The sequence below is a fragment of the Catenuloplanes niger genome, from assembly GCF_031458255.1.
GTDB lineage: Bacteria > Actinomycetota > Actinomycetes > Mycobacteriales > Micromonosporaceae > Catenuloplanes > Catenuloplanes niger.
This window is the reverse complement of record NZ_JAVDYC010000001.1, coordinates 9,404,360-9,461,293: the sequence shown is the minus strand read 5'-3', so window position 1 is coordinate 9,461,293 and position 56,934 is coordinate 9,404,360. Positions and strand designations below refer to the sequence as shown.

Sequence of the window (56,934 nt, the reverse complement as noted above, 5' to 3'; positions counted from 1 at the left end):
TTGAACGGCAGGACCGCGGTGGTCACCGGCGGCGGGACGCGCGGGATCGGGCGCGCCACGGCACGGCGGCTGGTGGCCGAGGGCGCGCACGTGTTCATCACCGGACGGCGCACGGAGCTGCTGGAGGAGGCGGTGGCGGAGATCGGCGACGGGGTCACGGCGGTGCCCGGCGACGTCACCGAGCCGGCCGACCTGGAGCGGCTCTACGACGCGGTGCGGGCACGCGGGCGAGGACTGGACGTGCTGTTCGCGAACGCGGGTACGGCCTCGCACGCGACGCTGGAGCAGCTGACCGTGGCGGAGCTGGACCGGATCTTCGCGGTCAACGTGCGCGGCACGATGCTCACCGTGCAGGGAGCGCTCCCGCTGCTCAACGAGGGCGCGTCGGTGATCCTCAACGCCTCCACCGCGGCCGGGCACGGCACGGTGGCGTTCGGTGCGTACGCGGCGTCCAAGGCGGCGGTCCGCACGTTCGCCCGGACCTGGGCGAACGAGCTGAAGGGCCGCGGCGTCCGGGTCAACGCGATCTCGGCCGGACCGATCGACACGTCCGGGGTGACCGAGCTGGTCGGCGCGGAGAACGAGGCGGTGGCGAAGGCGGCCCTGGGCGCGAACGTGGCGATCGGCCGGATGGGGCGCCCGGACGAGGTCGCGGCCGCGGTGGCGTTCCTGGCCTCGGACGACAGCAGCTACATGCTCGGCGCGAACCTGTACGTCGACGGCGGCGAGAACCAGATCTGACCCGCACGGTCCCGCGGCGGCGACGTGCCCGCCGCGGGACCGCGCGACGGTGCCGGCCGGGCAGACTGGCCGGCGACTGATCTGGACCGACGACGAGGCGCTGCCGCCGCCCGGTGCGGCCCGGGACGCGCTCACCGCGGACGGCCGGGCGATGCTGGTCGCGCCGGACTCGCGGCGCGGCCTGCAACCGGCGGACCTGGACGCGATCGAGGCGTTCGCCGGCGCCGCCGGGTAGCGGTCACGGTGCGGGAAAGGTTCAGCTCCGGACGTACGCCGCCGATACGGCGGCCATGTCCAACTCCCCCGAAGGTGCGCGCGCCGCGCGGACCGTACACGTGGGCCGCCAGGCGGTCCTCGACCGCAAGCGGGCGGTCATCGGCCACGAGCTGCTGTTCCGCCGCGACTCGTCCGCGCTGGAGGCGACGCACCGGGACTCGGGCGCGACCAGCCAGGTGATCGTCACGTCGATCACCGACATCGGGCTGGAGTCGCTGGGCGGCGGCGCGCGGTGTTTCCTGAACCTGACCCGCGAGTTCGTGACGGGGGAGCTGCCGCTGCCGTTCGGGCCGGACAAGGTCGTCCTGGAGATCCTGGAGACGATCGACGTGGACGACGCGGTCGTCGCCGGCGTGCGCCGCCTGGTCAACGAGGGCTACGAGGTGGCGCTGGACGACTTCGTGCCCGGCACCGGCGCGGACCGGCTGCTGCCGCTGGCCGCGTTCGTGAAGGTCGACGTGCTGGAGTCGACCCGCGACGACATCCTGGCCACGCTCGCGCTGTGCCGCGCGTACCCGCAGATCACGGTGATCGCGGAACGGGTCGAGAACGCGGAGCACATGGAGTTCGCGCTGGCCGCGGGCTTCGACGGCTTCCAGGGCTACGCGATCTCCCGCCCGGAGGTGGTCTCCGCGGCCGCGCTCCCGGCCCCCCGCCTGCGCGGCATGGAGCTGCTCGGCATGCTGGTCGACAACAACCTGCCGCACTCCCAGGTCAGCTCGCTGATCACCTCGGACGCCACGCTGTCCGTGCGCATGCTCGCGGCCGCGAACGCGGATCCGCTCGGCCTGCCGGTGCAGGTCAAGTCCGTGCAGGAGGCGATCCTGCTGCTCGGTGAGGACCGGCTGCGGGACTGGACCACGCTGATGCTCGCCGGCGACACGGTCGGCGACGAGGAGGTGCTGCGCCAGACCCCGGCCGGTCTCGGCCGCGCCCGGATGGCGCAGAACCTGGCCCGCCGGCTCAACCTGCCGGCCGACGAGGCGTTCGTGGTCGGCCTGGTGTCCACGGCCGCGGAGGCGCTCGGCACGCCGACCGCGGAGCTCGCCCCGCGCCTGTCGCTCAACGCGGAGATCACCGACGCGCTCACCGACGGCACCGGTGCGCTCGGCAACCTCCTCGGCCTGATCACCGCGTACGAGGTCATCGATCCGCCCCGGCACGACTGACGGCGGGAAACCCCGATCATGAGGCTGCCGGGCGGTACGGCGTCACGCGGTCACGACGTCACGCGGAACGTGGCGTCGGCCCGGCCGGTGGCGTCCGTGATCGGGTCGAGGCGCAGCAGGTAGTCGCGGTGCCGGACGTACCGGTCCGGGTAGTTGTACGACTGGAACGAGCTCCACGACGAGTCCGCGAGCCCGGCCACCCGGCGGAACGTGGCGTCGCCGGCGAACGTGGCGCTGCCGTCACCCGGCTCCAGCCGGAAGTCGAACCCGTAGTGCCGCAGGTAGTGGCCGGGGTAGTTGACCGACTCGAACGACACCGTGCCGGAACCGCCCGCCAGGCCGGCCACGAGCCGGAACTGCGCGTCCGCGGCCGGGCTCACGTTCGCGTCGATCCGCACGTCCAGGTCGACGTGCCGGACGTACCGGTCCTGGGCGTTGTAGGACTGCAGCCGGTTCACCGGCGCGCTCTGCCACCGCGCGAGGACCCGGGACTGCTCGGCCGCGGTCAGGTTCAGGATCGAGCCGTGCCGCTTCCGGGTGCCGCCCATCGCGTACGACCCGGAGGCCGGCAACCGGTACGCGGACGCGCTCGCCGGGTTCGTGGTCAGCACCGGCACGTACCCGCGCCCGGACGAGTACTGGTCGAGGTACAGCGCCCACTCGTTGCGGTCGTTGAACCTCGTCCACATCGGGCCCTCGACCTGCGCCCCGGTCAGCCCGAGCCCGGACAGGTTGCCGAGCATGGTCCACGTACCCAGGATGCTGTTGCTGCCCTCGATCGTGATCTGCCCGTCGCCGGACGTCCGCACGTACCGGTAGCCGCCGGTGTTCGACTCCACGATCTGCGTGTCGATGATCTCCTGAGCGCCGGGCCGGACGATGTACGGCGCCGGCGTGGTGATCGACCGGAAGTTCGACGTGCGCGCGTGGTAGATCCGGTGCTTGGTGGCGCCGTTCTGCGGCACGTTCGTCGCCCAGTACAGCACGTAGTCGCCGGTGTCCGGGTTCCAGATCGCCTCCGGCGCCCACGCGTTGCGCCCGTCCGGGATCGCGCCGGCCACGTTGAGCAGCCACGGCGCGGACCAGGTGATCAGGTCCGCCGACTCCCACACCACCAGGTTGCGGCTGCCGTTGTTGATCGCCGCGGACCAGTCCTGTCCGCAGCCGATGCACAGGTCGGTCGCGATGATCCAGTACCGGTCGCCGGCCGGTGACCGCACGATCGCGGGGTCGCGGACGCCGCGGGTGCCGACCGTGGTGCGCACCACCGGCGCGCCGTTGTTCAGGTCGGTCCAGCGCAGCCCGTCCGTGCTGTGCGCCAGATGGATCTGCTGCCCGTCCGACGACTCCCCGGTGAAGTGCGCCATCAGGTAACCGGTGTAGGTCGCGGCCCGCGCCGGCGTCGCGACGGTGAGCAGCGGCAGGAGCAGGGCGAGTACGACGGTCAGGACACGTGCCTTCATGAGACCACCCGGAATGTCGCGTCGGACCGCTCGGTGGCGGTGCTGATCGGATCGATGCGCAGCGTGTAGTTGAGGTGCCGCAGGTAGCGGTCCGGGACGTTGTGGGACCGGAACGACGACCAGGCGGCGTCCGCCAGCCCGGCCACCCGGGTGAAGGTGGCGTCCGCGCAGAACGTGGCCGTGCCGTCGTTCGCGTCGAGCCGGATCTCGTAGTCGGCGTGCCGCAGGAATCGGCCCGGGTAGTTGACCGACTCGAACGACACGCCGGACGAGGACGCCAGGCCGGGCACCATCCGCCACAGTTGGTCGGCGTGCGGGTCGAACGGGTACGCGTCCAGCCGGCCCAGGTGGTTCGCGTGCCGTACGTACCGGTGTAGCTGTTCGCCGCGCCGGTGGACGAGCGGGCGCCGTACAGCAGCCCGGTGTCGAGGTTCTTGTAGGTAGAACGTGGACCCGTCGACCACGACGTCGCCGTCCAGCACCGGGAAGCCGGGGCTGAAGCAGACCTGCTGCGCGCCGACGGTCCGGAAGTCCGACGTGTAGTTGACCATGAGCACGTCGGCGCCGTTGTTCGCGGAGTAGACGATGCCGTACTGCCCGCGCGCCGCGTCCCAGAACGCGGTCGGCGCCCAGGTGTGCGTGTTCAGCGAGCGCATCCGGACCCGCCGGTAGCCGGTGTGGCCGGCGCCCCGGTGGCGCCGGCGGCCGCGCCCAGCGCCGCCATCCGGTGAAACGACCTCCGGGACAGGGGCATGGCGGACCGTCCTCTCAGCGCCACGGCGAAACCTGCCGTTTACAAATCGACGTGAGGTGATGTTAGCGCTCACTCAGGCGATGTCAATGGGCGTCATCAATGCGTTGTGAGCGTGCACATGACGTGGTCAGCGCGCGTTGAGCCGGGCCGCCTGGCGGATCAGATGGTCACGTTCGGCCAGGTGGGGTGCGCGGTCCGCGGCCTCCGCGTAGAGCCGCGCGGCCGTGTCCAGCTCCCCGGCCCGCTCGCGCAGGTACGCCGCCACCGCGGTGTAGCGCGGCAGCGAGTCGTCCAGCGCCGCGAGCGCGGCCAGCCCGGCCCGCGGCCCGTCCACCTCGCCGACCGCGACCGCCCGGTTGAGCCGCACGACCGGGCTGTCCGTCAGCCCGGCCAGCTCGTCGTACCACTCGAGGATCTGCACCCAGTCGGTCTCCGCCGCGGTCGGCGCGTCCGCGTGCAGCGCCGCGATCGCGGCCTGCGCCTGGAACTCGCCGAGCCGGTCCCGGGCCAGCGCGGCCTGCAGGATCGCCACGCCCTCCGCGATCAGCGCGGTGTCCCAGCGGCTCCGGTCCTGCGCCGCGAGCGGCACCAGCTCGCCGCCCGGCCCGGTCCGGGACGCCCGCCGCGCGTGGTGCAACAGCATCAGCGCGAGCAGCCCGGACACCTCCGGATGGTCGTACCCGGCCGCGAGCTGCCGGGTCAGCCGGATCGCCTCCGCGGACAGGTCGACGTCGCCGGAGTAGCCCTCGTTGAAGACCAGGTAGAGCACGCGCAGCACGGTCGCGACGTCGCCCGGCCGGTCGAACCGCACGCCGGACACGGTCCGCTTGGCCCGGCTGATCCGCTGCGCCATCGTCGCCTCCGGCACCAGGTACGCGGCCGCGATCTGCCGGGTGGTGAGCCCGCCGACCGCGCGCAGCGTCAGCGCGACCGCGGAGGACGCCGACAGCGACGGGTGCGCGCACAGGAAGTACAGGTGCAGGTCGTCGTCGGCGGTGTTCGCCGGCCCCGGTGCCGGCTGCCGCTCGATCAGGTCCTCGCGCCGGCGGCGGGCCGCGTCGGCCCGCGCCGCGTCGACGAACCGCCGCCAGGCCACCGTGACCAGCCACGCCAACGGGTCCTTCGGCGGGTCCGCCGGCCATGTCCGCAGCGCCTCGACCAGCGCGTCCTGGACCGCGTCCTCGGCCGCCGCGAAGTCAGCTCCGCGGCGGACGAGGACGCCGATCACGGCCGGGACGAGTTCCCTCACTCCGTGATCGTGTGCGACGAGGTGAGGAACGGGCGCAGCTCCAGCCACTCGTGGATCGGCTTCCCACCGGCCCCCGGCGCCGCGGACAGCTCCCCGGCCAGCTCCACCGCCCGCTCGTGACCGTCCACGTCGATCACCATCCATCCCGCGATCAGATCCTTCGTCTCCGCGAACGGTCCGTCCGTCACCGGCGGGCGGCCCTCCCCGTCGTACCGCACCCACTCACCCTGCGGGGCCAGCGCCTGCCCGTCCACGAACTCGCCGCTCTCCCGCAGCCGGTCCGCGAACGCGTTCATGTACGCCACGTGCGCGGTCACCTCCTCCGGGGCCCACTGCGTCATCGGTACGTCGTTCACCGCCGCCGGCGCGCCGCGGTAGTGCTTGAGCAGCAGATACTTCGCCATGATCGGTCTCCTCGGTCGTCCGGTGGAACCCATTGTCGCCACCTTTCACCGGGGAGACGGAGTCGCCACCACGATCTCGACATCGCCCGTGGGCCTTTTTTCGCCGGCCCGCGCGGTCGTCATGCCGGACACGCATCACGGATAGGCTGGTGGCGTGTTACCCGATCTGGATCTCCGGCTGGTCCGGTACTTCACGGTCGTCGCGGCGCACCTGAACTACGCGCGGGCGGCCGAGGAACTGCGGGTCGCCCAGCCGTCGCTGAGCCGGCAGATCCAGCGCCTCGAGGCCGCGCTCGGCGTACGCCTGCTGGAACGCACCCGGCAGGGCAGCCGGCTCACCGCGGCCGGTGCCGCGTTCCTGCCCGAGGCGCGAACGCTGCTGCACGGCGCCGGGCAGGCCGTGCTGACCGCCCGCGCGGCGGCCGGCACGATCACCATCGGGTACGCGGACGACCTCGTGGTCACCCCCGCGGTCCGCGACCTGCGTCACCGGTTCCCGGGCCTGCGGGTGCGCACCCGGCACCTCGGGGCGCGGGACGTCGGCGCGCTGCGGGACGAGCGGGTCGACGCGCTGGTCACCCGGGCGCCGCTGCCGGTACCGGCCGACGGGCTCGACGTGGCCGCGCTCTACGACGAGCCGCTGGTCCTGGTCGTGCCGGAGACCCACCGCCTGGCCGGGAAGGAGTCGGTCACCGTGGCCGACCTCGACCCGGAGCCGCTGGTCGGCTGCGCCGGCACGGGCGCGGACTGGCTCGGTTTCTGGCGCCTCGAGCCGCGCCCGGACGGGACGCCGGCGCCGCTCGGGCCGGGCACCGCGGATTCGTACGAGGACAAGCTCGAGGCGATCGCGGACGGCACCGCGGTCGCGGTCCTGCCGGCCGGCGACCGGCGCTTCACGCTGCGCGCCGGGCTGGTCTCCGTGCCGATCGCCGGCGCGGCACCGTGCCGGGTCGTGGTCGTCACCCGTACCGGGGAGACCGATCCGCTGGTCGCCGAGTTCACCGGCGCCGCCGCCCGGCTCCTGCCCCGCCCCTGACGCGCCGCGGGCACCGGGCGCGTATCGGTTCGCTCGCCGGTTCGGTCGCCGGTTCGCTCGCGGGGTCGTGATGCGTCCGGTGCATCAGGGGGTGCGGAACGGGTCTTGGACGGAACCGCCGGCCGGCCGGTCTGCTGGGTGCATGACCGTTGACTACCGTTCGCAGACCGTCCTGCTCACCGGGGCCAGTGGCGGCATCGGTGCCGCCTTCGCCCGCGCCCTGGCCGCTCGCGGCGCGCGCCTCGTGCTCGTCGCCCGCCGTGCCGAGCCACTGGACGCGCTCGCGGACGAGCTTCGCCGTACCGCACGGGTGGAGGTCTTCGCCCTTGACCTGTCCGGCCCGGACGCGGCCGCCCGACTCCACCGGGCGGTCACCGACCGCGGCATCCACGTCACCAGCCTGATCAACAACGCCGCGGTGGGCTCGTTCGCCCTCTTCGCGGACGCGGACCCCGGCTGGCTGGCCACCGAGATCGCGGTGGACGTCGCGGCGCCGGTCGCGCTCACCGCCGCGTTCCTGCCGGACCTGCTGCGCGCCGGCAACGGCTTCGTGATCAACCTGGCCGGCGCCACCGCCTACCTGCCGTCGCCGCGGATGGCCGTCTACAGTGCCACGAAGGCCTTCATGGTCAGCTTCACCGAGTCGCTCTGGACCGAACTGCGCGGCACCGGCCTCACCGTCTTCGCGGTCGCCCCCGGCGCCACCGCCACCGGTTTCACCGCGGACATGGGGCCGGACGCGGCCGTGCTGACCGCCGGAAAGGTCCGCCGCCCCGAGGACGTCGTCGCCACCGCGCTGCGCCACCTCGAACGCCGCGACCCCGGCCCGGCGGTCATCGACGGCCGCGACAACCGCCTCACCGTCACCCTGAGCCGCTTCCTCACCCGCCGGCGCGCCGCCGCGCTGATGTCCCGCGTCTTCGACCCGGCCCGCTGACCACGGCGGCGCTCCGCCGGCGCGGCACCGTCGAGACGCCCCCGCGTGATCTCGACGGTGCCGAGAGCCCGGGTCACGCCGCCTGGAGGCCGGCCGGGACGGGGGCCGGGGTGAGGTCGCGCAGGCCCCACGGGGAGCCGTACGCGGTGAGGAGGTCGAGGAACGGCCGGGCCGGGAAGGCCTCCGGGCCGAGGACGCCGGTGCCGGTCCAGGTGCCGGCGGCGAGGAGTTCGAGCGCGACGACCGGGTTGATCGCGGTCTGCCAGACGACGGCCTGGCAACCGTACTCGGCCATCGACCACTCGTTGTCGACGACGTGGTAGAGGTAGACCTCGCGCGGTGCGCCGCGGAACGTGCCGCGGACCCAGGTGCCGGCGCATGTCTTGCCGCGCATGCGGGCGCCGAGCGTGGCCGGGTCCGGCAGGGTGGCGGCGACGACGTCGCGCGGCGAGACGGTGACCGGGCCGGACGGGCCGGGGACGATGATCTTGTCGGTGCGGTCCAGGCCGATCTGGTGCAGCGTGCGCAGCGTGCGGATGAACTCCTCGCCGAGGCCGTACTTGAACGTGACCCGGCGGGCCGGGACCCAGCGGGGGATCAGCAGCACCTCCTCGTGCTCCACGTTGACGCACTGCACCGGGCCGATGCCCTCGGGGAAGTCGAAGACCTCGGGCTCGCTGAACGGCGCGGTGGTGAACCAGCCGCGCCCGGACTCCCAGACGACCGGCGGGTTGAGGCACTCCTCGATGGTGGTCCAGATGTTGAACGACGGGGCGAACTCGTGCCCGTCGACGGTCAGGTTGGCGCCGTCCCGCACGCCGATCTCGTCGATGTCGTCGAACAGCTCGTCGGCGGCGTGCCGGGCGAACACGTCGGAGAGCCCGGGCTCGACGCCCATGCCGACCAGGGCGAGCCGGCCGTCGCGGGCCCAGGCGTCGGCGCGGGCGAACTGGTCGTCGCCGAGCTTGACGCCGCACCGGGCGTAGGGCGTGTCCGGGTGCGGGCGGGACAGCGACATCGCCATGTCCAGATAGGTCACGCCGGCCGCCTGCGCCGCGTCGAAGATCGGCATCACGAAGCGCGGGTCGACCGCGTTCAGCACCACGTCCGCGCCGGTCCGCCGGATCAGCGCGATGATCGCCGCGGGGTCTGCGGCGTTCACCCGCTCGGCGCGGAACCGGGCGTCGCCGACCGCGGTGACGGCGGCCCGCGCGCGGCCGAGGTCGTAGTCGGCCACCACCATCTCGTCGAAGAACATCCGCCGGGCGGCGATCCGGGTGATCGCCGTACCGACACCGCCTGCACCCATCAGCAGGACTCGCATGGGGGAGAGACTCCTATCGATCTTGCGTCAATGTTGTGGGGCCCCGTAGCTGATCAAACGCGCCCCCCTCGCGTAAGGTCAACTGTGTTGGCATAAGAGTTCCGGGGAGGGCCCGTGCCGAAGACGGTGGTTCCGGAGGAGAAACGGCGCCGGCGGCGTCCCACGCGCGGCGGCACCGTGCTGTCCGAGACGTTGATCGTGGACACCGCGTTGCGGCTGCTCAGGGAGCACGGCAGCGCGGGTCTGAGTGCCCGGCGGCTCGGCCTGGCGCTGGACTGCGACCCGAGCACGCTCTACCGGTACTTCCGGGGCATGGACGAGTTGACGCTTGCGATCGGCGACACACTCATCGGTCAGGCGTTGCGGGGCTGGACGCCGACCGGTGCCTGGCGTGACGACCTGCGCGCGCTCGGCCTGCGCATCCACGCGGCCTACGTGGCGCACCCGCAGGCCGCGGTGCTCACCACCAGCCGGGTCACCGGCAAGACCAACGAGCTGGCCGCGGACGAGGCGGTGCTCGCGGTGCTGCGCGCCTCCGGCCTGCCGGTCCCGGAGGCGGTCGGCGTCTACCACGCGTTCATCGACCAGGTGCTCGCGTTCGCCGCGCTCGACGCCGCCTCGCTCGCGCTGCCGAACGCGGCGCTGCTGGCCGAGGAGGAGGTATGGCGCTCCACCTACGCCCGGCTGCCGTCCGCCACCCACCCGCACATCGCGGAGGCGGCACCGCTGCTGGCCACCCAGATGGTGTCCAGCGCGTTCCCGGCCGCGCTGGACCTGCTGCTGGACGGCGTCGCGGCCCGGATGGCCAAACCCTGACGAACAAGCCTATCGGGTACGGATGCCCGCGCGACGATCCGGTGGAGGCGCTGTGGTGCGGGCCGCGGACCGGGACCGGGGCGCGCGCGGCGACCGCGGACCCGGCATGCTGTCAGGGTGATCGGGCTTGTCGTGGTGGCGTGGGTCGGGGTGGGGGTGACCGCGCTGCTGTGGGGGCGGTCGTGGGCGCGGTGGCTGCGGCTGCGGCGACGGCCGGTGCTGCAGGCCGACCAGCTGTCCGGGGTGAAGGACGGCAGTCCGGTGACCGTGGGCGGGACCACGGCCGCGGACGACGGCCGGGTGGCGCCGTGGTCGCGGCTGCCGGCGGCGTGGCACCAGGAGACCGTGCGGCGCGGGCACCGGGAGGACGGCGGCGGGTACGTCGACTGGCGCACCGACGTGCGGCGCGGCGAGGGCGACCGCGGGATCTACCACGGCGGGGTGCGGGTCGAGGTGGCGGAGGACCTGGCCGGGCGGGGACTGTTCGCGCTGCGGGCGCCGATGATCGCGCGCTCCTATCAGGACAACGGGCGGGAACGGACCGGGCAGCGGCGGCCGTACGCGGTGGCCGAGCACATCGTCCGCCCGGCCACCGCGGTCGTGGTCACCGGCACGCTGCTGGTCGAGCCGGACGGGACCCGGCGCCTGATCCGGGGCGGCTGGGCGGACGGCACGGCCGAGGGCGACCCTCGCGAGGTCCGCGGGCGCTACGCGGCGTACCGGCGGAAGGTCCTGCTCGTGGGCGCGGTGCTGCTGGCCGTGGCGGTGACGCTGACCGTGCTGACCGTGCTGGACGTGCTCTGACCCGGCCTACCGGGTGGGTGTCACGCGTGCGATGGCGCCGTCGCCGGTGAAGTGCAGGCGGTCGACCGCGGTCTCCCGGTGGGTGCCGTCGCCGCCCGGTATCGCGAACCGGTGGTAGGCGATGAACCAGTCGTCGTCGCTGCCCGGCGCGCGGACCACGGAGTGGTGGCCGGTGCCGAGGATGCCCTGCGCCTCGTCCTTGGCGAGGACGACGTCGCGGCGCGCGCCCCACGGCCCGAGCGGGTGGCCGGACGTCGCGTAGGCGACCCGGTAGTCGGCGCTGCGCGTGTCGTTCTCCGACCACATCAGGTAGTAGACGCCGTCCCGCTTGATGACGAACGACGCCTCGTTGTAGCCCTCCGGCGTGTGCACCCGCACCCGCGCCGGGTCGAACGAGACCATGTCGTCGTGCAGCGGCACCTGATAGCTGGCGCCCTGCCCCCAGTAGAGGTACGGCCGGCCGTCGTCGTCGACGAACACCATGGGGTCGATCATCTGGTCCGGGTACGCGTCCGCGGCGATCAGCGGTGCGCCGAGCGCGTCCCGGAACGGGCCGGCCGGCGAGTCCGCGACCGCGACCCCGATCGCCCGCTCCGCGCAGAAGTACAGGTAGTACCGCCCGTCCCGCTCCACCGCGGCCGGCGCCCACGCGTACGCGTCGGCCCAGGTGATGTCCGTGGCCAGGTCGAGGATCACGCCGTGGTCGGTCCACCGGGTCAGGTCGGTGGACGAGTAGGCGCGGAACCGGGTGCCGGACCAGTCGTCGAAGCCGTCCGTGGTCGGGTACAGCCAGTACGTGTCGCCGTACACGACGAGGTGCGGGTCGGCGGTGAAGCCGGGCAGCACGGGGTTGCTCATGATCCGGCAGAGTACGCGGCGCGCACCGCCGCGTACTCCGTCGCGGTCACCGGCAGCACCGTGCCGTGCCGGGGGCGGGCCGGCAGCGCGTAGTCCGCGGACACGGTCCAGACGCCGGAGGCCAGATCCGTGGTCTCGAACGGCACGTAGCCGCGGCCACCGAACTCGTCGATGAACAGGTACCACTTCCGCTCGGTGTTCGACCTGAAGACCAGCGGGCCCTCGCCGCGGGCCAGCGCGCCGCTGCCGATGCACTCGGCCACCAGGTCCCACTCCGGGTCCAGCAGCGCGGCCGACCGCTCCGCGATGATGAACTTGCTGCACGGCGTGGTCGAGCTCGGGTTCCGCTCGTCCTTGGTGAACCGGTAGTACGTGTCACCGTCCCGGACGACGGTCGAGTCGATCACCGAGTAGCCCGGGTCCTTCCAGACCGCGGGCGTGCTGAACGTGTGGAAGTCGCGGGTGGTCGCGTACATCATCCGGTTGTAGGAGGCGCCGGTGTGCTGCGGGTCGTCGGCCGCGTACAGCTTCGACGCCCAGAACACCACGTACGCCCCGAGTGCGGTGTCGTAGTAGGCCTCCGGTGCCCAGGTGTTGCCCGCGGTCTCCGGCGACACCTGGACCAGGCGCTGATCGGTCCAGTGCACCAGGTCGACCGACTCCCACACCATGATCGACCGGCTGCCGTGGCGCTGCGCCGCGTCCCAGTCGCCGTTGCCGTAGATCCGCAGGTCGGTCGCGATCTGGTAGAACTTGTCACCCTCCGGCGAGCGGATGATGAACGGATCGCGCAGGCCCCGCTCGCCCAGCGTGGAGGTGAGCACCGGCGCACCGCCGTTCAGCTCGTCCCAGTGCAGTGGGTCGTTGCCCCGGCTCAGTGCGAAGTGGACCTGCTCGCCGTCGGCCGTCCCCTCGCCGGTGAAGTAGCTGAACAGGTAGCCGGCCAGCGGCTCCTGCCTCGGCCGGGGCAGCACGGTGGCCAGGAACGTGCGGCGCGTCCGCGCGTCGCCGCGGGTGACCGTGGCGGTCAGCCGCACGCGCTGGACGTGCCGGCCGCGGCGCACCTCGCCGGTCGGGGTGATCACCGCCGGGTCGGACGACCGCCAGGAGACGCCCGTGCCGTAGAGCCCGGTGGCCGGCAGCGTCAGGTTGCCACGCACCTCGTCCAGGTCGTGCACCGTCAGCGCGGCGGCCGCCTCGGTCACCGCGGCCCGGTCGCGCGGCAGTGGACGCACGCTCACCCGGAACCGGACGGTGCGCGACACCGGGCCCGCGCCGATCACGGCGGTCAGCTCCGCGCGGCCCGCCGGCGCGCCCGGTGCCGGCCGGGTGACCACGCCGCGGTCGGTGATCACGGACGGGTCGCTGCTGGTCCAGGCGACGCCGGCGCCGAGCGCGTTCGTGGCCGGCAGCGCGAGGTCCGCGGTCAGCCCGGTGGTGTCGCCGAGGGTGAGCGCGCCCGCGACGAGCTCCTCGTTGTACGGCCGGGCCAGCTCCGCCACCTCCGCCCGGTCCAGGGCGCGGTCGTAGACCCGGAAGTCCCGCATGGCGCCGTGGAACAGCCGGTCCGCCGCGTAGAGCGAGCGGCCCAGGTAGTTGGCCGTGGTGCTGCCGCCGCCGATCGCGCCCGGTGTCACGGTGACCGCGGTGTTCCGCCCGATCTCGGTGCCGTCCTGGTAGAGCACGCCGACGCCGCCGGCCTGCGTATAGGTCACGTGCTTCCACACGCCGCGGGGCAGCCGGTGGGCCGGGTCGCGGCGGGTGTTCTGCTCGCCGGACCAGTTGCCGGCCGTGATCGCGGTGCGCAGGTGGTCGCCGGTGGCGAACAGGTAACCGTTGCCGTGCGCCCCGGCGGTGTTGCCGAAGCCGTAGAGGAAGTAGGGCGTGGCCTGCGCGGGGTCGACCCGCACGTCGAACGACACGGTGATCGCGTCCAGCCCGGCCATCAGGTCCGCGGGCGCGGACACGAACGTGCTGGTGCCGTCGAACGCCAGCCCCTGCGCCCCGCCCCAGGCCGCGGCGCCGGACACGGTGCCGTGCCGCCCGTGCCCGGAGGAGTCGACGGCCACGGCGCCGGACGTGGTCTCGGTCAGCCGGTAGTGCAGCAACGGTCCGGCGCCGGGTGCGGCGACGGCCGGAACCGGGACGGCGAGCAGCAGCGGGGCCAGCAGCGACGCCGTCGCCGCGCGCCCGGGATTGATGACCACGGCCGAAGTCTCGGTCGCCCCCGGCACCATCGTCAAGGGGCATCTCCATGCGTCTATCCGCGACTCGCCGGTGCGGCCTGGGTGCCGCCTGACGATCGGTCACGACAGGAGGCCACGATCGCGGATCATCGGTGACGCGCGGTGCGGGTTCGTGACAACCCCGCAACAAAGCGTGTCCGCCCCGTGACTCCCAGCGGTTGGATCGACCACAGTGATCCGTGAGGAGCGACCCGGGGAGTGGCTTCATGATCGACGAGCGGATCGACGCACTGCTGACCCAGGCGCGCGCGGGGGCGCCCGACGCGGCGGAACGCCTCTGGCGCGCGGCGCGGGCCGCGGGCGGGCCGCTGGTCTCGCCCGGCCCCGACGGCACGTCGCTGGTCACGTTCGTCTGGCGCGGCGAGGCGCGGACGGCCACGGTCTGCTGGGGCGTCGAGGCCGTGCTCACCCGGGTGCCCGGCACCGACCTGTGGCACGGGACCGTGGCCGTGCCGTCCCGGCTGCGCACGCTGTACTACCTGGGCCACGGCCGCACCGGCTCCCCGCCGGACGACTCCGGCACCGGCGCCACCCACGTCGACCCGCTCAACCCCCGCACGGTCGCGTTCCCGCGCGACCCCGGCGACCCGACCGACCGCGACGGGTACGCCTCGCTGCTGGAACTGCCGGGCGCGCCGCCCGAGCCGTGGCTGTCCGGCCCGCCGGTCCCGGCCGGGCCGCGCGAACAGGTCGAGGTGCCCAGCGCCGCGCTCGGCGGCGCCCGGCGCGTCACGGTGCACCGTCCCGCGCGCGCGTCCACCGTGGACGCGAACGTGCTGGTGGTGTTCGACGGGTACCTCGCGCAGACCGTGCTGCGCGTCCCGGACCTGGTCGACCGCCTGGTCGCGGCCGGCCGGATCCCACCGGTGGTCGTGCTCTACGTGCACGTCGAGGACGCGCGCCGGGACCGGGAGCTGGGCAGCACGCCGGAGTACACCGCGTTCGTCGCGCGCGAGCTGATCCCGTGGGCGCGCGGGGAACTCCGCGTCACCACGGACCCGGTCCGGTCCGGGCTCGCCGGCGCGTCGCTCGGCGGGCTGACCGCCGCGCACATCGCGCTGGCCGCGCCGGACGTGTTCGGCCGCGCGCTGTCGCACTCCGGCAGCTTCTGGCGGGCCGGCCCGGACGGTGAGCCGGAGTGGCTGACCCGGCAGTTCGCCACCCGCCCACGCGCGGGCCTGCGGCTCTACCTCGACGTCGGGGACCGGGAGACCGGCCCGGGCCCGGCCGGCGCGGCACCGCAGGTGGACGTGAACCGGCGGCTGCGCGACGTGCTGACGGCGAAGGGCTATCCGCTGGACTACCGCGAATACCCGGGCGGTCACGACTACGTCAACTGGCGGCGCCTGTTCCCGGACGCGCTCACCGGCCTGTTCGGCCACTGAGGACGGCCGCGGCCGGCCACTGAGGACATCGGCCGGACCGGAAACTGTCGGGCAGGCGACTCGGGGCGCGCCCGAATTCGCGAGGTTCACGCGATTACGCCGGACCGCGAAACGGTGCCGAATCACGGTCGACTCCATTCATTTCGATCCACGCGGTGTGCCGGAAACCCGGTCTCCCTACGGTGGACGACGTTGCCTGGGGAGGCGTGTCGAAGGGGGGACCGGAGTGCGCGCCCGTGTGTCGCTACTGCTCGCCTGCCTGCTCGCCACCGTCCTGCCCGCCACGCCCGCGCACGCGGCGCCACCAGCGGATTTCCGGACCGCGCTGATCGTCGGTGCCGGCCTGGACGGGCCCAGCGGATTCGAGATCGCGCCCGACGGGCGCATATTCGTCCTGGAACGGGCCGGCACCGTCAAAATTGTGAAGAACGGTGTGCTGCTGCCCACCCCGTTCGCATATCTGCCGTCCGAGGCCAGCGGTGACCGTGGACTGATCGGCATCGCGTTCGACCCCGAGTTCGGCGTCACGAATCACTATGTCTACTTCTATTACACCGGTCTCGATCTGCACAACCGGGTGGTCAGATTCGACGCGTCCGGCGACGTCGGCACGGACGGGCCGTTCACGATCTTCCGCACCCGGTCGCTGTCCCAGCACCTGCACGTCGGCGGCAGCATCCGGTTCGGGCCGGACGGCAAGCTCTACGTCGCGGTCGGCGACAACGGCTACGCCAGCAACGCGCAACTGCTGACGAACCCGCACGGCAAGCTCCTGCGGATCAACCGGGACGGCACGATCCCGGCCGACAACCCGTTCTACGGCCGGCCCGGGACGGAACAGGCGATCTGGGCGTACGGGTTCCGCAACCCCTGGCGCTTCCAGTTCGACGCCGCGACCGGCGCGCTGTACGGCGGCGACGTCGGCGACTTCACCTGGGAGGAGGTGAACCGGATCGTCCGCGGCGGCAACTACGGCTGGCCGCTCAGGGAGGGCTTCTGCACGGCGGACTGCGCCGGGTTCACCGATCCGGTCCACGTCTATCCGCACGACGGGGAGAGCGCGGCCGTCACCGGCGGGCCGGTCTACCGCGGCACCCGGCTGCCCGAGGCGTACCGGGGGAACCTGTTCTTCGGCGACTACGCGAAGGGCTTCATCCGCCGGGCCGAACTGGACGCGGCCGGGACCGTCACGGCCGTCCACGACTTCGACCCGGTCGCGGGCAGCGTGGTGGACATCAAGGAGGCGCCGGACGGGTCGCTGTACTACCTGACCTACATTCCCGGGCGGCTCTACCGGATCGGGTACGAGCTGGGGAACCACTCGCCGAGCGCGGTCGCCACCGCGGACGTCACCAAGGGCACCGGCCCGCTGACCGTCCACTTCGACGGCACCGGCAGCACGGACCCGGACGGCGACCCGGTCGGCTACGCCTGGGACTTCGGCGACGGGACCACCAGCACGGATCCGGCACCGGTCAAGAGCTACCCGGACACCGGCGTCTACCCGGTCACGCTCACCGTCGACGACGGGCGGGGGCACACCGCGCAGGCCGTGCCGATCATGATCCAGGTCGGGATCCCGCCGGCCGTCACGATCGCGGTGCCGGCGGACGAGTCCCGGTACCGCGCCGGCGACGTGATCACCTACAACGCGTTCGCCACCGACGGGGCCGGCTTCGACCTGGACGACAACGACATCCGGACCACGGTGCTGCTGCACCACGGCACCCACACGCACCCGTTCGCCGGGCCGCTGACCGGCCGCGCGGGATCGTTCACCGTGCCGGTGACCGGCGAGTCGTCCGCAGACACCTGGTACGGCATCACGGTGACCGCCACCGACGCCAACGGGCTCAGCACGTCCGCCACGATCGAGATCCGGCCCGTCACGGCGCCGCTGACGATCACCACCGACCCGCCGGGGCTGGCCGTCCACCTCGACGGCGTCCCGGTGAGCACGCCGCACCGGGTGCTCGGCGTGGCCGGGTTCCAGCGGGAGATCTACGCGCCGCCGACCGCGGTCGCGGCGGACGGCACGGTCCACCACTTCACCGGCTGGTCCGACGGCGGTGCGATCCGCCATCCGATCACCACGGCGGACGGCCCGTCGGTCCACACCGCCACCTACGCGCCCTCGCCGGACTTCACGGCCGCGTTCTTCAACAACCGGACCCTCGCCGGTACGCCGGTGCTGAGCCGGTCCGACCCGGCCGTCGACTTCGTCTGGGGCGCGGACCCGCCCGCTCCCGGCGTCGTCGCGGACGGGTTCTCCGCCCGGTGGACGAAACGGCAGTACTTCGCGGCCGGCCGGTACCGGTTCACCACGGTCACCGACGACGGCGTGCGGCTCTACATCGACCGCGAGCTGGTGCTGGACCGGTGGCAGGGCCAGTCCGGGACCGCGCACGACTGGGTCGGCGACCTCGGCGCGGGCACCCACACGATCACGATGGAGTACTACGACGAGGGCGGCGACGCGGTCGCCACGCTCGGCTGGACCGCCACCACCGACCAGCCGGACGCGCACTTCACCGCGCGGTACTGGAACACACCCGGCACCGGCAGCGCGCCCACGATCCCGGTCGCGTCACCCGCGCTGACCAGGACGGAACCCGCGGTCGACCACGACTGGGCAGGCGGCTCGCCGGACCCGGCGATCTCCGCCGACCACTTCGCGGCCCGGTGGACGCGCACGGTCAGCCTCGCACCCGGCGAGTACGAGTTCACCGTGACCGCGGACGACGGCGTCCGGCTCACCGTGGACGGGCAACGCCTGATCGACGCGTGGGCGGACAGCGGCGCCACCGCGCACACCGCGACCACGGTGGTCGGGGGCGGGCCGCACACGGTCGAGCTGGACTACTACGAGAACGGCGGCGACGCGGTCGCGGCACTGTCCTGGCGGCAGACCGCGGACGCGGCGGACCCACCGGACTACGCGGCGGAGTACTGGAACGCGCCCGGGCGCCCGCCGGCCGTACCCACGACCGCTCCTGATCTGGCTCGTGCGGAGCCGGCCGTCGACGCGGACTGGGGCGGTGGGTCGCCGGACCCGGCGATCACGCCGGACGGGTTCGTGGCGCGGTGGACGCGCACGGACACGCTGCCGGCCGGTGTCTACCGGTTCAGCGGCGCGAGCGACGACGGCATCCGGGTGTTCGTGGACGGTGTGCCGGTCGTGGACCGGTGGGTCAACCAGAACGCGACGTTCAGCGCCGACCGGGCGCTGGCGGCCGGCCCGCACGAGATCCGCGTCGAGTACTACGAGGACGGCGGCGGCGCGCTCGCCCGGTTCGGCTACCGGCGCGTCGCGGACGCCGGGCCGGCCGGCGGCTGGACCGCGTCCTACTTCGGCAACCCGGACCTCGCCGGCCCGCCGCTGGTGACCCGCGACGACGACGCGGTCGACTTCGACTGGGGCGACGGCGCACCGCACCCGGACGTCCCGGCGGACGGGTTCTCCGCCCGCTGGACCCGCACCGCCGCCTACCCGGCCGGCACCCACCGGATGACCGTCACCGGGGACGACGGCGTCCGGGTGCTGGTCGACGGCGTGATCGTGATCGACGGCTGGTCCGACCACGGACCCACCACGTTCACCACCGACGTCCCGCTCACCGCGGGCGAGCACACCGTGGCCGTCGAGTACTACGAGCGCGTCGGGGGCGCACTCGCCCGGTTCGTCCAGATACGCAGCTAACAGGGAGGACACACCGGTCATGGCGGATATAGCGCCCACCCGGATCAGGCCCGCCGAGACCGCCGCGCCACCCGCGGTCAGCGTCGTGGTGCCGACCCGCAACGAGGCCGGCAACGTCCGGCCGCTGGTCGACCGGCTCCGCGCCGCGTTCGGCAGCACCCCCGCGGAGATCGTCTTCGTGGACGACAGCGACGACGACACCCCCGCGGCGATCGCGGCGACCGGCGCGCGACTGGTGCACCGGCCGGCCGGCCAACGTGCCGGCGGGCTCGGCGGCGCGGTCGTCGCCGGGTTCCGCGCCGCGACCGCGCCCTGGGTGGTGGTGATGGACGGCGACCTGCAGCACCCGCCGGAGACGGTGCCGGAACTGCTCGCGGCCGGGCAGATCGACAACGCGGACGCGGTCGTCGCCAGCCGCTACCGGGGCGCCGGCCGCGCGGACGGGCTCGCCGGGCGGTTCCGGCGGCTCGTCTCGCGCGCCACCGGTGCGCTCGCCAAACTCGTCTTCCCGGTGCGGCTGCGCGGCGTCACGGACCCGATGAGCGGATTCTTCGCGGTCCGCCGCGACGCGGTGCCACCGGACGCGCTGCGCCCGGACGGCTACAAGATCCTGCTCGAGGTGCTGGTCCGCGGCCGGATCTCCCGGGTCGTCGAGGTGCCCTACACGTTCCGGTCCCGGCTCGCCGGCGAGAGCAAGGCATCGCTGCGCGAGGGCCTGCGCTTCGGGCGGCACCTGCTCACCCTGCGGCTGTCCCGGCCGCGGATCGCCGGGTTCGCGCTCGCCGGCGCGTCCGGGATCGCGGTCAACTCGGCCGCGCTGTGGGTGTTCGCGCTCGGCCTGCCCTACCTGGTCGCGGCCGTGCTCGCGGTGCAGGTCGCGATCGGCTGGAACTTCCTGGTCATCGACCGGCTCGTGATGCCGCCCGGCCGGCGGACCCGGCTGCGCCGCCTCGGCCGGTTCCTGCTGCTCAACAACACGCTGACGCCGGTCCACGTCGGACTGCTCTACGCGCTGGTGACGTACGGCGGGCTGCACTACCTGGCCGCCAACATGATCGCGATCGGCACCGTGTTCGCGGTCCGCTACCTCGTCACCAGCCGGTGGGTCTACGGCGAACTCGCGATGCCCGGCGTGCGCGGCATGGCGGGGACCGTGCGCCGGGCCGCGCTGACCCGGCTGCTGCTCGCGGTCGTGCTGACCGCGGTCGCGTTCCCGGCGCTGGCGGCCTCGACGTGGGACGCGCTGTGGGAACGCGGTGGCACCGTGCCGCTGCTGATCCCGCTCGTCGCCGCGTCCGCGCTGGTGGTGGCGCGGCTGCGGCCCGCCTCACACGAGCCGGACGTGCACGACCGGCAGGTGGACGGGCTGCTGGCGGCCGCACTGCTGATCTCCGCGGGCACGCTGGTCCTGGTCGCGCCGGACCTGACCCTCGTCGCGGGCGTGGCGTTCCTGGCCGGCGCCGCGATCCTGCTGCTCGGCACGCGGGCCACCGCGCGGCTGCGCTGGGTGATGCTGTTGCCGCTGGTCGCGGCCGTTCCGCTGCCGTCGACGGTACGGCCCGGGGAACTCGTGCCGCTGCTGGGCGCGGTGGTGTGCCTGACGGTGTGCGCCGGCGTCATCGGTGCGCGGCGGGCCGGGCGGTCGATCGTACCGGCGCTGCTGTCCCTGATCGTGGTTGCTCTTCTGCCCGTGTTCCTGGAACGGGTGGCCGACGTCGCGCCGCCACCGGGCCTGACGGACGCGCTGCTCGCCGGCGTGGTCGCGGTCTGGGCCGTGCGGTGGGCGCGCGGTGCCACGTCGTCGCGCGTCGCGGCCCGGCAGCACCTGCCCCGGGCGCGCGTCGCGGCGGTCGTGCTCGTGGTGATCGCGGTGGTGCTCGGCGTGCGGGCGCTGCCGGCCGGCACGCCACTGCCGGCCGGCCTGTCGTCCGTGGAGGCGCCCGAATGAGCGCGCCGGTCGACCTCCGGACGCGGTGGCCGGACCACTCGGCGCACGTGGTGCTGAGCCGGGTGCAGCGGGGCGGGCTCGTGGTGCTGCTCGCGGCCGTGACGACCGGGCTGCTGCTGCGGCCGATGCTGCTGGTGCAGGTCGTGGTCGCGCTCATCACGCTGGCCTACACCGCGGCGATCGTGTTCCGGGTGGTGCTGGTCTACGCGGCCGGGACCGGGGAGCACCGGGTGCGGGTCAGCGACGCGGACGCGCTGGCCGCCGCCGACCTGCCGGTCTACACCGTGCTGGTGCCCGCCTACCGGGAACCGCGCGTGATCGGGCTGCTGATGGAGAACCTGGCCGCGCTCGACTACCCGGTGGAGCGGCTCGAGGTGATCCTGCTGCTGGAGGCGGACGACGCGGAGACGATCGCGGCCGCGACGGCGGCGCTGCCCGGGCCGCACGTGCGCATCCTGGTCGTGCCGGAGTCGCAGCCGCGCACCAAGCCGAAGGCGTGCAACGTCGGCCTGGCGGAGGCGCGCGGCGAGTTCGTCACGATCTACGACGCGGAGGACGTGCCGGAACCGTTGCAGCTGCGGCGCGCGGTCGTCGCGATGCGCCGGCTCGGCCCGTCCCACGTGTGCCTGCAGGCGGAGCTGGGCTACTTCAACACCGACCAGAACCGGATCACCCGGTGGTTCGCGCTGGAGTACGCGTCCTGGTTCCGGTCGCTGCTGCCCGGGCTGGTGGCGCTGCGCATGCCGATCCCGCTCGGCGGCACCAGCAACCACTTCCGGGCCGCCGCACTGCGCGAGCTGGGCGCGTGGGACCCGTACAACGTGACCGAGGACGCGGACCTCGGCATGCGGCTCGCCCGCGCCGGATACCGGGTCGGCGTGCTCGACTCGGTCACGCTGGAGGAGGCGAACTCCGACTTCATCAACTGGATCAAGCAGCGGAGCCGGTGGTACAAGGGCTACCTGATGACCTGGCTGGTGCACCTGCGCGCGCCCCGGGCCACGGTGGTCCAGCTGGGCTGGCGCGGGCTGCTCTGCCTGAACCTGTTCGTCGGCGGCACGCCGCTGGCCGCGCTGCTGAACGCGGCGCTGTGGGCGACGACCGCGCTGTGGTTCCTGGACCGGCCGCCGATCCTCGAGCAGATCTTCGTCGCGCCGTACTACTACCTCGGACTCGCCTGCCTGGTCTTCGGCAACGCCACCGTGATCTACCTGAACCTGCTGTCGGTACGCACCATGGACCGGCCGGACCTGCTCGGCACCGCGCTGCTGTCGCCGCTGTACTGGGCGATGATGAGCCTCGCCGGGGCGAAGGCGGCGTGGCAGCTGGTGTTCACGCCGTCCTACTGGGAGAAGACCACGCACGGACTGCACCTGGAGTCGTCCCATGGCGCGTAGGCTCCCGTTCCTGGCGGTGCTCGCCGGCTACCTGCTGATCGCGCTCTGGTTCTGGGACTCGCACCTGGTGCCCGGCGACTCGACCAGCCGGGTGGCGAACGCGTACTACACGCTCTACAGCCGGGACCCGCACCTGGCCGCGATCGGCTTCGTCTGGAACCCGCTGCCGTCGCTGGTGCTGCTGCCGTTCCTGCCGCTGCGGCACGTGTTCCCGGCGCTGACCCAGGAGTCGCTGCTGCCGGTGCTGGCGTCCGCGGTGTTCATGGCCGCGGTCGTCTGGCTGGTGCACGACGTGCTGCGCCGGGCGTCCGTGCCACCGGTGCCGCGGGCGCTGCTGACCGGCGCGTTCGCGCTGCACCCGATGATCGTGGTCTACGCCGGGAACGGGATGAGCGAGGCCTGTTTCCTGCTGTGCCTGCTGCTGGCGGTGCGGCACCTGCAGGAGTGGCTGACGACCGCGCGGGTCACGCCGCTGGTGCCGCTCGGGCTGGCGGTGGGACTGGCGTACGGGGCGCGCTACGAGGCGCTGGCGCCGGCCGCGGCCGTACCGGTGCTGGTGTTCCTGGTGACCTGGTGGCGGACCCGGTCGGTCGCGACCGCACGGGTGGACGCGGTGATCGTGGCGTTCCCGGCGGCACTGGCGGTCGCCGTGTGGGCGCTGGCCAGCCGGCTGATCGTCGGGCAGTGGTTCGCGACGTTCTCCAGCGAGTACGGCAACTCCGCGCAGGTGTCGGCGAACTCGTCCGGCATCTCGTCGGTGACCGGCACCGACCTGGCGTCCCGGGCGCTCTACGGCGGGCAGCAACTGCTGGGCCTGTCCCCGTTCGTGGCGGTGCTGCTGGTGGCGGCGCTGATCCTCGCCTGGCGGCGCCGCTCCCCGGGCGTGCTCGCACCGGTCACGGTGCTCGGCTCGGTGCTGGCCTTCGACGCGCTCGCGTTCCTGAGCGGCACGTCGTTCGGCTGGCTGCGGTTCCACATCGCGGTGATCCCGCTGGCGGTGCTGCTGGCCGGACACTGCCTGAGCGGGCAGCCGGCCGGCGCGGCGGCCACCGGTGCGACGGCGGGTGCGCCGGCCCACGGTGCGTCGCGGTGGCGGGCGGCCGCGGTCCGGGTCCGGCGCCACGCCGCCCCGCTGGCACTGGCCGCGGCCGCGATCCCGGCCGCCCTGGTCACGCTGGGCACGCCGGAACTGGCCCGGGAGGAGTCGGAGTGGTTCACCGCGTCCGGTGCGGCCCGCACGGCCGCCCTCGCCGACGTGAACGCGACCGTGGCCGCGGACCTGGACCGGCTGGCGCTGCCGGACGGCGCGGTGGTCACCGACGCCGCCTACGCCTTCGGCGTCATCCTGGCCAGCGACAACCCCCGCCAGTTCGTGATCACCCCGGACCGGGACTTCCCGGCGACACTCGCGGCGCCGCGCGAGTCCGGAGCACGCTACCTGCTCATCTCCGCCAGGGGCGCGGCCGACGCGGTCCGGCGCAGCACGTTCGGTGACGCACCGGTCACGGCCCCCGGCGCCCGCAGCTGGCACGACCCGTCCGGCACCGTGCAGTGGACCCTGGTGCCCCTCTGACCCGCACCGGCCCGGCCGTCGCTCCCCGCCCCGGCAGGGGAGCGACGGCCGGGCCGGGTCAGCCCAGGTCCCGCTGGATCTGCGCGAGCAAGCGGCGGGTGTGCCGGTCCAGGATCGGTGCGATGTCGTCCGTCGCGTGCTCCGCCATCGCGTCGAACACGCGACGATAGAAGCCGATGTCCCGCTCACCTCGCGAGGCCAGCCCGGTGTGATAGATGTCGATCACCAGCAGCTGATCGTCATACATCGTGAAGCCGTGCACGAACGGCACCGGGACGACGGCCTCCTCCGGGATGATCTCGATGGTCACCGTGGGAAACGCGGCTACGTCACGTAGATGGGCGAGTTGCCCGAGCATTTCCGTCGGGGTGCACATCGGGCCGCGCAGTGCGTTCTCGACTATGACCATGTGGAATCGCTTACCGGGATCCGTCAGGGCCTCCTGCCGGCTGAGCCGGGCGGTGACCGCCGACAGGATCGTCCGTTCGTCGCTCGTGCCACCGGGGCCGTGGATGAGCGTGTCGAACGCCGCGAGGACGGCGTGCGCGTACTGACTGGTCTGCAGGATCCCCGGGAGGATGGTCACGGCGAAGTCCCGGACGGTGCCCGACGACGAGTCCCAGTCCGCGACGATCTCCTGCCGGCCCCGAAGGTCGTCGGGTGCGGGCCGCCAGTCCGCGATCTGGCTCTGCGCCACCATCGTGCGCCGTGCCAGATCCCGCGCCAGATGCTCGTCGGCGCCGAGCGCACGGGCCACGGTCTCGATGTCCCGGGGATTCGGCGATCCGACGCCGCGTTCCAACCGAGAGATCTTGGGCTGGCTCATGCCGACCATCGCGGCGAGGCTCGCGCCGGAGAGTCCGCGATCCCGGCGCAGCCTCGCGAGGACCGCGCCGACGGATTCGTCCCGGCTCGGAAGGGGGCGCTCCGCGGTCACCTCGCCCCCTTCCGGGCCGGAATCGTTCATGGTGGGTCAGGACATCTTCTCAAAGGCTTCGATCAAGAGGTGCGACGGAATCTCGACCAGCATCTCGCCCTCGGGCACATCGATCCCGGCGGACGCGGCCGAGACGATGTACCCCTGCACGACGACCTTGCCGGGGCTGCTCGCATAGACGGTGGGGCACTGCCCCTGCGTGCACGAGGAGGCCAAGAGCCGCAACGGGGTGTGACTTTCCGTAGCGGCGGCGGTGGGATTCCCGCCCATAATCTGTGTCATGGAGTCATTCAACCATTATTCATTCATCCCGAATCGCTTATCGGGTGGGCCGGGGCGGCGTGGAATATTCCGTCGTGCCGTCTGTAAATCAGCCACCTGGCTGCGTGCGTCCTGGCGTTTGACCACCCGGCTGAACTGGCCGTATGGGTGCGCGAAGTTTCGCAGTCTGTATTTGGCTTGGCTATTCACACCTATCTGAATAACACTCGGAATGTCGAATAGTTTCGAGGAGGGGGATTCGTGATCACGAATTATTATCCAGCGGCGGTGGTGATACCCGAACACCCAGCGTTGTATCTGATCATTGCCGTGCTGTGCCTGGTCGTGGCGATGAGGTCGCTGCGGCGTGCGCTCGAGCCGGTCGGCGTGGTCGTCGAGGTGATGAAGGCGTCGATCGTGGTGGCGTTCGCGCTCGGCGCCGCGTTGATATTCGTGCTGGCCGCCGCGATCAGTGGCTGAAAAAGGGTTGGGGGGACGGAAAGATGATGTCGACGTTCGCGCCATTCGTCGCGGTGGCGCTTCTGGTGGTGTTCTTTCTGCTGGTTGAGGTGGCCGCTGCGACACTTCCGCTGCTGATCGTGGTCACGCTGGTGCCGCCCGGGGAGCGGCGCGAGCTGGCCGAGGTGCTGGCCGCCGCGGACCACGGCCGGCGCCTTCGCCTGTGGCCGGCGCTCCGTGCCGCGGCGGCGGCACGCCGGGAGGCCGGGCGCGCCGGCACTGACCGGTGTTCCGGCTCGAGGCTCGTCCGGGAAATCGCTGGCCGGTGGTCGATACGCTGAGGTCGTCATGGATATCAAGCGAACCAGTAAACGACTGTCCCTGGTCCTCCGGCATCGGCCGGAGAGTGTCGGGGTGACCCTCACCGAGGACGGCTGGGTGGCCGTGCCGACGCTGCTCGAGGCGCTCGGGCGGCACGGGTTGAGGCTGACCCGCGACGAGCTCGGGCGGGTCGTCGAGGAGAACGACAAGAAGCGGTTCACGATCGAGCGGACGCCGGACGGGGAGCGGATCCGGGCCAACCAGGGGCATTCCGTCGCGGTGGAGCTCGGTTACCGGGCGGAGGAGCCGCCGGAGACGCTCTATCACGGCACCGCGGACCGACACCTCGCGGCGATCCGTGAGCAGGGACTGGTCAAGGGGAGCCGGCACCACGTGCACCTCTCGCCGGACCCGGTCACGGCCCGGGCGGTCGGCGGGCGGCACGGGCGGCCGGTCGTGCTCACGGTCGCGGCCGCGCGGATGGCGGCCGCCGGGCATCTCTTCTTCCGCAGCGCGAACGGGGTCTGGCTGACCGACGCCGTACCGCCGGAGTACCTCGCCGTTCCGCGAACCTAGACTGGGCCGATGAGCGCCACCTCCGCGGAGCACACGGATCCCCGGATCGTGGCGTTGCACGACGCGCTGCACCCGGACCCGGCCGTGCATCCGTTCTACGTCGACCTGGCCGCGCAACTGCCGGCGGTCGCGGTGGCGGACGTCGGGTGCGGCACCGGGCGCCTCGCGGCCGAGCTGGCCCGGCGCGGTCACCGGGTCACCGCGGTCGACCCGTCCGGGCCGATGCTCGACCTGGCCCGGCGGCGGCCGATCGGCGCGCTGGTCACCTGGCTGCGCGGCGACGCCCGGGCACTGCCGGAGACCGCGTTCGACCTGGTCGTGCTGGCCGGGGGCGTGGTCTCGGAGATCACCGACGACCGGGAGCTGATCGCCACGTTCGCGGCGGCCCGGCGGGCGTTGCGGCCCGGCGGCCGGCTCGCGTTCGACGCCCGTCGCTACCGGGCCCGGGACTGGGCCGGGTGGACGCGCGCCGCGTCGTACCGCCGGACGGCGACCGGTGCGGCCGCGTGGCGGGAGGACGCGCGGGTGGACGGCGACCGGGTCCGCTACCGGGCCGGGTACCGGCTCGCGGACGGCACCGAGCTGTTCTTCGACCGGGAGATCCGGCTGCGGTCCGACGTCTGGTACCAGACCGTGCTGACCGAGGCCGGTTTCCGCGTCGACCCGGCCGACGACGACGCGGACGGGCTGGTCGTGCTGGCCACGGCGGGACCGCCGCGGCGCGCGTCCGGGCTGCGGTTCGAGCGAGTGGCGGACCGGCTGTGGGGGGTCGTCGACGACGACAGCGGCCGGCCGGCCCGGGTGCCGATGCCGGACGACTCGCTGGAGATCATCGCCCGGCTGCGGCGGATGGGGGTCGCCCTGGACCAGGTGGTGACCGCGGCCCGGGACGCCGGCCTGGACTGGGATCCGGCCGGTGAGGTCCGGGCCCGCTCGGAGTCGGACATGGACGAGTGGCGGCGGCGGGACCGGGAGGAACGGGAGCGCCGGAAACAAGCGTTCCGTGACAGAATGGCGCAGTGAACGCGGCCGATGTCCGGGACGCGGCGGCCCGGCTCGCCGGCGTCGCCCACCGTACGCCCGTGGCGGTCTCCCGGACGCTGACCGCGCGCACCGGGACGGAAGCGTTCCTCAAGTGTGAGAACCTGCAGCGCGTCGGTGCGTTCAAGTTCCGCGGCGCGTTCAACGCGATTTCCCGCCGCACGCCGGCGGAGCTGTCCCGCGGCATCGCGGCCTACTCGTCCGGCAACCACGCGCAGGCGGTCGCGCTGGCCGCGCGCGAGGTGGGCGCCCACGCGGTGGTGCTGATGCCGGCGGACACGCCCGCGTCCAAACGCGACGCGGTCCGGGAGTACGGCGCCGAGATCCGCACCTACGACCGGTACACGCAGGACCGGGTCGCGCTCGGCGAGGCGCTCGCGGCGGAGCGCGGGCTGACGCTGATCCCGCCGTACGATCATCCGCACGTGATGGCCGGTCAGGGCACGGCCGCGCTGGAGCTGATCGAGGACGCCGGGCCGTTCGACACGCTACTGGTCCCGGTCGGCGGCGGTGGCCTGATCGCCGGCTGTGCCACGATCGCGAAGGCGATGCTGCCGGACGTCCGGGTGGTCGGCGTCGAGCCGGCCGCCGGCGACGACACGCTGCGTTCGCTGCGCGCGGGCGAGCGGGTGCGGATCCCGGTGCCGCGCACGGTCGCGGACGGGATGGCCGCGGACACGCCGGGCACGCTCACCTTCGAGGTCAACCGCCGGCTGGTCGACGACGTCGTGCTGGTCACGGACGACGAGATCCGCGACGCGATGCGCTTCGCGTTCGACCGGATGAAGCTGGTCCTCGAACCGAGCGGCGCCACCGGCCTCGCCGCGCTGCTCCGGGGCCGGGTCCCGGCCGCGCGCCGGGCCGGCGTCATCCTCTCCGGCGGCAACGTCGACGTCACCCGCTTCGCCGGCCTGCTCGCCTGACCCCGCCCCCCGATCCCGTCGGAGCGGTCCCGCCTCGCATGAGCCCCGCGACCCGATGCGTCGGCGTGACCCCTGCCGCCCCGCCGATCGCCGGTCCGGTGCGGCCCGTCGCCGGGGATCGACTACAGATCAAAGTCTTGATCTTCCCGCTTCCGGCGTGGGCACCTTCCCAGTGCTCCCGCGGGCACCGGTCGGCCGCGGGCGGCCTCCCTGCCGGTTCCGCACCCGGCCGCCGGTGGTGCGCCGGCCCGGTAGGGGTTCCGGGGCGCCCGCCGTTCAGCCGGGGAACGCGATGCGCGCGGCGCGGCGCGGGCGGCCTCCCTGCCGGTTCCGCACCCGGCCGCCGTGGTGGGCCGGCCGGTGGTGGCCCGCGGCGCCCGCCGTCAGCCGGGGAACGTGACGCGCGTGGCGCGGCGCCCGCGGCCGCGGCGGCCGCGTGGGTTTCCCCGGCCACCCACCCGACCGGCTCCGCCGCCGCGGGCGGAGCGGAGCGCCGGCGGAGCCGGAGCCCTCGGCGCGGTTGGCCCGCGGGAGCATGCGGGCCGGACCACGCCGGAAGCGGGAACAGCGAAATGTGAATCTGTGCGCCCCGGCCCCGGGACGGCTCCTCGGCAGGTGACCGGCGGGGCCGGAGGTGCGGTCAGGGCTTGGCGAGGGAGCGGGCGATGACGAGGCGCTGGATCTGGTTCGTGCCCTCGACGATCTGCAGGAGCTTGGCCTCGCGGAACCAGCGTTCGACCGGATGGTCGGTGACGTATCCGGCGCCGCCGAGGATCTGGACCGCGTCGGTGGTGACGCGCATGGCCGTGTCGGTGGCGAACAGCTTGGCCTGCGCGGCCTCGGTGCTGCACGGCAGTCCGGCGTCGCGGAGCCGGGCCGCGGTGTAGAGCAGCGCGCGGGCCGCGCTGATGCCGGTGGCCGCGTCCGCGAGCATGAAGCCGACGCCCTGGAAGTCGATGACGCGCGAGCCGAACTGGGTGCGTTCGCGCGCGTAGGACACCGCGTAGTCGAGGGCGGCCTGGGCGAGCCCGACCGCGCAGGCGGCGATGCCGAGCCGGCCGGCGTCGAGCGCGGACATCGCGATCCGGAAGCCCTGGCCCTCGGCGCCGACGAGGCGTCCGGCCGGGACCCGGGCGCCGGCGAACACCACCTGGGCGGGCGCGCCGGCGTGCAGGCCCATCAGTCGTTCCCGCGGCTGCGGCTCGAGGCCGGTGGTCTTCGCGTCGAGCAGCAGGCAGGAGATGCCGCGGGCGCCGGGCTCGCCGGTGCGGGCGAAGACGGTGTAGAAGTCCGCGCTGCCCGCGTGCGTGATCCACGCCTTGGTGCCGTCGACGACGTAGTCGTCGCCGTCGCGGACGGCCTTCGTGGTCAGCGCGGCCGCGTCGGAGCCGCCGGCCGGTTCGGACAGGCAGTACGCGCCGAGCAGCTCGCCGCCGATCATGTCCGGCACCAGCGCGCGCAGCCGGTCGTCGCCGTGCAGCGCGGCCGGGTAGCAGGCGAGCGTGTGCACGCTGACCGCCTCGGCCACGGTCAGCCACCGGTACGCGAGGCGTTCCAGCACCCGCAGGTAGACCTGGTACGGCTGGCCCGCGCCGCCGAGGTCCTCGGGGTAGGGGAGTCCGAGCAGCCCGGCCCGGCCGAGCGTGCGGACGATCTCGCGGGGGAACTCGCCCCGTGCCTCGTGATCCGCGGCGGTGTGCGGGGTCAGCTCACCGTCCGCGATCTCATCGACGAGACCGAGCAGGTCGCGGGCCTCGTCGGTGGGTGGGATCCACATCGCGCAAGCTTAACGGTCGTTAGGGAGTACGGGCGAGTAACCGCGATGGCCGGACGGTATGGTCTGCAGATCATGGAGTACACGCGGCTCGGCACGACCGGTCTCAAGGTGTCCCGGATCTGCCTCGGCATGATGACCTACGGCTCGCCGTCCTGGCGCGAATGGGTGCTGGACGCGGAGGCCGGCAAGCCGATCGTGCGCCGCGCGGTCGAGCTCGGCGTCACGTTCTTCGACACCGCGGACATGTACTCGGTCGGCGGCAGCGAGGAGGTCACCGGCCGGCTGCTGCGCGCGTTCTTCCACCGTCGCGACGACTACGTGCTGGCGACCAAGGTCTACCACCCGATGGGCGACGGCCCGAACGACCGCGGCCTGTCCCGCAAGCACATCCTTTCCTCGATCGACGACTCGCTGCGCCGGCTCGGCACCGACTACGTCGACCTCTACCAGATCCACCGCTGGGACTACGACACGCCGATCGAGGAGACCATGGAGGCGCTGCACGACGTGGTGCGCGCCGGCAAGGCCCGCTACATCGGCGCGTCCAGCATGTTCGCCTGGCAGTTCGCCAAGGCGCAGCACGTCGCGGCCGTCAACGGCTGGACCCGGTTCGTCTCCATGCAGCCGCAGTACAACCTGGTCTACCGCGAGGAGGAGCGGGAGATGCTGCCGCTCTGCGCGGACCAGGGCGTCGGCGTCATCCCGTGGAGCCCGCTCGCCCGCGGCCTGCTGGCCGGCTCCCGCACCCGGGAGGGCCTGCACACCACCCGGGCCCGGACCGACGCGATCGCCCGTGAGCTCTACACCGACGACGATCTCACGGTCGCCGAGGAGCTCCGCCGGATCGCGGACGCGCGCTCGCTCCCGCCGGCCCAGGTCGCGCTGGCCTGGCTGCTGTCCCGGCCGACCGTCACCGCGCCGATCGTCGGCGCGTCCCGGACCGCGCACATCGAGGACGCGGCCGCCGCGGTCACGGTCTCGCTCACCCCGGAGGAGATCGCCGCGCTCGAGGCGCCGTACCGGCCGCACGCGGTGACCGACCACTCGTAGGCCCGGTATCGACGTGGACGGCCGCGGTCCCCCTGGTGAAACAGGGCCCGGCCAACTTCCCGGAAAGCCCCGGACAAAAGCGAATACGGCGACAAAATGATCGGGTGACGGGATCCCATCGTGCGCCGGGCCGACACCATCAGATCCAGCCTGCGGGCAACTCGCGCTGGCGCTGGCTCGTCGGCATGGGCGCGGTGATCGCGCTCGGCGCGTTCGGGGTGCACCAGGTGCTGGCCGACGAGACCCCGCCCGCGGCGCCGGTCCCGGAGTTCACCAGCCGGATCGCCGGCGTGACCGACCTGCCCGCGCCGCCCGCGGACGGGGCCAGCTGGGCCACCGACCGGCGGATCGCCGCGAACGGGCTGAAGGTGGCGGCGCAGGCGATGGGCGAGCAGTTCCTGCTGTACACGCGGTCCGGCGGCAAGACGTTCCTGCCCGGCGTCAACCTCGGCTCCACCACGCCCGGTCACCAGCCGGGGGAGCTGGCGATCTCGGCGGAGGACTACCGGGCCTGGTTCGCCGCGATGGACCGGATGGGCATCCGCGTGGTCCGGATCTACACGATCCACCCGCCCGCGTTCTACCAGGAACTGGCCGCGCACAACCGGAAGTACCCGGACCGGCCGCTCTACCTGAGCCAGGGCGTCTACCTGCCGGACGAGTCCTACGCGCGCAAGGGCGACCTGTACGACACCGAGGTCACCACCGCGTTCGTCCGGGAGCTGAAGGACGCGTCCGCTGCCGTCTCCGGGCAGCTGGAACGGGACCCGCGGCCGGGCAGGGCACACGGCACGTGGAGCGCGGACGTCAGCCCGTGGCTCGCCGCGTGGATCATCGGCGTGGAGTGGGACCCGAACGGCGTGTACGAGTCGGACCGGAAGAACGCGAAGCGCCCGGTCTTCACCGGCCGGTTCTTCGAGGCGACCGCGGACGCCTCGCCGACCGAGCGGTGGCTGGCCACCCGGATGGACAACCTGGCGTCCGCCGAGGCGGCCCGCGGGCGCAGCGCACCGATCGCGTTCGTGAACTGGCCGACCACCGACCCGCTGCGGCACCCGGAGGAGCCGCTGCCGCAGGAGGACCTGGCCGGCGTGGACGCGAACCACGTGCGGGCCACCGAGGACTGGCCGGGCGGCACGTTCGCCAGCTACCACGCGTACCCGTACTACCCGGACTTCCAGCGGCACGAGCCGGCGCTGCAGAAGGCGATCTACAACGGCCGCCCGGACTCGTACGCCGGTTACCTGACCGCGCTGCGCCGCCACCACGCGGGCATGCCGGTGATGGTCACGGAGTTCGGCGTACCGTCGAGTCTCGGCACCGCGCACGCGGGACCGCTCGGCCGCGGCCAGGGCGACCACAGCGAGCGCGAGGCGATGGCGATCAACGCGGAGTTGCTGCGCGTCATTCGCGGCACCGGCATGGCCGGCGGCTTCCTGTTCGGCTGGGCCGACGAGTGGTTCAAGTTCACCTGGAACACGATCGCGCACCAGCTGCCCGCGGACCGTCGGCAGCTCTGGCACGACCCGCTCACCAACGAGCAGCACTTCGGGATCATCGCGGCCGACGCGACCGGGCAGCCGGAGGGCTGGCCGCAGCAGGTGCTGGACGCGCCGGACTCGCCGATCGTGACGCGCGCGGTGGCCGCGGTCGACGAGTCGTACCTCTCGCTGGGCCTGGCTCTGGCGAAGCCCGCGCCGAAGAAGCTGACGCTCGGTCTGGACGTGCTCCCGGAGATCGCCGGCAGCCCGCCGCCCGGTTCCACCGACGAGGGCGCGGACCTGGCGATCCAGCTGGATCTGGAGGCGCTGACCGGGCAGGTGTGGGTGCGCGAGCGGCTCGACCCGATGCCGCTGGACTATCAGGTGCCGGAGGGCGTGCGCGCGAAGCCGGTCGACGGCTGGCAGCGCTACCAGTTGATCATCAACCGGGACCTGACCGTGCCGTCCACCGGGCGGAAACTGCCGGCCGAGCTGTTCGACGTGGGCCGGCTCAACCACGGGGTGTGGGATCCGGCCGCGGAGAACGCGGACAACCGCAACCTGTGGCGGCTCACCGACGACGGCACGCTGACCATGCGCGTCCCGTGGGCGTTCGCCGGTTTCGCCGACCCGTCGTCGCTGCAGGTGCTGGTCCCGGACGGGAACGTGGCGACGACCAGGACCGCGACCGGGGTACGGGTCCGCCTGGCCGCGGACGGCAAGCTCGAACCGCTGGACGAGATCGCCTGGGAGCCGTGGAACCGCGTCTACTACACCGAGCGGCTCAAGTCCGGTGCGGAGGTGCTGCGCGACGCGCTGCTCGAGACCGGCGCCGGTGCGCTGCCCGCGCCGTCCTCGTCGCCGGCACCGTCCGTGACGACGTCCCCGAATGACGGCACGGTGGGTTAGCGCGGTAGGTTCTTCGGCGTGGAGGAGATCGACCGGGCGATCGTGACGGCGCTGACCGCGGACGGGCGGCTGTCGTACACGGACCTCGCGGAACGCGTCGGCCTGTCGGTGTCGGCCGTGCACCAGCGGGTGCGCCGGCTGGAGCAGCGCGGCGTGATCAAGGGCTACACCGCGCGCGTCTCGTACGAGGCGATCGACCTCCAGCTCACCGCGTTCGTGGCGATCCGGCCGTTCGACCCGTCGCAGCCGGACGACGCGCCGGAGCGGCTCGCCCACCTGCCCGAGATCGAGTCGTGCTACTCGGTGGCGGGGGAGGACTTCTACATGCTGCTGGTCCGGGTGGCCAGCCCGGGCGAGCTGGAGCGGCTGCTGCAGCAGATCCGCACCGCCGCGAACGTGACCACCCGCACCACCGTGGTGCTCTCCACGCCGTACGAGGGGCGCCCCCCGACGGTCAGCGCGAGTTCCACTCCAGAATGACCGGGCGGCCGTGCTCGAACCCGAGCCGGCACAGCGTCGCGGTGTCCAGCCGCAGCCGTCCACCCACCCGGACCGGCTCCTCGATCCACCGGGCGCCCACGACGCGCAGCGCGTGACCGTGCGCGACCAGCGCCACGTCGCCGTCGTCCAGGTGCCGGCGGGCCTTCGCGAGCAGCCGGTCGATCCGGGTACCGATCTGATCGGGTGACTCTCCGCCGGGCACGCCGTCGTCCCACAGGTACCAGTCCGGGTCCGTCTTGTGGATCTCCGCCGTGGTGATGCCCTCGTAGTCGCCGTAGTCCCACTCGGCCAGGTCCTCGTCGACCTCGGTCACCTCGAGGCCGGCCAGTTCCGCGGTCCGCCGGGCCCGGATCCGCGGGCTGCACAGCACGGCCGCGAACTCGCGCCCGGCGATCCTCGCCCCGATGGCGTGCGCCTGTTGCTCACCCTCGGCCGTGAGGGGGATGTCGGTGCGGCCGGTGTGCCGCCCGGCGACGCTCCACTCGGTCTGCCCGTGCCGTACGAGAACGATCTCCGCCATGCCGTCAGTCAACCAGACCCGACTTCTCACTAGCCTCCTAGGACGCCCTAGGCGGTGTGGCCCGGCGGGTCAGGCGGCGGCGCGGTCCCGGATGTCGCGGCGGCGCCGGCCGGTCAGTGCGAGGGCGGGTGGGGTCCACTGGGCTTCGACGATGTCGGCGGCCGGCATGCTGGAGTGGCCGATCGCGCGGATCTTGCCCGCCCGCATCAGGTCGGTGAGGGCGGCGAGGGTCTCCTCGACGTCGGTGCCGGGGTCGGGGTGGTGGACCTGGTAGAGGTCGATGTGGTCGACGCCGAGGCGCCGCAGCGAGTCCTCGAGCGCGGTGACGATCCAGCGGCGGGAGCTGCCGCGCCGGTTCGGGTCGGTGCCCATCGCGCCGTTGACCTTGGTGGCGAGCACGACGTCGTCGCGACGGCCCCTCAGCGCCTTGCCGAGGATTCGTTCGGTCTCGCCGTCGCCGCCGTACACGTCGGCGGTGTCGATGACGTTGATGCCCGCGTCCAGGGCCCGGTGGACGATCGCGGCGCAGTCGTCGGGGTCCGGGTTGCCGTACGGGCCGAACATCATGGTGCCCAGGCAGTAGGTGCTGACCTGGATACCGGTGCGGCCGAGGGGGCGCATACGCATGTGCTGTGGTCCTTTGCCGGATGAGGGGCGGGTGCCGGTGCGGTGTCAGACGGCCAGCAGGACGGCGCTGACGATCAGGCTGCCGGTGACGTGGTAGCCGCCGGAGACCGCCGCGTAGAGCAGCGGCCGCGGGAAGTTGGGGTTGATGGCGATCGTGACGGTGTTGGCCGTGAGGTAGCCGACGCCGACGATGAGGCCGAACAGCAGCGCGTCGCCGTAGGTGTCGATGCGCAGCGCGGTGAACAGGATCGCGCTGGTGACCGTGACGATCAGGCTGGTGAGCGGCGGCCCGGCGAGGAACAGCGGGGTCGACGGCGCCTTCGCGCCGGCGTCGCGGCCGAGCGAGCGGTTGTACGCCTTCGGGAACAGCGCCGCGAACCAGAGGCCGCCGAGCAGCGTGGCGGCGATGAAGCCGACCAGGATCCCGAGCCAGTTGAGATCGCCCAGAACATCGAACATGTGTTGCCTCCGTACGCGAGGGGTGATCGGCTCCCGCCGTCACCGAAGCACCGTGGTTGACCGGCTCGGGCACGAGATTCGCAGCAGTGGGTGACAGGAAGTGGCACCTGTTCCGGCCATGCCGAGATCCCCGCACCGCACGGCGAAATAGAGCTAGCTTCCTAGGATGCGCTACACGTGGTGCTCCGCACCACAAAGCAATCAAAGGCAGACACGTGCCTTCGGCACCGACAGGCCAAAACCATCTTTTGGTTTGCCGGCCCAGCTGAAGACCGGCGGGAATGCGGGTTTCAGGCACGGCTACCGAGGTACGCGACGCGCTCCGGCACCGGGTCGGGGAGCCCAGAGGGCGGCCGGGGAGATGGCCGTCGCTGGGCCGGCTCGGTTACGGCCTGGATGCGGCGATCATGCGGCGGCGTGCAGTACGTCGGTGAGGACGCGGGTGGTGATGTCGTGGTCGGTGCCGGTCCAGAGGGTGTCGAGCCATGGTCCGGCGAGGAGCCCGACGAGGGTGGGTGTGCCGTCGGCGTCGGTGGCGTCGAGCCATTCGCTGATCGAGCGGTCGGTGGGTCCGTGGATCCGGAAGTACGGTGTGTGCGGCCAGAAGCGGTCGGTCGCGCGGAGGATGATTTTTTCGACGCGTCCCATGCCGAGGCGGGCGAGTGCGGTGCGGTGTGCGGCGGGTAGCGGTGGCGTGAACGTGAGGTCGGGTAGTGCGCCGATCGGCACGGTGACGATGACGGCGTCGGTGTGCCGGCCGTCGACGGTCACGCCGTGGGGTGTGTCCGTGATGGTGCGTACCGGTGTGCCGAGGTGGATGTCGAGACCGTCGGCGAGGTGGTCGACGAGCGGCTGGTAGCTGCCGATGATCCAGCGGTCGCCGTCGCCGACGCCGGGTTCGAAGCCGTGGCGTGCGCTGAGCCAGTGGAGGTCGGCGCCGGTGTCCATGACGATCTCGGTGTCGACGAGCCGGTGGAGTGCGGCGGGTGGGTCGGGCCAGGCGGCGAGGACGTCGGCGACGGAGGCGTGGGCGGGTGCGGCGGCGAGTCGTCGGCGGAGTTCGTTCTCGAGTTCGTCGTGGCCGGAGGCGAATCGTGTGGGTACGACGGGGAGCGCGAGCTGTTCGGCGAGGCGGGCGAGGGGGTTGTGGTCGTACTGCTGGAGCCAGTTGGCGCCGAGGTCGAAGGTGAAGCCGCCGACGTCGGTGCCGGTGGTGCGGCCGCCGGTGCGGTGCCGGGCTTCGAGGACGTGTGCGGTGACGCCGTGGGTGCGGAGGTGTTGGGCGGCGGCGAGTCCGGCGATGCCGGCGCCGACGACGATGACGTCCCGGTGTCCGTGGTGGGTGGCCCAGGTGGCGGCCGCGATGCCCTGTTCGTGGGCGCCGTGGGTCATGCCGGCGCGGGTGGGGTGGGTGGCTTCGCCGGTGAGGCGGATGCGGTCGCGGATCGGGGTGCCGAGGGTGACGCGGTCGGCGGGGGTGCCGTGTCGTCCGATGAGGCTCCAGGATCCGCGGGTCCAGGGGTCGTCGGCCCAGTGGGTGACGGCGCTGGCGGTGATCGGCACGGCGGGGGACTTTATCAGCGGGTGGCCCAGTGGTCGCGGCCTTTTCGGGGGAGGGTGTGGATGGGGTCGTAGTAGCGGTGGCGGGCGTCGACGGTGTCGTCGGTGAGGGTGGTGCGGTAGTTCTTGGTCCAGTGGCTGATGCCGAGGTCGCGGTCGTAGTCGGTGGCCATGTGGACCCATCGTTTGCCGACGTAGGGGACGTCGCAGACGATGCGTGGGGTGGCGTAGCCGGGGAGGTATCCCATGATGTCGTGCTGGAGGGTCTGGGCGCGGTGGACGGGGAGCCGCCAGTGTTCGGCGCCGGGGATCATGTCGCAGAGGTAGAGGTAGTAGGGCAGGATGCCGGCGTCGTCCTGGAGGGCGAAGCAGAGGTCGAGCAGGTCGTCGGCGGTGTCGTTGACGCCGTGGAGGAGGACGCCCTGGTTGCGGACGTCGCGGACGCCGATGTCGAGCATGGTGTGCGCGGCGCGGGCGACGAGCGGCGTGATGCTGTTCGCGTGGTTGATGTGGGTGTGCAGGGCGAGGTTGACGCCGCGGCGGGCGGCGGTGCGGGCCACGCGTTCGAGGCCCTCGACGACGTGTGGCTGGAGCCAGTGCTGGGGCAGTCCGGCGAGGGCCTTGGTGGCGAGGCGGATGTCGCGGACGGTGTCGAGGTCGAGCAGTCGCATGAGGTAGTTCTCGAGTTGTCGCCAGGGGACGTTGGCGATGTCGCCGCCGGAGACGACGACGTCGCGGACGGTCGGGTGGGCGCGCAGGTAGTCGAGGTGGGCGTCGTGCCGGTCGGTGGGTTTGAGTGCGAGTTTGAGTTTGGTGACGGTGGGGGTGTCGGTGCCGACGAGGTCCATCCGGGTGCAGTGTCCGCAGTACTGCGGACAGGTGGGGACGAGTTCGGCGAGGACCTTGGTGGGGTAGCGGTGGGTGAGCCCGTCGGCGACCCACATGTCGTGTTCGTGGAGTGAGTCGCGGGCGGTGTGCGGGTGGTCGGGGAGTCGTTCGCCCGCGAGCGGCAGCATGTAGCGGCGGACCGGGTCGGTGCGCAGGTCGGCGGTGTCCATGGTGTTGAGCATCTGGGGTGGCAGGAGCATGGACATGGTGGCGTGGGTGGTCTGGTCGGCGGCGAGGTCGTCGTAGAAGGTGTCGTCGGCGTGGTCGCCGAGGACGTGGTGGAGCTGGCGGATGTTCTTGACGCAGTGGGCGCGTTGCCACTGGGCGGATTCCCATTGGTCGCGGGTGATGTGCCGCCAGCCGGGGAGGCGGGTCCAGTCGGGTTCGTGGAGGGGTCGGCGGGTGTAGGTGTAGGGCTGGCGTACTTCGTGGAGTGTGCTGGTCACGACGGCCTCCAGCGTTGATTTTTCTTCTGGGACCGCAGATTACTGGAAATCCTCCGGCGTAGAGAATATTCTGCCGTAAGTTTTGTTGTCGGAGGTGGATGTGGTGGTCGACGTGCCGGGCGCGCACCGCGTCCTGGAGCCGCCGGGTGTGCTGCCGCAGGCGGCGTGGCGGCTGGATCCCGGTCCGGCGCTGATGAGCCCCGACGAGACGCGGGTACGGGTGGAGCGGCTCAACCTGGACGCGGCGAGTTTCCGGCAGTTGCGGGAGGCGCACGGTGACCGGGTCCGCGACGAGGTGCTGCGGATCGTGGCGGAGCGCGGGAAGATGCACAACCCGGTGACCGGGTCCGGTGGCATGCTGATCGGCGTGGTCGAGGAGACCGGGCCGGCCGCGACCGTGGACGTGCGGCCGGGTGACCGGATCGCGACGCTGGTCAGTCTCACGCTCACCCCGTTGACGATCACGGATGGGCTGGCCCGGTGGGACGGCCGCGCGGAGCAGGTGCCGTGTGACGGGTTCGCGATCCTGCACGGGCGTACCGTCGCGGCGGTTCTTCCTGAGGATCTCGATGCGGGTCTGGCGCTGAGCGTGTTCGACGTGTGCGGCGCGCCGGCGCTGACGGCCCGGGTGGTGGGCGGTTATCACCGGCCGGTGGTCGCGGTGATCGGCGCGTCCGGGAAGTCCGGGTCGTTGTCGCTGGCCGCGGCGCGGCGGGCCGGTGCGGCGCGGTTGGTCGGTGTCTGTCCGGACGGGACGGAGGCGGCGCGGCTGCGTGGGTCCGGGCTGGCCGACGAGATCGTGATCGCCGACGCGCGCCGTCCGATCGGTGGGGTGCGCGCGGACGTGACGGTGGTGTGCGTGGACGTGCCCGGTTGTGAGCACGCCGCGATCCTGGCCACCGCGGACGGTGGCACGGTGGTGTTCTTCTCGATGGCGACCAGTTTCACCGCGGCCGCGCTCGGCGCGGAGGGGCTGGCCGCGGACGTGACGCTGCTGATCGGCAACGGTTACCTGCCGGGGCATGCGCGGATGGCGCTGGACCTGGTGCGCGCCACGCCGGGTCTGCGGGAGCTGTTCGCCGGCCGGGTCCGGGCAGACTGAGTGCCATGGACGTTCTCTACAGGGGTGGGCGGGTCCACTCCGCCGCCGATCCGCGGGCGACCGCGCTGCTGGTCTCCGGTGGGACGATCACCTGGCTCGGCGTGGACCGGGACGCGCCGGCCGCGGACCGGGTGGTCGATCTGGACGGTGGGCTGGTCACCGCCGCGTTCGTGGACGCGCACGTGCATGTCACGTCGACCGGCCTGAACCTGGCCGGGCTGGATCTGACCGCGGCGCGCTCGGCCGGTGACGTCCTCGCCGCGGTGGAGCGGGCTGCGCGGGATGTGCCGGCCGACGGGGTGCTGCTCGGGCACGGCTGGGACGAGTCGACGTGGGAGTCGCCGGAGTTGCCGTCCGCGCACGAGATCGGGGTCGCCGCCGGTGGCCGGCGTGTCTATCTGTCGCAGGTGTCGGTGCATTCGGCGCTGGTGTCGTCCGCGTTGCTGGCGGCGGATCCGACGGTGTCGGCCGCGGCCGGGTTCGACTCGTCCGGCTGGGTGCGGGTCGACGCCCACCACACCGTCCGTGATCTCGCGCTGGCGTCGGTGTCCCCGGTGCAGCGCCGGCAGGCGCAGCGGGTGGCGTTGCGGCATGCGGCGGCGCTGGGTATCGGTGCGGTGCACGAGTGCGGTGGTCCGCGGATCTCCAGTGCGGACGACTTCGCGGACGTGCTCGCCGCGGGTGGTCCGGCGCAGGGGCATCCGGAGGTGTTCGGCTACTGGGGTGAGCTCGGCGCGGCCGCGAAGGCGCGGGAGCTCGGTGCGGTCGGGGCGGGCGGTGACCTGTTCGCGGACGGCGCGCTCGGTTCGCGGACCGCGTTCCTGGAGCACGCGTACGCGGACGAGCCGGGCAGCCGCGGTCACGGTTACCTGACCGCGGAGCAGGTCCGTGATCATCTGCTGGACTGTCACGCGCACGGGTTGCAGGGCGGGTTCCACGCGATCGGGGACGCCGCGATCGGTGCGGTGCTGGCCGGGATCGGGGAGGTCGCCGAGAAGGTCGGCAACGAGGCGGTGCGGGCGGCCCGGCACCGCATCGAGCATGCGGAGCTGCTGGACCGGACGCTGATCGCGCGGATGGTCGAGCACGGCGTGGTCGCGTCGGTGCAGCCGGCGTTCGACCGGTTGTGGGGCGGGGAGACGCGGATGTACGCGGCGCGGCTGGGCCGGGAGCGGGCGCTGACCGCGAACCCGTTCGCCGCGATGCACAACGTGGGTGTGCTGTTGGCGTTCGGGTCGGATGCGCCGGTGACGCCGCTGGACCCGTGGGGTGCGGTCCGGGCCGCCGTGCGGCACCACACCCCGCACAGCCGGATGAGTGTGCGGGCGGCGTTCGCGGCGCACACCCGGGGTGGCTGGCGGGCGCTGCCGGGCACGGTGGCCGGTGGTGCGGTCGAGCCGGGCGCGCCGGCGACGTTCGCGGTGTGGGACGGGGTGGCGGATCTGGCCGCGGCGGTCGAGTCGACGCCGGTGTGCCGGCGGACGGTGGTGCACGGGAGCACGATCCACGAGGTCTGACCAAGTCTGGAGGGTGCGATGGCCGGGAAGCTCGATCTCGATCCGGAGCTGGTGGCGCGGGCGCGGGCGTTGGCGGCGGAGGCGGGACGGCCGGTGGTCGACCTGGCCCGCACCCACACCACCGTGTCGGTGGAGCGGGCGATGCTGCGCCTGTTCGGGTTGACCGGCGCGGACGCGGACGGTACGCCGTGGGTGAACCGGCTGACCGACGAGGTGACCGCGCAGACCGGCCTGGCGCACGGCGTGGTGCTGCCGGTGCTGCACGCGCTGCGCCGGTTCCAGCCGCTGTCCGCGCCCGCGGCCGCGTTCGGTGCGGGGTTGCGGATGGTGGCGGAGAAGGCGCACTCGCTCGAGTTCGTGGTGCCGTCCGGCCGGGACGCGGTGACGGCGCGGGGTGCGGCCGGCCGGGTCGCCCGGTATGCGGTGAAGCGGCTCGACGCGGCGCGGGCGACCCGGGAGCGACTGATCCGGCGGTACGGTGACGCGCCGCGCCGGCCGTGGATCTACCTGATCGTGGCGACCGGTGACATTCACGAGGACGTCCCGCAGGCGGTCGCGGCGGCGCGGGCGGGCGCGGACGTGATCGCGGTGATCCGGTCGACCGGGCAGTCGCTGCTGGACTACGTGCCGGAGGGTGCGACCCGGGAGGGGTTCGCGGGCACGTACGCCACGCAGGAGAACTTCCGGTTGATGCGGGCCGCGCTGGACGCGGTGTCGAGGGAGCTGGGCCGGTACGTGCGGTTGACGAACTACGCCAGTGGGCTGTGCATGCCGGAGATCGCGGCGCTGGCCGGCCTGGAGCGGCTGGACATGATGCTCAACGACAGCATGTACGGGATCCTGTTCCGGGACATCAACCCGGTGCGGACGTTCGTCGACCAGCGGTTCTCCCGGCAGATCCACGCGCGTGCCGGGATCATCATCAACACCGGTGAGGACAACTACCTGACCACCGCGGACGCGGTCGCGGAGGCGCACACGGTGACGGTGTCGCAGCTGCTCAACGAGTACTTCGCGCACGAGGCCGGGCTGACCGACGCGCAGCTGGGGCTGGGGCACGCGTTCGAGATCGACCCGGATCTGCCGGACTCGCTGCGTCTGGAGACCGCGCATGCGCTGCTGGCCCGGGAGCTGTTCCCGGACGCGCCGCTGAAGTGGATGCCGCCGACGAAGCACATGACCGGTGACGTGTTCCGCGGGAACCTGCTCGACGGCATGTTCAACCTGGTCGGTGCGCTGACCGGGCAGCAGATCCTGCTGGTCGGGATGATGACGGAGGCGGTGGTGACGCCGTGGTTGTCCGACCGGGACATCGCGCTGCAGAACGTGCGCTACGTGCTGTCCGCGGCCGGGGACATGGCCGAGGACTTCGTGCCCGCGCCGGGCGGTTTCGTGCAGCGGCGGGCGCACACGGTGCTGGGTGAGGCGGTGGCGCTGCTGGAACGGATCGTGGACGAGTCGCTGCTGACCGCGATCGCCCGCGGCACGTTCGGGATCATGAAACGGCCGCCGGACCGGGGCCGGGGCCTGGCCGGTGTGGCGCCGGTGTCGGACGTCCACCACAACCCGTTCGCGGAGCTGCTGTCGTGAGCGCGGTGATCCGGCCCTACGGGGACACGACCGGGGACGGGATGGTGCAGACGTCGTTCACGCTGCCCGTGCCGGCCGGGAAACGCGCCGACGGCGCCGCCCTGCAACTCGCGGCCGCGATGGGGCTGGACCCGGCGATGCTGGTGCACGCCCGGCCGGTCGGTGCCGGGCACACGTTCTTCGTCGTCTACGGCCGGGTCCGGCACCTCGTCGACCTCGACGCCGTGCGGGTGACCGAACGCGACTATCCGCTGCTGTCCGCGGCCGCGGTCAACGCCGCGGTCCGGCGGCGGCTGCGCCGCAAGCTCACGGTCGTCGGCGCGTGCGTCGGCACGGACGCGCACACCGTCGGCATCGACGCGATCCTGAACCTCAAGGGCGTGGCGGGGGAGAAGGGCCTGGAGTACTACCGGGAGCTGTCGGTGACGAACCTGGGCGCGCAGGTGCCGGTGCCGGACCTGGTCGCGGCCGCCGGTGGGGCGGACGCGGTGCTGGTCTCCCAGGTCGTCACGCAACGCGACGCGCACCTGCACAACGTGCGGGAGCTGGCCGCGGCGTTCCGGGCGCGGCCCGGCCGGCGGCCGCTGTTGATCGTGGGCGGGCCGCGGTTCGACGAGGCGATGGCCGCGGACCTCGGCGTCGACCGGATCTTCGGGCGCGGCACCACACCGCGGGAGGTCGCCTCGTACCTCGTGCACCGGCTCGCGTCATGATCGGCCTGACCGTCCGTCACCGGCGGTACGTGGCGCACGCGCACTACGGCGGCGGGCTCGTCGACGGCGCGTACGCGCTGGGCCTGTTCGGGGACGTCGCCACCGAGGTGTGCATCCGCACCGACGGTGACGAGGGCCTGTTCGCCGGGTACGCCGACGTGCGGTTCCTGGCCCCGGTCCGGGCCGGGGACGTGGTCGAGGCGAGCGCGGTCGTCGTCGCGGCCGGCACCCGCTCCCGGCGGCTCGACCTGCGCCTGACCGTGCTGTGCCGGGCCCGCCGCGACCTGCGCCCGTCCGCCGCGGAGGTGCTCGACCCGCCGCTGCTGGCCGTGACCGCGACCGGCACCGTCGTCGTCCCGGCACCGGGTCCCTAGCCGCCGAGCCGGGTCCCCAGCCGCGGAGCCCGGTGCCCAGCCGCGGAGCCCGGTGTCCAGCCGCCGAGGAGGCGGCCGTCGGCGAGGATCAGCACGCCGAGGCCGATCAGGACGGCCGGGAGCAGCACGTGACCCCAGCGGCTCAGCGCCCGGGCGATCAGCGGCCGGGTAGCGAAGTACCGGCCGGCGGCCACCCACACCCCGGTCAGCAGCAGGAACACCAGCGCGTACGAGGCGGTGCCGGTGACGCCCGCGGTCGCGAACACCGGCACGTACACGCCGATGTTGTCGCCGCCGTTGGCGAACGTGACGGCCGCGACCTCCAGGATGCCGGGTGCGCCCGTACCCGGGTCCCGGGCGTCGTCGTCGCCGTCGTTCCGGTGCCGCCACGCCTGCACGGCCGCCTTCACGCCCAGCGCGAGCGGCAGCAGCCCCAGGTAGGGGATCGCGTGGTCCGGCAGGAACGTCGCACCGAACGCGGCCGCGCCGGCCACCGCGAGGATCCCGGCGAATCCCAGGTACTGGCCGGCCGTGACGTTGCGGGCCGTGTGCGCGGCCCCGGCGCCCCGGGCGAAGAACAACGCCAGGAGCAGGATGTCGTCGATGTTCGTGACCGCGAAGAGTGCCGCCGCCTGCACCACGATGCCCACAGCGGAGATCATCGCACCGGGGCGTCCGGAGGGGACGGCCGCGGCGGTCACCCGGACGGGGTCATGGCGGAAAACGCAACCAAAGAGAAAGCAAACCCCGGTTGACGGGCAGCCGACCCCAGCGCGTAAAGTTCTTGAGTCCATACGCGGGCAGGCGATCCCACGTTCGCTCCAGCCCCTTCGTCCGCTGGCCGACCAGGCCACGCAGGCGGGGGTCGGCGGGGCGGCGCGAACCGGGACCGTCGCCGGCGGAACGAACGGCGAGGAACGCGCGGCCAGTAGACAACGGCCATACGGGGGCAACCAGCCGTCGTGAGGTCGGTCCGAAGGTCTCGTCACCTCGTCCGACGCGCCGGACCGCTCTGGGCCAGGGAGCAGCGGGGCGCGGCCGACCACGGCCGGGCCCCGCTTTCTCGTCCCCACCGACGACGACGCGGGGCCCGGCCGGGAACCGGCCCGCCTCGTTGCGGCTCACCGATGACAGCACCGCAGGCGGTACCCTTGGTCGCCGCGACGTCGAGACATTTGGTGAGGCACGGGTGACGATGGTCGACACAGCCGGCGGGACACCCGCGACCGGCGCCACCACCCCCGCCCACCGGCCCGTGATCCGCCCGCTGTGGGCGTCGATCCTCGTCGCGGCCGCCGCCGGGCTCGCGTTGCTGGCGTCGTTCCCGCCGATCGGGCAGTGGTGGCTCGCCCCGGCCGGCGTCGCGTTGCTGGCCCTCGCCGTGCACGGGCGGCGGATGCGGGCCGGTGCCGGGCTCGGGTTCGTCGGCGGTCTGCTGATGTTCATGCCGATGATCAGCTGGACGAACATCCACGTCGGTAACCTGCCCTGGACGCTGCTGTCGGTGCTGCAGGCGGCGTACCTCGCCGCGATGGGTGCCGCGTACGCGTACGCGGCACCGCTGGCCGACCGGCGCCGGTGGCTGACCCCGCTGCTGATCGGCACGCTGTGGGTGGCGCAGGAGGCGCTGCGCTCCCGGACCCCGTTCGGCGGGTTCCCGTGGGGGAAGCTCGCGTTCGGGCAGGGCGAGGTGCCGCTGCTGCGCTGGGCCGTCCTCGGCGGTGCACCCCTGGTCACGTTCATGGTCGCGGTCACCGGTGGCCTCCTCGCCACCGCCGCGCTCACCGTGCTGCGCCGCACCACCACCGGTGACCGGCGGGCGCCCGCCGTACCGTCGAAGCGGTGGTGGGTTCTCGGTCCCGCCGGGTGGGTCGCCGGCGCGGTCGTGCTCGCGTTCGCGGGCGCGCTCGTCCCGGTCGCGCGGCCGGCCGGTGACCCGGTCACGGTCGCGTTCGTGCAGGGCAACGTGCCCCGGCTCGGCCTCGACTTCAACGCGCAGCGGCTCGCCGTCCTCGACAACCACGTCACGGGCACGCTGGACCTGGCCGCGCAGGTCGCGGCCGGGCAGCGGAAGAAACCCGACCTGGTCGTCTGGCCGGAGAACGCCAGCGACGTCGACCCGCTCGACAGCGACGTCGCCGCCACCCAGATCTCCCGGGCCGCCGACACGATCGGCGCGCCGATCCTGGTCGGCGGCGTCACCGACGGCTCCACCCCGCGCAACGTCCGCAACATCGGGGTGCTGTGGTGGCCGGCGACCGCGACCGGTCACCGGCCCGGCCCCGACCTCGACCAGCTGTACGTCAAACGGCACCCGGTCCCGTTCGCGGAGTACATCCCGCTGCGGTCGATCGCGCGGCTGGTGAGCAAGGAGGTCGACCGGGTCAGCCGCGACTTCGAACCCGGCGACCGGCCCGGCGTCATCGACGGCGGCGCGACCGTGGTCGGCGACGTCATCTGCTTCGAGATCGCCTACGACGGCCTGGTCCGCGACGTCGTCACCGGCGGCGCGCAGATCCTCGCCGTGCAGACGAACAACGCCACGTTCAACACCGCCGAGGCCGAGCAGCAACTGGCGATGGTGCAGCTGCGTGCCGTCGAGCACGGCCGGGACACGCTGATGGCCTCGACGGTCGGGGTGTCCGCGTTCGTCGGCGCGGACGGGCACGTGCAGGACCAGACCGTGTTCAACACCGCCGCGGTCGTCGTCCGGGACATGACCGAGAGCACCGCGCTGACCGTGGCGACCCGGCTGGCGTACTGGCCGGAACTGGTCCTGACCGTGCTCGGCCTGGGCCTGCTGGCCGGGGCCGCGGTGCTGCGGACGCGGCGGCCGGCCGCGTAGCGGGCTCACAGCAGCGGCCCAGGATTGCGTGGCATGCTGTCAAGGGCCACCTCACGCAGGGAGAGATAGCGCATGCAAGCCACCCCGGTGACCAGCCCGCGGCGCGGCCGCCTGCTCACCTGGGCGCCGCTCGGCCTCGCCGGGTTCGCGGTCGCCGAGATCGCCGTTTTCATCCTGGTCGCCCAGCAAGTCGGCTACGTCACCACGATCCTCGCCGGGCTGCTGCTGTCCGCGGTCGGCGGCCTGGTGCTGCGCCGCGAGGGCATCCGCGGCTGGCGTCGCTTCCGGGACGCGGCCCGCGGCGGCCGGCACCCCGGCACCGAGGGCGCCGACGGCGTCATCGGCATCATCGCCGGGCTGCTGCTGTCCGTCCCCGGCTTCCTCACCGACCTGGCCGGGCTGCTGCTGATCGTGCCGCCGATCCGGGCGCTGGCCCGCCGGTCGCTCATCCGCCGCGCCGAACGCCGCATGACGTCCGCGCAGGCCGGTGACCTGTTCGGCCCGCGCCGCGTGCGGCCCGCCAACGACTACGCCCACGCCGACAGCGCCCCCACCGCCCCGACCGCCGGTGGCGGCACGACACCGGGCCGGGCCGGCACCGGCGACGAGGTCATCGAAGGCGAGATCGTCTGACCGGCAGGCCGGGTCCCACGCGGTAGGGTGTGCAGCGCTGGTCCGCCGCCCACCCCGCCGGAGACGCCCGATGACCACACCCGACACCACGGCCGGCACCCGTGACGTCGTGCCGTTCCGTGACGCGATCAGAGTCTGGTTCACCATCTCGTTGCAGACGTTCGGCGGCCCGGCCGGGCAGATCGCGGTCATGCAACGGCATCTGGTCGACGACCGGCGCTGGATCAGCCAGCACCGGTTCCTGCACGCCCTCAACTACTGCATGCTGCTGCCCGGACCGGAGGCGCAGCAACTGGCCATCTACGTCGGCTGGCTGCTCAACGGGCTCCGCGGCGGCCTGGTCGCCGGCACGCTGTTCGTGCTGCCCGGCGTCGTGGCCCTGCTCGCGCTCTCCGCGATCTACGTCGGCTTCGGCGACACCACCGTCGTCACGGGCCTGTTCGCCGGCCTGGCACCGGCGGTGGTGGCGATCGTGGCCCAGGCGGTGTGGCGCGTCGGTGGGCGGGCGCTGACCAACCGGGTGCTGCTCGGCGTCGCGGTCGCCGCCTTCGGCGCCCTGGCCCTGTTCGGCGTGCCCTTCCCGATCGTCATCGCGGTGGCCGCCGCCCTCGGCTGGGCGCTGCACCGGTGGCGTCCCGCGCTGATCGACAACCGCGGTGGGCACGGCCCGGAACGGTCCGGCCCACCCCCGCTGATCTCCGACGACGCCCTGCACCACGACCGGCCCAGCGCCCGCCGGGCCGTCGTGGTCCTCGCGGTCGGGCTGCCGCTGTGGCTGCTGCCCGTCGCCGCGTTCGCGCTGATCACCGGCCCGGACAGCGTCTACACCCAGCAGGGCCTGTTCTTCTCCGGCACCGCCGTGGTCACCTTCGGCGGCGCGTACGCGGTGCTCGCGTTCGTCGCCCAGCGGGCCGTCGAGCACTACGGCTGGCTGTCGGCCGGTGACATGGTCCGCGGTCTCGCGCTCGCCGAGACCACGCCCGGGCCGCTGATCATGGTGGTGCAGTTCGTCGCGTTCCTCGGCGCGTACCACCGTCCCGGCGCGCTCGACCCGTGGACCGCCGGCGTCGTCGCGTCGCTGCTGACCACCTGGGTCACGTTCGTGCCGTGCTTCCTGTTCATCCTGCTCGGCGCGCCGTACGTCGAGAAGCTGCGCGGCAACCGGGCCGTGTCCGCCGCGCTGACCGGCATCACCGCCGCGGTCGTGGGCGTCATCGCGAACCTCGGCCTCTACTTCGCCGTGCACACCCTCTTCGGCGCCGTCCGCCCGGTGACCGCCGGCCCGCTCGCGCTGCAACTGCCGGACCCGGCCACCGTCCGGCCCGGCGCCGCGGTGCTCACGCTGCTCGCCGCGCTGCTGCTCATCAAGGTGAAATGGTCGGTGCTGCGGGTCCTGGCCGTCTGCGCGGTCGCCGGCCTGCTCGCCGCGCTCGCCGGCGTCCCCGGCCTGGGCCTCTGAGGGTTCGGGGGACGGCAAAAAGCCCTCCACCGGGTGGGTGGAGGGCTTTTTCGGTGTGGGTCAGGCGACCTGGCCGCGGCGGGCCCGGACCTCCTGCAGACGCTCCTGGAGAATGTCCTCCAGCTCCGCGATGGAGCGGCGCTCCAGCAGCATGTCCCAGTGCGTGCGCGGGGGCTTGACCTTCTTCTGCTCCGGCTCCGTGCCGTCGACCAGCCGCGCGACGCTGCCGTCGAACTTGCACTCCCAGGTGATCGGCACCTCGGCGTCGACCGCGAACGGCACCTCGAAGCGGTGGCCCTTCGCGCACAGGTACTCGCGCGTCTGCCGGGGCGCCAGCTCCGTGTTGCGGTCGGACTCGTAGCTGACTGCGCCCAGACGGCTGCCGCGCAACATGCGCTCGCCCATGAAGCTTCCCCTCGCTCGGTGCTGATCTTGCTGACTAGCTTGGTACTACAAGGTATCGATGTGGCGCCACCCGTGCCCGGGGTGTGCAACGATCCGGCCGCCCGGACGATTCCCCGGATCGGCTGTCGTGACGACGGTGTTAACAGTATTGAGGGTAACCGGCCGGTAGACGGTTCGTCGATCTAGGGCAAACCGCCCGGTCGGGCACGTGCGGACAGGACTACCCCGAATCGGACCCACCATGCGTGGCCCGGCTGCCCAGGTTGGCCAGCGCGGACGCCAGGTTGGACACCTGACCGGCCAGCTGACCCGCCTGCGCCACCGCGGCGTTACGCTCCGCACGCAGCGCGGTGAGCTGCTCGTTCAGGTGCACGATCGCGGCGTCCCGGGCCGCGACCGTGCCGGCCAGCGCGCGGGCGTCGGCCAGCTCGGTGGTGAGTTGCGCCACCCGCGCGCGCTCCGCGGCGAGTTCGGCGCGGACGCGTACCGTGGCGGTCTCCTGGTCCCTGGTCCGCTGTTGCTGCGCGGCGAGCTCGCGGCGGGCGGCGGCGGTCTCCTCGCGGGACGTGGCCAGGTCGCCGTGCGCGGCCGCGAGCGCGGTCACCGACTCCCGCAACTCGGCCTCGACCGCGGCGTGCGCGTCCGCGGCCCGCTCCAGGTCGACGGCGAGCGCGGCCCGGGCCGCCCGCGTCGTCTCCAGGTCCCGGGACAGCTCGTCCTGGTAGCGGCGTTCCGCCTCCAGCTCCCGGCGCAGCGCGGTCACCTCGGCGCGGGCGGTGTCCCGGTCGTCGGCGGCCTGCCGGCGCAACGCCTCCGCGCCGGTCGCGGCCTGCTCCGCCGCGACCCGGGCCGCGCGGGCCTCGCGGGCCGCGGACTCGGCCGCGGCCGCGCGGGCCTCGGCCGCCTCGGCCCGCCGGTCGGACTCGGCCGCCTGCTCCTGCGCGGCCGCGGCCGCGTGCGTGGCCAGCGACGCCGCCGACCGGGCCGCGTCGGCGTCCTCGCGCGCCTCGTCCCGCGCCGAGTGCGCGGCCGCGACCTGCGCCGCCGTCTCCGCGCGCACCTCGGCCAGCTGCCGTTCCACCCCGGCCGGGGACAGCTCCGCGTGCAGCGCGTCGCTGAGCGTCGTCACCAGCTGATCCAGCCGGTCGACCGCCTCCCACGTGCGGGCCACCTGCCCGGCCAGGCCCGGCGCGGACCGCTGTCGCATCCGTGACGTCCGGGACGCCCGCTGGCACTCGCCGTCGTTGTCCCGGCAGTAGCGGAACGGGCGTCCCGCGCTCGCCTTCTGCGGCACCGGCCGGCCGCAGTGCGCGCACGGACGCGTGATCTCTTCCGCCTGCGTCTCCATCGCGGCCGGAGTCTAGCGGGAAACTGTCACACCCCCGTGGGAGGCTCACCCGAACGTCCGCGCCGCCCGTTGCGTCATCTTTCTTGACCTGCAGTCCGGATGAGGTTCTACCGTTCGGGCTGAGCTTCCTTGGGGGAAAAAGCATGAGCATGGAGATGACCGCGTGGAACTCGCTGTACCACGCGATGAACGCCCAACAGGGGCAACGACCGTTCAGCCGGGCCACGCTGCGGCGCATCCTCGCGTTCGCCCGGCCGCACCGCCGCGCACTCACCGCGTTCCTCGTCGTCGGCGTGCTCACCGCCCTGCTCGCGGTGGCCGCGCCGGTGCTGGCCGGCCGGGTGGTCAACGCGATCGTCGACGGCGCGCCGTTCGGCACCGTCCGCACGCTCGCGCTGCTCATCGGCGTGATCGCGGTCGCGGAGGCCGGGCTCGGGCTGGTCAACCGGTGGCTGTCGGCCGGCATCGGGGAAGGACTGATCCTCGACCTGCGCACCGCCGTCTTCGACCACGTGCAACGCCAGCCGATCGCGTTCTTCACCCGCACCCGCACCGGCGCGCTCGTCAGCCGGCTCAACAACGACGTCATCGGCGCGCAGCGCGCCTTCTCCGACACGCTGTCCGGCGTCGTCGGCAACACCGTCACGCTGCTGCTCACCCTGATCGTCATGATCGGCATCTCGTGGCAGATCACGCTGCTGGCGCTGGTGCTGCTGCCGGTGTTCGTGCTCCCGGCCAGGCGGATGGGCGGCCGGATCGCCCGCCTGGAACGGGAGGCCGCCGCGCACAACTCCGCGATGAGCACCCAGATGACCGAGCGGTTCTCCGCGCCCGGCGCCACCCTGATCAAGCTGTTCGGGCGGCCGGCCGCCGAGTCGGCCGAGTTCGCCACCCGCGCCCGCCGGGTCCGGGACATCGGCGTGCGCACCGCCATGGTGCAGTGGGTGTTCATCACCGCGCTGACGCTGGTGTCCACCATCGCGCTCGCGGTCGTCTACGGCGTCGGCGGGTTCTACTCGCTGCGCGGCCAGCTCGACGCCGGCGCGGTCGTCTCCATGGCACTGCTGATCACCCGGCTGTACGCGCCGCTGACCGCGCTCGCGTCCGCCCGGGTCGAGGTGATGAGCGCGCTGGTCAGCTTCGACCGGGTGTTCGAGATCCTCGACCTGCGGCCGCTCATCGAGGAGCCGGCCGCGCCGAAGCCGGTGCCGGACGGGCCGCTGTCCGTCGAGTTCGACCGGGTCCGGTTCGCCTACCCGGCCGCTGACAAGGTGTCCCTGGCCTCGCTGGAGGAGGTCGCGGTCCTCGACACCCGCGGCGGCACCGAGGTCCTGCACGAGGTGTCGTTCACGGCCACGGCCGGGCAGATGATCGCGCTGGTCGGCTCGTCCGGTGCCGGGAAGTCCACCATCGCGCAGCTGCTGCCGCGCCTCTACGACGTCGACTCCGGCGCGGTCCGGATCGGCGGCGTCGACGTGCGCGACCTCAGCTTCGCCGACCTGCGGGACACGCTCGGCCTGGTCACCCAGGACGGGCACCTGTTCCACGAGTCCGTCCGGGCGAACCTGCTGCTGGCCCGCCCGGAGGCCGGTGAGGACGAGTTGTGGGACGTGCTGCGCCGCGCCCGCCTCGACGACCTGGTCGCCTCGCTGCCCGACGGGCTGGACACGATCGTCGGCGAACGCGGCTACCGGCTGTCCGGCGGCGAACGGCAACGGCTGACCATCGCCCGGCTGCTGCTGGCCCGGCCGCGCGTCGTCGTGCTCGACGAGGCCACCGCGCACCTGGACAACACGTCCGAGGCCGCGGTGCAGGCCGCGCTCGCCGAAGCGCTCGCCGGGCGGACCGCGGTCGTGATCGCGCACCGGCTGTCGACCGTCCGCGCCGCCGACCAGATCCTCGTCGTCGAGGCCGGCGACATCGTCGAACGCGGCCGGCACGAGGAGCTTCTCGCGGCCGGCGGGCGCTACGCGGAGCTGTACCGGACCCAGTTCGCGGCCGCGGCCGGCGGCACCGCGGAGGTGGCCGCCGTCGCCGGGTGACAGCGTGGCAGGCGTCACGTTATCTGCCCTTACCGGTGCGTATGCGCGACAGTGTGCGCACGGTCTGGCACTCTCGGGCAGACCCGCACGTACCTGGTGGAGGCCGACGTGAGCGAAGTGACGGCACCGAAGATCGCCCGTACCCCGGCCGAGGCGCTGGACGACCTGATCGCCGGCAACGAACGCTTCGTTGCCGGCGTCAGCGTCCACCCGAACCAGGACGCGGCCCGCCGTGCCACGCTCGTCGACGCCCAGGCACCCAAGGCCGTGCTGTTCGGCTGCTCCGACTCCCGGCTCGCCGCCGAGATCATCTTCGATCAGGGGCTCGGTGACCTGTTCGTCGTCCGGACCGCCGGGCACGTCGTCGGCCGCGAGGTCCTCGGCAGCATCGAGTACGCGGTGTCGGTGCTGCACACCCCGCTGATCGTGGTGCTCGGCCACAACTCGTGCGGCGCGGTCCAGGCCGCCCGCGAGGCCGAGGCGACCGGCGCGGCACCGACCGGTCACCTGCGCGCGGTCGTCGACGCGCTCATCCCGAGCGTGGAGCTGTCCGCGGCCCGCGGCGTCACCGACGTCGACGGAATAGTGGACGTGCACATCCAGAGCACCGTCGACCAGCTCCGGGCGAACTCCGCCACGCTGGCCGGCGCGGTCTACGCCGGCACGTGCGCCATCGTCGGCATGTCCTACCAGCTCGACGCCGGCCGCGCCCGGCTCATCACGCCCGACCCGCGCTGACACCGCCCACTCGGCCGGCGCTGCCCACTCCCACCCGCGCTGACGCCGCCCACTCCGGCCGGCGCCGGTGCTGGTCATGGCCGGCCCTCGCGGAAATTGTCGGGGGCCGGCCCTATCCTGCGGACCGAACACATCGGACCCGTGGGAGCGCATCAATGAAGATCTCGCTGCCGGCCTCGTGGTCGGCGCCGCTACCGCGCCGTGCCGGCGCCGGCGACACCACCGGCACGGCCGCACCGGACCCGGGTGCACCGGCCGCGCTCGCCGCGCTCTACGCGGAGCATCCCGGGCGGCGGGCCGCGTGCCTGGCCATCACCGGCACCGACCCGGAACTGGCCGCGGCCGATCCGGACAGCCCGCTCGGCGCGGCCGTCACCGCGCACATCCACCAGGCGGCCGGCGACTACCGCTACTCCGCGCGGCTGATCGCGGTCCTCGCCGACGCCTGGCTCGCCGCGCACGGGCCGGTGTTCGCGGCCGAGGCCGCCGCCGCACTGTTCGGGCTGCGGGACGTCTACGACCCGCGCACCGCCCAGGGCGCCCCGGCCGCGGTCGCCTGGCGGGCCGAGACCGGCCTCGCCGACTGGGAGGCGCTGCAGCTGCGCCTCGCGGTCGTCCACCGGGTCCGGGACGCGCTCGCCGCCGCCCCCGAGGACGTCCACACCGACGCGGTCGCGGTCCTGGCCGGGATGCTCGGCCGGTCCCGGCAGGTGCGGCTCGCCGCCACGCTGCTGCACCCCGGCGAACCGGACTGGGCGGCGCCGCTCATCGACGAACAGGCCACGGCCGTGTTCCCGAGCCACACGCTCGGCGCGCTGCTGGCCGCCTGCCCCGGCTCCGGCGGCATCGACCGGATCCCCGACCTGAAGATCAACCTCCGGACGTACCTGCTGGACCCCGGCCGGCGGCTGCTGCCGACGATCATCGCCCGGGGCGGCGGGCCCGCCATGATCCGGCTCCTGCGGGACACCGACGAGGCCGCGTTCCACCTGCTGCTGGCGTTCCTGCCGGACGACGCCGCGTTCGTCGCGCTGCGCAACCGGGCCGCCGAACGCGAGATCCGCGAGCCGCTGCGCCTCGCCGCGGACCTGCGGCCCGAACGCGCGGTGCGGCTGTTCGCCGAGGGCGCCGGCCGGCGGCTCGGCCCGGACCTGCTGCGCTGGCACGTCACGCTGCACCCGAAGGCCGCCGCGGCCGTCGCACCCACGCTCACCGGCGACGCCGCCGACCGCGTCACCGCGCTGCTCGACGAGCTCGCCGCCCGCACCGACGCGTCGCCCGCGGCCGTCCCGGACCTGGCCGGTGACGTGCCGGCCAAGCCGCCGGTGATACCGGAGTGGATGCACGACGGCGTGCTGCCGCCGCTGCTGCGCGACGGCGCCGGCGCGCTCCCGGCCGCGCACGTGCCCGCGCTGCTGACCGCGTGCGCGCTCGGCCGGACCGCCGCGGTCGCCGAGGCGTTCGACCGGGCCGACTTCGTCCGGTACGCGTGGGACGTGTTCTTCCGCTGGTACTACCTCGGCGGCACCGCGAAGGAGAACTGGACGCTCGGCATGCTGGCCGCGGTCGGTGACGACGACACGGTCCGGCGGCTCACCCCGACGATCCTGGCCTGGCCGGGCGAGGCCGGGCACGCCCGCGCCGTCGCCGGCCTCGGCGTCCTCGCCACGATCGGGACCGAGACCGCGCTGATGGCGCTCAACCGGATCGCGCAACGCGCCGCGTTCGCCGGGCTGAAGAAGGCGGCCCGGCGCACGATGGACGACGTCGCCGCCGGTCTCGGCCTCGACGGCGACCAGCTCGCCGACCGGCTCGTCCCCGACCTCGGCCTCGACCCGGCCGGCCGGACCGTCCTCGACTACGGGCCGCGCACGTTCACGGTCGGGTTCGACGAGACGCTGACGCCGTACGTGACGGACGCGGCCGGTAAACGCCTCAAGGCGCTGCCGAAGCCCGGGGTGAAGGACGACCCGGTGACCGCACCGGCCGCGTGGAAACGGTTCACCGCGCTGAAGAAGGAGGTCCGCGGGATCGCCGCCGACCTCGTCGCCCGCCTGGAACGCGACATGATCAACGAGCGGCGGATCAGCGACGCGGACCTGACGGCCCACTACGCGGCGCATCCACTGGTTCGGCACCTGGCCGGGCGGCTGGTGTGGGGCGTCTACGACGGCGACGGGCGGCTGACCGGCGCGATCCGGGTGGCGGAGGACGGCTCGATCGCGGACGCGGCCGACGAACCGGTCGACCTGCCCGGTGACGCGCGCGTCGGGGTCGCCCACCCGATCCACCTGACCGGCGGGATCGCGGCCGGGTTCGCGGAGGTGTTCGCCGACTACGCGATCCTGCAGCCGTTCCCGCAACTGGCCCGGGAGGTGTACCGGCTCACCCCGGACGAGGCCGCCGGCCGCGACCTGCACCGGATCGCCGGGCGGAGCGCGCCCGAGGGGCGGCTGATCGCGCTGGAGAAACGCGGCTGGCTGCGCGACAACCCGCAGGACGCCGGAATCATCAACGGCATCGGGCGGGCGCTGCCCGGCGGCGGCGAGATCAGCGTCGCGCTCGATCCCGGCATGTCGTACGACGAGCCGGGCGGACACCAGACGCTGCGCCGGGTCCAGCTGTACGGTCTGGTCGCCCGGCTCGGCGACCTGAACCCGCTGCTGGTCTCCGAGGTGATCCGGGACCTGACGCTCGCCACCGGCGACTGACCACCGCGCCGACGGTCTCACCCACCGGGATCTCAGACACTGAGACGGTACGGTCGCCGTGAGCGCAGCGTGACGAGCGCTCCTCCGGACGTACCCCCTGGTCATGGTTTGGTGGTTTTTGGGAAGGGCGGTGCGGCCCCAACCGGTGAGCCCGGCGTCATCGGCGATCGGGTAGTCTTGGCGACCGGGCCGAGAGGCGCTGCGACGGGGCCCGCCCCCGCCACGCTCGACCTGGATCAACATGTCAAGGGCGCCTCCGAGACAGACTTCGGAGGGGGTCGACAGTGAGTGACACCACGCGTATCGATGCGTTGAAGCAGCTGCTGAGCGAGCGGATCGTGGTCCTCGACGGCGCCTGGGGCACCATGCTCCAGGCCGCCAAGCTCGCCCCCGAGGACTACGCCGGGCCGATGGTCCCGGCCGACCACCCCAAGGACGTCGTCGGCGACCCGGACCTGCTCATCCTCACCCGCCCGGACATCATCCTCGACGTCCACCGGCAGTACCTCGCCGCGGGCGCGGACATCACCACCACGAACACGTTCACCGCGACCAGCATCGGCCAGGCCGACTACGGCCTGGAACACCTGGTCCGCGAGATGAACGTGCAGGGTGCCCGGCTCGCCCGGCAGGCCGCGGAC

General features: G+C 73.2%; 50 protein-coding genes and 1 pseudogene (2 of these 51 only partly in view). 32 read left to right on the top strand and 19 right to left on the bottom strand.

The genetic code is table 11. The annotated features are described in order from the left end of the window. The 3 genes in view from J2S44_RS41630 to J2S44_RS41620 are tightly spaced (at most 55 nt apart) and all read left to right on the top strand, a layout consistent with a single transcriptional unit that may run on beyond the window. Positions 1-741: the 3' portion of an SDR family NAD(P)-dependent oxidoreductase gene (locus J2S44_RS41630; protein WP_310428982.1), read on the top strand. Its footprint begins 9 nt before the window's first position; 741 of the gene's 750 nt are visible here — the last part of the coding sequence; its start codon lies beyond the left edge, outside the window; it ends in the stop codon at positions 739-741. A gap of 49 nt (positions 742-790) precedes the next feature. Further along, positions 791-976, top strand: a complete 186-nt coding sequence (locus J2S44_RS41625; protein WP_310428980.1) for a hypothetical protein — start codon at positions 791-793, stop codon at positions 974-976. Positions 977-1,031: 55 nt separating this feature from the next. Beyond that, the gene (locus J2S44_RS41620) at positions 1,032-2,186 is read left to right on the top strand and encodes an EAL and HDOD domain-containing protein (RefSeq protein ID WP_310428978.1); all 1,155 of its coding nucleotides are present in this window, start codon (positions 1,032-1,034) and stop codon (positions 2,184-2,186) included. A gap of 50 nt (positions 2,187-2,236) precedes the next feature. On the opposite strand, the gene J2S44_RS41615 is transcribed toward J2S44_RS41620, so the two are convergent. The 5 genes from J2S44_RS41615 to J2S44_RS41600 all read right to left on the bottom strand — a co-directional run bounded on the left by J2S44_RS41615 (position 2,237) and on the right by J2S44_RS41600 (position 6,056). Next, positions 2,237-3,649, bottom strand: a complete 1,413-nt coding sequence (locus J2S44_RS41615) for a glycoside hydrolase family 43 protein (RefSeq protein WP_310428976.1) — start codon at positions 3,647-3,649, stop codon at positions 2,237-2,239. Continuing rightward, positions 3,646-4,305: an AbfB domain-containing protein gene (locus J2S44_RS41610; protein ID WP_310428974.1), complete on the bottom strand. Its 660-nt coding sequence runs from the start codon at positions 4,303-4,305 to the stop codon at positions 3,646-3,648. Before J2S44_RS41610 ends, J2S44_RS41615 begins: the two co-directional genes overlap by 4 nt. Beyond that, positions 4,293-4,373, bottom strand: coding sequence for a hypothetical protein (locus tag J2S44_RS43095; RefSeq protein ID WP_374728059.1), 81 nt, complete (start codon positions 4,371-4,373; stop codon positions 4,293-4,295). Before J2S44_RS43095 ends, J2S44_RS41610 begins: the two co-directional genes overlap by 13 nt. Before the next feature lie 157 nt (positions 4,374-4,530). Then, complete coding sequence (locus J2S44_RS41605) at positions 4,531-5,652, bottom strand: RNA polymerase sigma factor (RefSeq protein ID WP_310428972.1); 1,122 nt, start codon at positions 5,650-5,652, stop codon at positions 4,531-4,533. After that, on the bottom strand, positions 5,649-6,056 hold the full coding sequence (locus tag J2S44_RS41600) for a YciI family protein (protein WP_310428970.1): 408 nt from the start codon (positions 6,054-6,056) through the stop codon (positions 5,649-5,651). The genes J2S44_RS41605 and J2S44_RS41600 overlap by 4 nt, the downstream gene beginning before the upstream one ends. Positions 6,057-6,210: 154 nt before the next feature. On the opposite strand from J2S44_RS41600, the gene J2S44_RS41595 reads away from it, so the two are divergent. Together J2S44_RS41595 and J2S44_RS41590 are read left to right on the top strand one after the other, a co-directional pair. Continuing rightward, positions 6,211-7,092 carry a LysR family transcriptional regulator gene (locus tag J2S44_RS41595; protein ID WP_310428968.1) on the top strand — a complete coding sequence of 294 codons (882 nt, stop codon included), beginning with the start codon at positions 6,211-6,213 and terminating at the stop codon, positions 7,090-7,092. A 142-nt stretch (positions 7,093-7,234) separates the two neighbouring features. Further along, positions 7,235-8,029, top strand: a complete 795-nt coding sequence (locus tag J2S44_RS41590) for an SDR family NAD(P)-dependent oxidoreductase (RefSeq protein ID WP_310428966.1) — start codon at positions 7,235-7,237, stop codon at positions 8,027-8,029. Between the two features lie 73 nt (positions 8,030-8,102). On the opposite strand, the gene J2S44_RS41585 is transcribed toward J2S44_RS41590, so the two are convergent. Next, positions 8,103-9,353, bottom strand: coding sequence for a saccharopine dehydrogenase family protein (locus J2S44_RS41585; protein WP_310428963.1), 1,251 nt, complete (start codon positions 9,351-9,353; stop codon positions 8,103-8,105). A 114-nt stretch (positions 9,354-9,467) separates the two neighbouring features. On the opposite strand from J2S44_RS41585, the gene J2S44_RS41580 reads away from it, so the two are divergent. Beyond that, positions 9,468-10,169, top strand: coding sequence for a TetR/AcrR family transcriptional regulator (locus J2S44_RS41580; RefSeq protein WP_310428961.1), 702 nt, complete (start codon positions 9,468-9,470; stop codon positions 10,167-10,169). Between the two features lie 117 nt (positions 10,170-10,286). Next, entirely contained in the window at positions 10,287-10,973 is a 687-nt protein-coding gene (locus tag J2S44_RS41575) for a hypothetical protein (protein WP_310428959.1), read from the top strand. Between the two features lie 6 nt (positions 10,974-10,979). Here the strand turns inward: J2S44_RS41575 and J2S44_RS41570 are convergent, their stop codons facing one another. Together J2S44_RS41570 and J2S44_RS41565 are read right to left on the bottom strand one after the other, a co-directional pair. Beyond that, positions 10,980-11,831, bottom strand: a complete 852-nt coding sequence (locus tag J2S44_RS41570) for a family 43 glycosylhydrolase (protein WP_310428956.1) — start codon at positions 11,829-11,831, stop codon at positions 10,980-10,982. Further along, positions 11,828-14,038, bottom strand: coding sequence for an immunoglobulin-like domain-containing protein (locus J2S44_RS41565; protein WP_310428954.1), 2,211 nt, complete (start codon positions 14,036-14,038; stop codon positions 11,828-11,830). The genes J2S44_RS41570 and J2S44_RS41565 overlap by 4 nt, the downstream gene beginning before the upstream one ends. Positions 14,039-14,283: 245 nt before the next feature. Between J2S44_RS41565 and J2S44_RS41560 the strand changes: the two genes are divergently transcribed. From J2S44_RS41560 to J2S44_RS41540, 5 genes are all read left to right on the top strand, one after another. Continuing rightward, positions 14,284-15,462, top strand: coding sequence for an alpha/beta hydrolase (locus J2S44_RS41560; RefSeq protein WP_310428952.1), 1,179 nt, complete (start codon positions 14,284-14,286; stop codon positions 15,460-15,462). 226 nt (positions 15,463-15,688) lie between these two features. Then, positions 15,689-19,162 (top strand): PA14 domain-containing protein, encoded by a 3,474-nt coding sequence (locus J2S44_RS41555; RefSeq protein ID WP_310428950.1) that lies wholly within the window; start codon positions 15,689-15,691, stop codon positions 19,160-19,162. Positions 19,163-19,181: 19 nt separating this feature from the next. Further along, entirely contained in the window at positions 19,182-21,110 is a 1,929-nt protein-coding gene (locus J2S44_RS41550) for a glycosyltransferase (RefSeq protein ID WP_310428948.1), read from the top strand. After that, complete coding sequence (locus J2S44_RS41545; RefSeq protein ID WP_310428946.1) at positions 21,107-22,507, top strand: glycosyltransferase; 1,401 nt, start codon at positions 21,107-21,109, stop codon at positions 22,505-22,507. The genes J2S44_RS41550 and J2S44_RS41545 overlap by 4 nt, the downstream gene beginning before the upstream one ends. After that, positions 22,497-24,080 carry a hypothetical protein gene (locus tag J2S44_RS41540; protein ID WP_310428944.1) on the top strand — a complete coding sequence of 528 codons (1,584 nt, stop codon included), beginning with the start codon at positions 22,497-22,499 and terminating at the stop codon, positions 24,078-24,080. The genes J2S44_RS41545 and J2S44_RS41540 overlap by 11 nt, the downstream gene beginning before the upstream one ends. Positions 24,081-24,138: 58 nt before the next feature. Here J2S44_RS41540 and J2S44_RS41535 read toward each other — a convergent pair whose 3' ends face one another. Further along, on the bottom strand, positions 24,139-25,047 hold the full coding sequence (locus J2S44_RS41535) for a helix-turn-helix domain-containing protein (protein ID WP_310428942.1): 909 nt from the start codon (positions 25,045-25,047) through the stop codon (positions 24,139-24,141). Between the two features lie 6 nt (positions 25,048-25,053). Then, positions 25,054-25,299, bottom strand: a complete 246-nt coding sequence (locus tag J2S44_RS41530; protein ID WP_310428940.1) for a hypothetical protein — start codon at positions 25,297-25,299, stop codon at positions 25,054-25,056. Between the two features lie 267 nt (positions 25,300-25,566). Here J2S44_RS41530 and J2S44_RS41525 point away from each other — a divergent pair, with 267 nt between their 5' ends. From J2S44_RS41525 to J2S44_RS41505, 5 genes are read left to right on the top strand one after another with little or no spacing between them, the layout of a single operon-like run. After that, the gene (locus J2S44_RS41525; protein WP_310428938.1) at positions 25,567-25,758 is read left to right on the top strand and encodes a hypothetical protein; all 192 of its coding nucleotides are present in this window, start codon (positions 25,567-25,569) and stop codon (positions 25,756-25,758) included. A gap of 23 nt (positions 25,759-25,781) precedes the next feature. Continuing rightward, on the top strand, positions 25,782-26,078 hold the full coding sequence (locus J2S44_RS41520; protein ID WP_310428936.1) for a hypothetical protein: 297 nt from the start codon (positions 25,782-25,784) through the stop codon (positions 26,076-26,078). A 7-nt stretch (positions 26,079-26,085) separates the two neighbouring features. Then, entirely contained in the window at positions 26,086-26,634 is a 549-nt protein-coding gene (locus tag J2S44_RS41515; RefSeq protein ID WP_310428934.1) for an RNA 2'-phosphotransferase, read from the top strand. A gap of 9 nt (positions 26,635-26,643) precedes the next feature. Further along, the gene (locus J2S44_RS41510; protein WP_310428932.1) at positions 26,644-27,657 is read left to right on the top strand and encodes a class I SAM-dependent methyltransferase; all 1,014 of its coding nucleotides are present in this window, start codon (positions 26,644-26,646) and stop codon (positions 27,655-27,657) included. Further along, positions 27,654-28,598: a pyridoxal-phosphate dependent enzyme gene (locus J2S44_RS41505; RefSeq protein ID WP_310428929.1), complete on the top strand. Its 945-nt coding sequence runs from the start codon at positions 27,654-27,656 to the stop codon at positions 28,596-28,598. The genes J2S44_RS41510 and J2S44_RS41505 overlap by 4 nt, the downstream gene beginning before the upstream one ends. Before the next feature lie 640 nt (positions 28,599-29,238). Here the strand turns inward: J2S44_RS41505 and J2S44_RS41500 are convergent. Beyond that, positions 29,239-30,375, bottom strand: a complete 1,137-nt coding sequence (locus J2S44_RS41500; protein WP_310428927.1) for an acyl-CoA dehydrogenase family protein — start codon at positions 30,373-30,375, stop codon at positions 29,239-29,241. Positions 30,376-30,447: 72 nt separating this feature from the next. On the opposite strand from J2S44_RS41500, the gene J2S44_RS41495 reads away from it, so the two are divergent. The 3 genes from J2S44_RS41495 to J2S44_RS41485 all read left to right on the top strand — a co-directional run bounded on the left by J2S44_RS41495 (position 30,448) and on the right by J2S44_RS41485 (position 34,295). Further along, entirely contained in the window at positions 30,448-31,425 is a 978-nt protein-coding gene (locus tag J2S44_RS41495; protein WP_310428925.1) for an aldo/keto reductase, read from the top strand. Between the two features lie 104 nt (positions 31,426-31,529). Beyond that, positions 31,530-33,815 (top strand): hypothetical protein, encoded by a 2,286-nt coding sequence (locus tag J2S44_RS41490; protein WP_310428923.1) that lies wholly within the window; start codon positions 31,530-31,532, stop codon positions 33,813-33,815. 18 nt (positions 33,816-33,833) lie between these two features. Further along, the gene (locus J2S44_RS41485; RefSeq protein WP_310428921.1) at positions 33,834-34,295 is read left to right on the top strand and encodes an Lrp/AsnC family transcriptional regulator; all 462 of its coding nucleotides are present in this window, start codon (positions 33,834-33,836) and stop codon (positions 34,293-34,295) included. Here the strand turns inward: J2S44_RS41485 and J2S44_RS41480 are convergent. From J2S44_RS41480 to J2S44_RS41460, 5 genes and pseudogenes are all read right to left on the bottom strand, one after another. Next, the gene (locus J2S44_RS41480; RefSeq protein ID WP_310428919.1) at positions 34,270-34,836 is read right to left on the bottom strand and encodes a histidine phosphatase family protein; all 567 of its coding nucleotides are present in this window, start codon (positions 34,834-34,836) and stop codon (positions 34,270-34,272) included. The two genes, J2S44_RS41485 and J2S44_RS41480, sit on opposite strands and share 26 nt — an antisense overlap. Before the next feature lie 135 nt (positions 34,837-34,971). After that, positions 34,972-35,463 (bottom strand): annotated as a pseudogene (locus tag J2S44_RS41475) (aldo/keto reductase); the annotation flags it as partial. 45 nt (positions 35,464-35,508) lie between these two features. Beyond that, entirely contained in the window at positions 35,509-35,922 is a 414-nt protein-coding gene (locus J2S44_RS41470) for a DUF1761 domain-containing protein (protein ID WP_310428917.1), read from the bottom strand. Between the two features lie 405 nt (positions 35,923-36,327). Beyond that, positions 36,328-37,485: a flavin monoamine oxidase family protein gene (locus J2S44_RS41465; protein WP_310428916.1), complete on the bottom strand. Its 1,158-nt coding sequence runs from the start codon at positions 37,483-37,485 to the stop codon at positions 36,328-36,330. Between the two features lie 14 nt (positions 37,486-37,499). Beyond that, on the bottom strand, positions 37,500-38,816 hold the full coding sequence (locus J2S44_RS41460) for a KamA family radical SAM protein (protein ID WP_310428914.1): 1,317 nt from the start codon (positions 38,814-38,816) through the stop codon (positions 37,500-37,502). Between the two features lie 103 nt (positions 38,817-38,919). Here J2S44_RS41460 and kdd point away from each other — a divergent pair, with 103 nt between their 5' ends. The 5 genes from kdd to kal are packed head-to-tail and all read left to right on the top strand — an operon-like array spanning position 38,920 to position 44,112. Further along, on the top strand, positions 38,920-39,918 hold the full coding sequence (gene kdd, locus J2S44_RS41455; RefSeq protein WP_374728058.1) for an L-erythro-3,5-diaminohexanoate dehydrogenase: 999 nt from the start codon (positions 38,920-38,922) through the stop codon (positions 39,916-39,918). Between the two features lie 5 nt (positions 39,919-39,923). Continuing rightward, entirely contained in the window at positions 39,924-41,435 is a 1,512-nt protein-coding gene (locus J2S44_RS41450; protein ID WP_310428912.1) for an amidohydrolase, read from the top strand. Between the two features lie 18 nt (positions 41,436-41,453). Beyond that, on the top strand, positions 41,454-43,025 hold the full coding sequence (kamD, locus tag J2S44_RS41445; RefSeq protein WP_310428910.1) for a lysine 5,6-aminomutase subunit alpha: 1,572 nt from the start codon (positions 41,454-41,456) through the stop codon (positions 43,023-43,025). After that, entirely contained in the window at positions 43,022-43,738 is a 717-nt protein-coding gene (gene kamE / locus J2S44_RS41440; RefSeq protein ID WP_310428908.1) for a lysine 5,6-aminomutase subunit beta, read from the top strand. Before kamD ends, kamE begins: the two co-directional genes overlap by 4 nt. Next, positions 43,735-44,112 (top strand): 3-aminobutyryl-CoA ammonia lyase, encoded by a 378-nt coding sequence (kal, locus tag J2S44_RS41435; RefSeq protein WP_310428906.1) that lies wholly within the window; start codon positions 43,735-43,737, stop codon positions 44,110-44,112. Before kamE ends, kal begins: the two co-directional genes overlap by 4 nt. Here the strand turns inward: kal and J2S44_RS41430 are convergent. Next, positions 44,109-44,774, bottom strand: coding sequence for a cadmium resistance transporter (locus J2S44_RS41430; protein ID WP_310428904.1), 666 nt, complete (start codon positions 44,772-44,774; stop codon positions 44,109-44,111). The two genes, kal and J2S44_RS41430, sit on opposite strands and share 4 nt — an antisense overlap. Before the next feature lie 533 nt (positions 44,775-45,307). Here J2S44_RS41430 and lnt point away from each other — a divergent pair. The 3 genes from lnt (at position 45,308) to chrA (ending at position 49,049) form a co-directional block, all read left to right on the top strand. Next, on the top strand, positions 45,308-46,957 hold the full coding sequence (lnt, locus tag J2S44_RS41425; protein ID WP_310430147.1) for an apolipoprotein N-acyltransferase: 1,650 nt from the start codon (positions 45,308-45,310) through the stop codon (positions 46,955-46,957). A 72-nt stretch (positions 46,958-47,029) separates the two neighbouring features. Continuing rightward, positions 47,030-47,590: an FxsA family protein gene (locus J2S44_RS41420; RefSeq protein WP_310428902.1), complete on the top strand. Its 561-nt coding sequence runs from the start codon at positions 47,030-47,032 to the stop codon at positions 47,588-47,590. Positions 47,591-47,660: 70 nt separating this feature from the next. Then, positions 47,661-49,049: a chromate efflux transporter gene (chrA, locus tag J2S44_RS41415; RefSeq protein ID WP_310428900.1), complete on the top strand. Its 1,389-nt coding sequence runs from the start codon at positions 47,661-47,663 to the stop codon at positions 49,047-49,049. Positions 49,050-49,109: 60 nt separating this feature from the next. Here the strand turns inward: chrA and J2S44_RS41410 are convergent, their stop codons facing one another. Together J2S44_RS41410 and J2S44_RS41405 are read right to left on the bottom strand one after the other, a co-directional pair. Beyond that, entirely contained in the window at positions 49,110-49,454 is a 345-nt protein-coding gene (locus J2S44_RS41410; RefSeq protein ID WP_306829562.1) for an RNA polymerase-binding protein RbpA, read from the bottom strand. 220 nt (positions 49,455-49,674) lie between these two features. After that, a complete protein-coding gene (locus tag J2S44_RS41405; protein ID WP_310428898.1) occupies positions 49,675-50,802 on the bottom strand; it encodes a coiled-coil domain-containing protein in 1,128 nt (375 codons plus the stop codon). A gap of 143 nt (positions 50,803-50,945) precedes the next feature. Between J2S44_RS41405 and J2S44_RS41400 the strand changes: the two genes are divergently transcribed. The 4 genes from J2S44_RS41400 to metH form a co-directional block, all read left to right on the top strand. Then, complete coding sequence (locus J2S44_RS41400; RefSeq protein WP_310428896.1) at positions 50,946-52,844, top strand: ABC transporter ATP-binding protein; 1,899 nt, start codon at positions 50,946-50,948, stop codon at positions 52,842-52,844. Between the two features lie 108 nt (positions 52,845-52,952). After that, positions 52,953-53,582: a carbonic anhydrase gene (locus J2S44_RS41395; protein WP_310428894.1), complete on the top strand. Its 630-nt coding sequence runs from the start codon at positions 52,953-52,955 to the stop codon at positions 53,580-53,582. A gap of 155 nt (positions 53,583-53,737) precedes the next feature. Further along, a complete protein-coding gene (locus J2S44_RS41390; RefSeq protein WP_310428892.1) occupies positions 53,738-56,293 on the top strand; it encodes a DUF4132 domain-containing protein in 2,556 nt (851 codons plus the stop codon). A gap of 284 nt (positions 56,294-56,577) precedes the next feature. Beyond that, positions 56,578-56,934, top strand: partial view of a methionine synthase gene (gene metH / locus J2S44_RS41385; RefSeq protein WP_374727952.1) — the start only. 3,234 nt of this gene lie beyond the right edge of the window; only the first 357 of its 3,591 coding nucleotides appear in the window; it begins with the start codon at positions 56,578-56,580; its stop codon lies off the right edge, out of view.

Excerpts from the sequence above, each read along its gene's own strand:
- J2S44_RS41620 (WP_310428978.1), top strand. The coding sequence starts at position 1,032 with ATGTCCAACTCCCCCGAAGGTGCGCGCGCCGCGCGGACCGTACACGTG.
- J2S44_RS41615 (WP_310428976.1), bottom strand. The coding sequence starts at position 3,649 with ATGAAGGCACGTGTCCTGACCGTCGTACTCGCCCTGCTCCTGCCGCTG.
- J2S44_RS41610 (WP_310428974.1), bottom strand. The coding sequence starts at position 4,305 with ATGCGCTCGCTGAACACGCACACCTGGGCGCCGACCGCGTTCTGGGAC.
- J2S44_RS43095 (WP_374728059.1), bottom strand. The coding sequence starts at position 4,373 with ATGGCGGCGCTGGGCGCGGCCGCCGGCGCCACCGGGGCGCCGGCCACA.
- J2S44_RS41600 (WP_310428970.1), bottom strand. The coding sequence starts at position 6,056 with ATGGCGAAGTATCTGCTGCTCAAGCACTACCGCGGCGCGCCGGCGGCG.
- J2S44_RS41590 (WP_310428966.1), top strand. The coding sequence starts at position 7,235 with ATGACCGTTGACTACCGTTCGCAGACCGTCCTGCTCACCGGGGCCAGT.
- J2S44_RS41585 (WP_310428963.1), bottom strand. The coding sequence starts at position 9,353 with ATGCGAGTCCTGCTGATGGGTGCAGGCGGTGTCGGTACGGCGATCACC.
- J2S44_RS41570 (WP_310428956.1), bottom strand. The coding sequence starts at position 11,831 with ATGAGCAACCCCGTGCTGCCCGGCTTCACCGCCGACCCGCACCTCGTC.
- J2S44_RS41560 (WP_310428952.1), top strand. The coding sequence starts at position 14,284 with ATGATCGACGAGCGGATCGACGCACTGCTGACCCAGGCGCGCGCGGGG.
- J2S44_RS41550 (WP_310428948.1), top strand. The coding sequence starts at position 19,182 with ATGGCGGATATAGCGCCCACCCGGATCAGGCCCGCCGAGACCGCCGCG.
- J2S44_RS41545 (WP_310428946.1), top strand. The coding sequence starts at position 21,107 with ATGAGCGCGCCGGTCGACCTCCGGACGCGGTGGCCGGACCACTCGGCG.
- J2S44_RS41540 (WP_310428944.1), top strand. The coding sequence starts at position 22,497 with ATGGCGCGTAGGCTCCCGTTCCTGGCGGTGCTCGCCGGCTACCTGCTG.
- J2S44_RS41535 (WP_310428942.1), bottom strand. The coding sequence starts at position 25,047 with ATGAACGATTCCGGCCCGGAAGGGGGCGAGGTGACCGCGGAGCGCCCC.
- J2S44_RS41530 (WP_310428940.1), bottom strand. The coding sequence starts at position 25,299 with ATGACACAGATTATGGGCGGGAATCCCACCGCCGCCGCTACGGAAAGT.
- J2S44_RS41520 (WP_310428936.1), top strand. The coding sequence starts at position 25,782 with ATGATGTCGACGTTCGCGCCATTCGTCGCGGTGGCGCTTCTGGTGGTG.
- J2S44_RS41515 (WP_310428934.1), top strand. The coding sequence starts at position 26,086 with ATGGATATCAAGCGAACCAGTAAACGACTGTCCCTGGTCCTCCGGCAT.
- J2S44_RS41510 (WP_310428932.1), top strand. The coding sequence starts at position 26,644 with ATGAGCGCCACCTCCGCGGAGCACACGGATCCCCGGATCGTGGCGTTG.
- J2S44_RS41500 (WP_310428927.1), bottom strand. The coding sequence starts at position 30,375 with ATGTGGATCCCACCCACCGACGAGGCCCGCGACCTGCTCGGTCTCGTC.
- J2S44_RS41495 (WP_310428925.1), top strand. The coding sequence starts at position 30,448 with ATGGAGTACACGCGGCTCGGCACGACCGGTCTCAAGGTGTCCCGGATC.
- J2S44_RS41480 (WP_310428919.1), bottom strand. The coding sequence starts at position 34,836 with ATGGCGGAGATCGTTCTCGTACGGCACGGGCAGACCGAGTGGAGCGTC.
- J2S44_RS41470 (WP_310428917.1), bottom strand. The coding sequence starts at position 35,922 with ATGTTCGATGTTCTGGGCGATCTCAACTGGCTCGGGATCCTGGTCGGC.
- J2S44_RS41450 (WP_310428912.1), top strand. The coding sequence starts at position 39,924 with ATGGACGTTCTCTACAGGGGTGGGCGGGTCCACTCCGCCGCCGATCCG.
- kamD (WP_310428910.1), top strand. The coding sequence starts at position 41,454 with ATGGCCGGGAAGCTCGATCTCGATCCGGAGCTGGTGGCGCGGGCGCGG.
- kal (WP_310428906.1), top strand. The coding sequence starts at position 43,735 with ATGATCGGCCTGACCGTCCGTCACCGGCGGTACGTGGCGCACGCGCAC.
- J2S44_RS41430 (WP_310428904.1), bottom strand. The coding sequence starts at position 44,774 with ATGATCTCCGCTGTGGGCATCGTGGTGCAGGCGGCGGCACTCTTCGCG.
- lnt (WP_310430147.1), top strand. The coding sequence starts at position 45,308 with ATGGTCGACACAGCCGGCGGGACACCCGCGACCGGCGCCACCACCCCC.
- J2S44_RS41420 (WP_310428902.1), top strand. The coding sequence starts at position 47,030 with ATGCAAGCCACCCCGGTGACCAGCCCGCGGCGCGGCCGCCTGCTCACC.
- chrA (WP_310428900.1), top strand. The coding sequence starts at position 47,661 with ATGACCACACCCGACACCACGGCCGGCACCCGTGACGTCGTGCCGTTC.
- J2S44_RS41410 (WP_306829562.1), bottom strand. The coding sequence starts at position 49,454 with ATGGGCGAGCGCATGTTGCGCGGCAGCCGTCTGGGCGCAGTCAGCTAC.
- J2S44_RS41405 (WP_310428898.1), bottom strand. The coding sequence starts at position 50,802 with ATGGAGACGCAGGCGGAAGAGATCACGCGTCCGTGCGCGCACTGCGGC.
- J2S44_RS41400 (WP_310428896.1), top strand. The coding sequence starts at position 50,946 with ATGAGCATGGAGATGACCGCGTGGAACTCGCTGTACCACGCGATGAAC.
- J2S44_RS41390 (WP_310428892.1), top strand. The coding sequence starts at position 53,738 with ATGAAGATCTCGCTGCCGGCCTCGTGGTCGGCGCCGCTACCGCGCCGT.